Genomic DNA, 57671 nt, shown 5'->3' with positions numbered 1-57671 from the left:
AGCCAATTTCCATGTTCTTCAGACGGATATATGATGCATCAACCATCCATGGAGACGAAAGGGCTCCATTATGCTCACGTGCCGATTTCTCAAGAGAGATGCGAGGCAGTATGGCATTCAGATTGTCTGCCGTCCACGAGTTATCATACACCCACTTGTTCAGCATCGACTGGTTGCCAGTACCAAAAGCTGGTGTATAGAATGAGCTCAGCTGACGGTTGACGTGGGTAGCCCCCACCCAGGTCATGGAAAAATCAAAACCTTTCCAGTTGAGTGTTGCGTTAATGCTACCAGTATATTCTGGAATGTCGCTATAGCCGATGGCATGCACATCATTGGCATCCACTTTTCCATCACCAGTATAATCGACAAACACACTATCACCAGGACGCAGCGTTATCTGTTGGTCAGGCATGTCAACACCATAAACATCCTTGTAATGCTGTTCGGTTTGACCAGGCACATAGAATTCAAAGAATTCATAGCCGAAAGGCTGTCCTACAGGATGTCCTGTATGATACATATGGGGGAACTCCTTCTTCACTTCGGCCATCTCAACAATCTCATTACGAGCAAAAGCAAAAGTTGGCGCTATAGAATAGCTCACCTCACCAATCTTATCAGCCCAGCGCAACGTAATCTCATAACCATGGTTCTTCACACGACCGAAATTAATCGAGTTGGGTTTCAAAGCAGAGATACTGGCAATGGTGGTCTCATTAGAAACGAGGATGTTCTTACGATCTTCCCAAAAGAGGTCTAAACCAAAACTCAAACGGTCGTCGAAGAAATGAATGTCGAAACCATAGTTCTGTTTGGTGGCAGTCTCCCAAGTCACATCGGGATTACCATTGGTAGATTCGCGTGCACCCGGCATGAATGAGCCATTGTTGACACCGAAGTTACCTGTACGGTCGTTGGTCCACCAGGCACCACCATTATTATTGTAGAATTGCCAAGTACCAGGCAGATAGAGGAAACGTCCTATTCCCTGGTCATTACCAACCTTACCGACTGAGCCACGAATCTTAAAATAAGAAATGACTTTACGGATAGGTTCCCAGAACTTTTCAGACGAGGCTATCCAACCAAGAGAAGCTGATGGGAAGAAGCCGAAACGCTTACCTCGGGCAAAGTTCTCTGAGCCATTGTAACCCATATTAAAGTCAACCATATACTTTGTCTGATAGTCGTAAGTCAAACGTCCCACCATACCTACGTAGCCACGAGGGATAGAATTATACTGACCGCCAGGATAGTAGTTTTTGGATTCATTATAAAGGACGAGGGCGCCAAGATTATGGTCACCAAACTTACGAGCATAGTTCAGGCTCGCCTCAGCATACCAGTTTCTACCACCCCATTTCGATTCGCTGTAGCCAAGCGGCCACGAGTCACCTTGACGGACATACGCAATCTTTGGCGAGCCATCATCATCATATTCGCCTTTGACGATAGTAGCCTTATAGTTGATACCACCACCCGTGGTACGAGCCTTTTGCTGCGTATAATCAGAGTTATAGGAGCCCTTGATACGGAAATCAAGACCCTTGGTAATAAAATCGAGTTTGAGCTTATACTGCAGGTCGAGATTCACTACACTCTGACGCTGTGTGGTATAACCATGCTCGTAGATGAGACCTAGACCATCTGAGCCTACAGCACCCACCAGATCGGGATCGGAGACAATACGGCGCCCTCTGTTGTCAAGACCATAGCCCGACATAGGTGTACCGTTATTAAGCAGTCCCTCTACGCCAAAGACTCCCGACTGGCCGTTATACTCGCCATTACCGATAGAGTTACGACGTCCAATACGTCCACCGATGCCAATAGAGAGCGTGCTCCGTTGGGATAAATCAACATCCAGATTAGCACGGAAATTATAACGACGGTATTTGAAGTTGGCATCATCACTCTGCCCGAAAGTCTTGAACAGTCCATTTTGGTTGAGCATTCCTGCAGAAACAAAATATCTGGCACGTTCTGTGCCACCCGACACATTAATATTATATTGGTCTTGCCAGGCATGATCATTCATCAGGTATTTGAACCAGTTGGTGCTTGGATAGACCGTAGGCATATCCATATCCTTCCAGTGTTGGATAGCTTCCTTCGAGAATTTCCATCCATCTTCGGCCACCCCTTCCACCTCTTGGGCATGGTTATAGGCAGTAGCATATTCATAAGAGCTGGCAGGTTCGAGAAATCTGGATATCTGTTGCAGTCCGAATGAGGTTGTCAGTGAGATGGTTGGTTTCCCCACGGCACCACGACGGGTAGTTACAAGGATAACACCATTAGCACCACGCACACCAAAAACAGCCGTTGCAGAAGCATCTTTGAGGATTGAAATATCCTGCACCTCGTTCGGGTCAATCTGACTGAACTCACGCTCTACCCCATCTACCAACACGAGCGGTTCGGCACTATTGAAAGAGCCTATACCACGGATGCGGATGACAGGATCATCGCCACCAGGAACACCAGTGTACTGCACCGACTGCAGGCCAGGCAACTTACCAGTAAGGGCATTACCCAGAGAGGCAGCAGGCGACTTCAGGAGTTCCTTTCCACTCACGTTTGACACGGAGCCTGTCAGTGTGACCTTACTCTGCTGACCATAGCCAATTACCACTAATTCGTTGAGCATCTCATTACTTGCCACAAGAACCACATTCATTGGTCCCGTTGTCGCTTTCATTTCCACAGATTTGCAACCAACGTAAGAGAATACCAAGGTCGTACCCTTGGGAACTCTCGACAAAAGATAATTGCCTCCGACATCGGTGACTGTGCCCTTCGACTTGTCTTTGATTTGCACAGTGGCACCAATAATCGGTTCGTTCTGCTCGTCAGTAACACAACCTCGCACATCAATGAAGCCTTGTGCAAGGCACACTCCTTGTAGCAACAAGGCCAACAAGAGGAGACTCATTTTGCATAACTTTCCCATTCAAAATAACATTAGAGTTAATAATAATTGTTTGCTTCGACTTTTTAGTTTTATTACGGGGAGCAAAATTAGGCCTTATACACAAAAAAGAGGTTAACAAAATGACAAATAGTGTAGAAAAACTATCATGCTACACATATTTGTCATTTTATTAACCTTCACTATCAGAAAGTAAGCCCCTTAAAGAGCTGATTGCCGGACTTTAGAACCTATGAGTGCATAGAAAAGCATGACCAACTCGCCGAAAAGAACGATGGACCACGACCAACGCCAATGGCCCATCCAGTCAGCCAGTAGGCCTTGGAGGAGTGGCAACAGGGCACCGCCAACCACTCCAATCATGAATACGCCAGAAGCTACAGAAGTATATTTTCCGAGTTTTGATACAGCCAAAGTAAAAATGGCTCCCCACATGATGCTGTGACATAGACCTACCGCCACCAATATCCATGGGTTATTAGTCAGCATAGCCATTATAACCAATAAACAGGCCATCGTTGTGGTAAATATCAATTGGACACGAGGATGGATGGTGCTGAGTGTGCTTCCCAACATTCTTCCTACCAACAGGCCACCCCAATAGAGTGTTGCCATCAACGTGCATACAGAAATGTCTAATCCAAGATCCTCGCTGACATAGAGGTTGATGTTTGTACCAATACACACCTCACATCCCACATAGAAAAAGATAGCCACCACGCCATACGCCAGATGACTGAAAGACCACACGCTTCTCTCCAGCTTCTCACCCATTTCGTGATGTGTCCCCTTTATATCTGGAAGAGAGAGGCGAAGCAGAATAAAAATGATGATGAATACAACAGCCGCCAATACCAGGAAAGGCACCATCAACTGTTGGATTTGCACTTCTTCCAACGCAAGACCACCAAACACAATGCCCGACACAAAATAGGGGGCTATCGTAGTACCTACCGAATTTGCTGTACCACCAATAGCCAGGCGTTGCACTGCCTGAGTGCTTTTAACGTTACAGGCTGTAAGGTAAGGATTGATCACCACTTGCAGAATAGTAGCCGAAGCTCCGACAACAAAGGATCCTAACAGGAAAATAAAGAATCCGCCAGGAATGCTATGATCATTCAACTGTAATGCAGCATCAGGCAGATGCATTGTAAACCATGAGGAGAGGAAAAACAATAGCAATCCAATGGTCATCACCATGAGCCCACGTATGAGTGTACCCTTGTAGCCATAACACTCAATCCACTTTGATCCCAATCGGCCACAAACGGGATAAGCCAGAAACCAAGAGAAGGTTACCAGTGTGGTTAGAGTGTTTTTAAGGCTACCTGCATCTGAAAGAAAAGCCGCCTTGAGAGGCCCTTGGAACTGTCCGTTGGCTGTAGTTAGGAATCCTACAATCAAAAAAAGAAAGACCATTGTGAGGAATGGTCCAAAATAGTTTGTCTGCGGTTGCAATTTTGAATTCATATCAATCATCTTCTTAACGTTTCACAAATTTAGCTGCAGCAGCATCCAACAAAAACTCGCATTGAGGATGAAGTTGAAGTACTGAGGCTGGCACTGCTCTTGATACAGGACCATATAACATGCTGCGCACCATATCGGCCTTATGCGCCCCCTTAGCCACCAAAACGATTTTCCTGGCATGCATGATATCCTTGATACCCAGTGTGACACCACCCAAAGAGAGACTTAGAGGAGTCTGTGTTTCCTGGCGAATGCGCGCCTCCAGCTCGTCATTCATCCTCGTCGTCCAAGCCACACTCTCAAATGGTGTACCTGGTTGATTGAATCCCAGATGTCCATTCTCCCCTAATCCAAGTATCAGGAGATCGATTCCCCCACGCGCTTCTATACTATCAACAAATGTTTTACAGTCTTTTTCCCAGTCAGAACTCATGGTGGGCAGCATCAGAAAATGGGCATTATCGATGCCCAAGTCGTCTATCAACTCCGTCTTCAACATCGTATAACAAGCACCAGCATAAGTTCGGGGCACATTCATCACCTCGTCCAATCCGAAAAACGTAACGTGACTGACATCAAAAGGCGTTCTGTGATGTTGTTCCACAATTTTGCGGTGCATATTCTTAGTCGTCCTACCTGTTGACAAACCGATAACGCTATCTGGTTTTAATAGTATCTGCCTGATGACACGTTGTGAGGCAGTCAGATCGAAGACCGACTCATTCTCTACGATAGTAATACTCATCATACCTATGGATTATTTAGAATTCATGGATATAGCCGCAGCACCTAAGAGACCTGCAAATTGCGGGTCAAGTTTGGTAAGTACAACACCATTAGATACGAATCGCATGGTAACAGGATGCAGATAGTGCTCAATATGTTCAAGCATGAAGCCATCTGCAACTACGCCACCTCCTAAAACCACCGTGTCGGGATCGGTCATTCGCACCAAGTTCATAATCAGATTGGCTAAGGCCTCAGCAGCATTGTCAACCAGCACTCTGCATAAGGGGTCATTCTGTCCATAGAGGGCAAAGATATCTCTCACGTCAACGCGTTCACCATTCACTGTAGGAATCTGCAATGCAGTAGGATATTGTTTCTGGAGTAAACGGGCACAACGGTCGAAGCCCATACCGGAAGCAATAGCCTCCACACAGTCAACTCGACCACATGGACATTTCACGCCCACCTGAACTCCCACTCTCACATGTCCCACTTCGCCAGCATTAAAATGACTACCACGAACTTGTTGCCCATTGATAACGAGACCTGCAGCGATGCCCGTACCAACGTTGACATATAAGAAGTTACGTGACACCCTACCATGCCCCCACATCATCTCTGCACGCGTGGCACTCTTCACATCGTTGTCAATAAAGCAAGGCATACCGTACGTTTCAGACAGTTGCTGTGCCAGAGGCATTGGGTAGGTTCGCTCGGGATCAATCTGCTGCCAGATACCCTGTTCATAGTCAACACGTCCTATCAATCCAACCCCCATTGCTACGGGCGGCTGCTTGTACCAACCCACCTGATGGATATAATCATCCAAAGAATGACGGATAATATCAAAAGCCACCTGCTGATTGAAATAGCCAGAGTCATAACGCTTGTGATTGTAAATGTTCCCTTGGCCATCAACCTCGCCTATCAGGAGTTTAGTGCCGCCTAAATCTAAACCTAAATAAGTTTCCATATTTGTTTTATTTTATTGTTTATTTCATCATCTTACTTGGGGAAAAGCCAAATTGTTTCTTAAAACAGGTACTGAAGTACTTGGGATCATTATATCCCACTTTTACTGCTACTTCTGCTATCGTCCATAGTTTCGCTTCCAATAACCTCTTCGATTCATTCAGTCTGAATATTCGCAAATAGTCATTTGGACAGTGCCCTGTTGTGGCTTTGATTTTGGTAAACATAGCCGTACGGCTCATCCCCATTTCCTGGCAGATATCATTAATCTGCAACTCGCTGTTGGACAATTGCGCCCTGATAACCTTATCAAGTCTTTGCAGAAATTCCAAATCACTCGTTTCCTTGACAGCGCCAGACTTGCTCAGATCCGGAAGTCCTTTTGTTGGTTCTTCGAGTACAATTCCTATTCTGGCTTTCAGTATCGACATGTCGCATGGTTTGGTGATAAAGTCTTTTGCACCAGCCTCCAAACCATAAACGATATCAGTACTATAGGATAGCGACGAGAGGAATACGACTGGTAGCATACAGGTTTCTGCATCTTCTCTGATGGCATGACAGAGTTCATCGCCACCCATATCCTGCATCAGATATTCGGATATGACAAGGTCGGCTTTGATATCCTCAATCATATGGATAGCCTGCTGTCCACTCTTCACGAACACCAAGTCATAGTCAGACTGCAAACCTGCTTTCAGATTCGTCTCTGTATCCTCATCCATACCCACCACTAGAATTTTTTTCTTGATATGGGTAGCTACTGTTTCTGGACGCGGCGCCTTACAGTCAACTTCATCCATCTGCCGTCTCCTATGAAGGAGCCAGACGACAACTGCCAACAGCAGTATATTGAAAAAAATACTTATCCAAGTAATCATAGCTTCTTCAGTTCAGCTAACAGAGATAACCACTTGCCTGCCGAAGTAAGCCACACCTCTTTATAACAGGCATTATTCGTCATCGGGAAATAGGGCATATCCTTATCCACGATAGCACGAATGCCTACGGGCATCTCACCAACGATTTCTCCTGACGAGAAACTGTCTTGAGAGGGATAGCGATGACCTTCGCCATACATGAGCGACTGGCAGAATGGATTCTTGCCAAGTGTCCAATAGAGTTGCTCTATAGCAATATCACTCAGTTCCTGATCATCCAAGAATCTGCCACAAAGTGCAGCAGCCTTACCCGAAGCAAGTATCAATGCCTCGTTGCCATTAAAGATATCTGTCCAAAGAGGGAAGCGACGCACACTCTGATCCTGATAGATACCACTAGGAATCATCCCATAAGGCAGAGTTACCTTCATGATTTTTTTGAGATACTGACCGTATAATGTTAAGGCATGCTGCCAATGGTGGAAATCCTGATGTTGACGCTGACTCTCACAAAGAGCGACAAGCGCCTGGATAGGTAGTTGTTCTCTCGACTGGTGCATAAAATGCACTATAGACTGGTGCGTGCTGTCACGATAGAAGTAGCCAGCCATCTCACCTGACTGCTCTTGACACATCAATGTATAGTGAATGTATTGCGCGGCCTTGTCAGCATAGATTTTTTCACCTGTCAGCTGGTAGAGCATGGATGCCGACCACGAGGCAGCAGCCATCCATATGCTCTCAGGCATGCCATAAGTATGCTCCATTTTAATTTTAAAGGTGTCGAGACCATGAACCAAGAACTGACTATCTGCAAAGCCAAAGTCCTCAATGGCCACCTGTTTCAACTGCTCATCGTTTAGCAGCAAGGATGCATAAGCCTCATAAGCAGCATAAAGATAGTTGTCGAAGGCATGATGCTGTTTACGTACAGTATGGATATCATCCTCTGTACCAGCGATACCATCAGTCCAGTGAAGCAGTCCTATACTACTGGCTCGCCAGCCATCACCCATGCGAGTGTTCATAAGTTGCCGAAGCCCGTGCTGGGCCTCGTCGAGTAAACGTTCGGCCAATTGTGGATGGAGTTGTTTGCACACCTGGTATGCTTCAAGCAATGCAAATGTCACATCACCAGTCTGAAGTGTTTGCTGCGACAAGTCGCCTGCATCATGCCAGCCACCGCCGTAGCTGAATGGCTGTCCATTGTGATCACAGAACACATCCGTGTGGCATCTGGCATGGATACCATCAACGACATCGCCACAACGCTGACAACGGATAAAATTCAGCGTTTTCCACATGGTACCGTCCAATGCATGCCGACTTATAGGAAATGGTGCCGAATGTAAATCGTCTAATACCAGACTATAGATACCCTCTCGCTGAAAATCGGAGAAATCGATGACAGCCAACTGACTGTTGAGAGTAGATGGCACCACTTGCGTTGTTCCCTGAAACACTACCCGATGTGTCTGTTCATCGATGAGTTTGAAATTTCCGCCCTGACCAGCCACCAATGCTGTCTTAGGCCCCATTGTAAAATAGCCAGACATTGAATAAGCCATCTTTCCTGGTGCAACCTGCCAACCTGCAGTCTGCTCTGGCTGTGCCACACGTTCCAGTTGCATGTTACGGATTTCGTAATGAATAGAGTCCTGTTTAGAGAGATTTCTGCCCTTGATGTCCGTATAAAGCCGTATGGCGGTGACCTCTTTACGAGGCATCTCTTCTATTTGATAAATTACATGCTGCCAAACCTTTTTCTCCACATTCACCAAATGAGCTCCCACCCCACTGTAAGGATGGCTATCTACAGCCACATTTACATTAGCGATACCAGCATCCAAATCTGTACGGATATCAAAGGAGATACGATTCCAGTCCTCCAGGTTATGGTTATTCAGAGGAATGGTGATACTCGATGTACCATAAATGGCATAATCTGGATCATCTTTCGGACCTATGGCTCGCTTTCCAGTGCTGACAGGTAGTGCCAACACCCATTTTCCATTGATCCTTTTTGAGGCGACGATGGGCTGAGCCTTCATTTCGCTTTCGAGTGATGCTTCTGCATAGCACTTCATGGGACGGTTCAGCACCCAGAGAAGTGCGTTGGTAAACATTCTGACGAAATCAGGATTATCAAAAAGTGAGGCACTATGCCCTATTTGGAAATATACATTACGAGCAGGTTTACTGAGGTTTGTCCAGATAACAGGATGATCGCCCATCTTCACACCAGAAGCAGGATGATAGGTATTTTCATCCACACTTGCCAGCACATGCACATGTCGCCGAGGCGTCTGATTATAAATGTACCATTCGTCTTCTTTAATCAGAAACTTTGGATTGACACCCGACATCACAGGATGCCCTGGATCTTCCACTATCACTTGTCCATCGGCCTTCTCTGCAATGTAATTCTGGAATCGGATGCTTCCAAGAAAGTCACTGAACCACAGCCACATAGGATAGCCGTCGAACTCACCTAACAGCGATGCATGATGGAAACCAATCCATGCTACAGTCCCCTTATCAATAGCCTGTTCGAACTCTTTCATGGCCACCGGACTCCATACATAGGGCGGATAATTCAGTTGCACCACCAGATCGTATTGAGCGATGTCACCAGCTTGCAATTTGTTACAGTCATCAAGTTCTGTGATGCTGAAATTCATTTCTTCTGCCTGCTGGTGCAGCCAGCGCAGTCCCGTTTGGGTAAAAGCATCATGCTGCCCTCCTAATTCGGCCAGCACCAGCACGCGCTTTTGTGCAGCCATCAGGTCTATCATATGGCACAGTAGCACAAGTACTATCCATGCCCATCGTCTCACCAATATCGTTTTCATACTATTTCTCAAAAGGATTGCCTTTAGGGTCACAGCTTACCACCCACCTGAACGCATTCGTATAAAGCAGATTCTGCGTGGCCTCCATGAAGCTCTCGTCACCATGTCCCATATTCAGATAAATCATTCGATATCTTTTGTTTGTCCACACAATAGGAAAATCGCCTGACTTCACCACATCCTTAATACCAAAAGGATACATCTTAGGTGATATCGACACCAGAATTTCTACATCTTTATCCTGACGAGGCGATGTGGTCCATTGATAATATTCTGAGGCAGGCGCCACATACTGTTCAGGTAGCGTGCGTGTAACAGGATGCTCAGATGTTTCCACTCTGACCAGAGCAGACTGTGGTGGCCATTGATTACAGAGGAATGAGCCACAACCCAAGAACTCGGTCATCCAGGGCCATTCGGCCTCGTTAGCCCTAAACGCAGAGGCGTGGAACCCCATCCATCCACCTCCATTCTCCATATAGGTCTGAAAAGCTTCACGTGTCTTCTTGTCAGCTATTCCATAGTTACACATAATGATGATACTATAGTTTTGCAGACTGTCACGATAATCACCCAGATTGGTGGTCACATCCAACAGATAGCCTTCTCCATACGTCAGTTTATGAAAAAACTGAATAGCCTGTTTATCAAACTGCACATGAGCCTCTTCGGCTGTAGGTTCATAACACAATAGTGCTTTAAATCGAGGCCCTTTGGCATAGTTAGCCGGATAGTCTTCAGTCTGAGCATTCAAGTTCAAACCATTAACGAATAGCAATGCTGTTAAAATTAGTTTTAGAATCTTCATTTTTTATCTTGTTTATTAGTCGCGCTGCAAAAGTATCACATTCCCGTGACATAGAAGTTTAATAATTGACAAATCGAGTAGAGAATCTGTCATTACTTACAAAAAAAGTCAGTTATTCATCTTTCTATCGGTACAAAGTTACAAAAAATAATCCATCCTGTTCATTCACAAAATAAAGATGTGGATAAAAACAAAACTGCCAAAACGTAACGATTTGTATTTAAACCATTTACGCATCCACACCAGATATCACAATATAGATTCAGTATGGATGAATGGATGGCTTTTTAGGGTTTGCGAACAACTCTATTCACGACATTAACATCTTTTTTGCATAAAATACACATATCTCGCAAAAGTTTTGTACCTTTGCAGGCGAAATGAAGAAGTTATATATTGAAACCTATGGCTGCCAGATGAATGTGGCAGACTCTGAAGTAGTTGCATCGGTGATGCAGATGGCTGGTTATGAGACCACAGAGACCATCGACGAGGCCGATGCTGTATTCCTGAACACCTGTTCTGTTCGTGATAATGCCGAGCAGAAGATTTTTCACCGTCTGGATGCGTTGGACGCAGAGCGCCGTCGCCGCCAGAAGGCTGATCCTGAAGCCAGTCGCATGCTGATTGGCGTATTGGGTTGTATGGCCGAGAGGGCTCAGAACGACCTGCTTGACAACCACCACTGCGACTTGGTGGCTGGTCCTGATGCATATCTCGCACTACCCGACCTGATTGCACAGGCCGAGCTGGGACATAAGGCCATGAATACCGAACTCTCTACCACCGAGACTTATAAGGATGTGGTACCCCAGCGTATCGGCATCGGTCATAAGATTGGTGGATTTGTGAGCATCATGCGTGGCTGCAACAATTTCTGCCACTATTGTATTGTGCCTTACACCCGTGGTCGTGAGCGCAGTCGCGATGTCGAGAGCATCCTGCGCGAGGTGCGCGACCTGTGTGAGAAAGGCTATAAGGAGGTAACCCTGCTAGGACAGAACGTCAACTCGTATAAGTTTGAGGATATCGATTTCCCCACCCTTTTGAGAAAGGTGGCCGAAGAGGTTCCCACCATGCGTGTGCGCTTTACCACATCGCACCCAAAGGATATGAGCGACGAGACCCTGAGAGTGATTGCCGAAGTGCCCAATGTTTGTAAGCACATCCACCTGCCCGTACAGAGTGGTAGCGACCGTATTCTGAAGTTGATGAACCGCAAATACACTCGTGAGTGGTATATGGACCGCGTACACGCCATCCGTCGTATCATCCCCGACTGCGGTCTTTCTACCGATATCTTTGTAGGTTATCACTCCGAGACAGAGGAAGACCATCAGCTGTCGCTCGACCTGATGCGCGAGGTGGGTTACGATTCTGCCTTTATGTTCAAATACTCCGAGCGTCCGGGCACTTATGCCTCTAAGCATCTGCCAGACGACGTGGCCGAGGAGGAGAAGATCCGTCGCCTGAACGAGCTCATCGCCCTGCAGACAGAGATGAGTGCCATCCAGAACAAGAAAGACGAGGGCAAGGAGTTTGATGTACTGGTAGAAGGATTCTCTAAGCGCAGCAGAGAGCAGCTCTGCGGTCGCACCGAACAGAACAAGATGGTGGTCTTCGACAAGGCAGGTCATCATATTGGTGAGACCGTTCGTGTGAGAATCACTGGTTCAACAAGTGCAACCTTATTAGGCGAGGCACTATGAAAGAGTTTCTAAACGTACTGAGGCGATTTGTTCCGCCATATAAGAAATATCTGGTATTGTCGGTCATCTTCAATATCCTATCGGCTGTACTGAATATCTTCTCTTTTGCGGCGCTGATACCTATCCTGCAGATACTTTTCCAGACAGGCGAGGCAGAGGCAGCCACCTCAGTAATGGCATGGGACTGGGGTAACGTGCAGGGCGTGTTGATGAACAACATGAACTACTACGTCACCCAGTTGATAGCTGCCTACGGTCAAACCACCACCCTGCTACTTATCGGCATCTTCCTGGCTGTCACCACAGCGATGAAGACGGGGGCTTATTTCTTGTCGTCGGCAACGATTATCCCTATCCGTACAGGTGTTGTGCGCGACATCCGCAACCAACTCTATCAGAAGATTAATGCACTGCCTTTAGGTTTCTTCTCAGAAGAGCGTAAGGGTGATATCATAGCCCGTATGAGTGGCGATGTGCAGGAAGTGGAAAACAGTATCATGTCAAGTCTCGATATGCTGTTCAAGAATCCTATCCTTATCATCGTTTATTTCTCTACCCTACTCTTTGTGTCATGGCAGCTCACGCTGTTCACCATTCTGTTTGTGCCTATCTTCGGCTGGTTTATGGGACTTGTTGGTCGCCGTCTGAAACAGAAGAGCATTAAAGCACAGGCCTTGTGGAGCGACACCATGAGTCAGGTTGAGGAGACTTTAGGTGGCTTGCGCATCATCAAAGCCTTCTGCGCCGAGGATAAGATGAACCAGCGTTTCGACAAGATCAATACCGCCTATCGTAACGACATCATGAAGGTGAACATCCGTCAGTCGATGGCCCACCCCATGAGCGAGTTCTTAGGTACCGTGATGATTATCATCGTACTCTGGTTTGGCGGCATCCTGGTGCTCACCAACCAGACTATTACGGGTCCTACCTTTATTTATTATATGGTCATCCTGTATAGCATCATACAACCATTGAAGGAGTTCTCAAAGGCTGGTTATAACATCCCCAAGGGACTGGCCTCGATGGAGCGTATCGACAAGATCCTGCAAGCCGAGAACGCAATTCAGGAACCAGCACAGCCCAAGCATATCGCTGCTTTCGAGCATCAGATAGAGTTCCGCCATGTGAGCTTCAAATATGGAGAGGTTTGGGTATTGAAGGATATCAACCTCACCATTCCTAAGGGAAAGACCGTTGCTTTGGTGGGCCAGAGCGGAAGCGGCAAATCGACGATGGTTGACCTGATACCACGCTATTATGATGTACAGGAGGGCGAGGTGCTGATAGATGGCATCAACGTGAAAGATCTGGGCATCCACGATCTGCGCCAGCTCATTGGCAATGTGAACCAGGAGGCCATCCTCTTCAACGACTCTTTCCGCAACAATATCTCTTTTGGCGTGGATAATGCCACCCAACAGCAGATAGAAGAAGCTGCAAAGATAGCCAATGCCTACGAATTCATCATGGCATCGGAGCAAGGTTTCGACACCAACATCGGTGATCGTGGCGGTCGCCTCTCAGGAGGTCAGCGCCAGCGTGTCAGCATTGCGCGTGCCATCCTGAAGAACCCACCGATTCTGATTCTCGACGAAGCCACATCTGCCCTCGACACTGAGAGCGAACGCCTGGTGCAGGATGCCCTGGAGCGCCTGATGAAGACACGCACCACAGTGGCCATAGCCCATCGCCTGAGCACTATCAAGAATGCTGACGAGATCTGTGTACTGCATGATGGCAAGATTGTGGAGCGTGGCACTCATGAGCAGTTACTGAATATAGACGGTTACTACAAGAAGCTACATGAAATGCAGAGTTAGTTTCCTTATCAGGACATATCTATGGACTGTTGTGGTCTTTGTCTTAGCCAAGGTAGCCTTTATGCTGCTTTGCGGCGAAGACCATGAGTATGGCATAAACGATGTGTGCCAAGTGGTGCAGCATGGTTTGGGCCTCGACCTCTCCACAGCCCTCTATTTCCTGATTGTGCCTTTCTTACTGTGCGCTGTACAGATATGGTATTGGCACAAATGGCTCAATAAGTTGCTACAAGTCTATTTTCTGATTATCTCATTGGCTTTTGCGCTGGCCTTTGTGGCCGACACAAGTCTCTATCCTTTCTGGGGTTTCAAACTCAACGCCACATGCCTGCAGTATCTTGAGAGCCCCAATGAGATGGCAGCCAGTGTCTCCACCACCTATCTCATCTGGCGGTTCCTGGCCATCGCCATAGCTACCATCATCATTTTTGATGGTTACAGACACAGGTTCCCTGTCAAGATAAGCATGCCCACCAAGCAGAAGCTGACAGAGCTTATCATCTATATCCTCAGCATCCCCCTGATGGTGATAGGCATCCGGGGTGGCGTCAGCGAGTCAACCACCAATACTGGTCAGGTGTTCTTTTCACAGCAGCTGTTTCTCAATCACTCAGCTGTCAACCCCGTGTTCAGTTTTCTCTCGTCGTTCGAGCATGGCGAAGATGATTATTATCATTACAACTATTTCGAGCCCGAGGAAATGGATGGCATCCTCAAAGATGTCTATACCACAGAGAGTGTGGGTATCGACACTCTGCTCACCACCCAGCATCCCAACGTGATTGTCATCCTGTTGGAGAGTTGTGGTGCCGTGTTCACAGAGTTGGGCGGACATCCAGAGACCATGCCACGATTCAGTCAGATAGCCAATGAAGGTATCTGTTTTACACAGTGCTATGGCAACTCCTGGCGCACCGACCGCGGTACTGTCTGCACCCTGAGCGGTTGGCCGTCGTTCCCAAATGTGTCGGTGATGAAGATGCCTGACAAGAGTCAGACGATGCCCTCTATTGCCAAGACCCTCAAACAAGCCAACTATCAGACACACTATCTGTATGGTGGCGACATCAACTTCACCAATATGCGCGGTTACCTGATAGCTACTGGCTGGGACCATCTCACCAGTATGGACGACTATCCCAAGAGTCAGGTCACCTCCAAATGGGGTGTAGCCGACGATGTCACCTTCGAGACCGTCTATCAGATGGCTACCACCATCCAACAACCATACCTCATCGGTTTCTCAACCTTGAGCAGTCATGAGCCATGGGAGGTGCCCGTCAGTCAGTTTGACGACGAGATACAGAATGCCTTCTACTATCTGGACCAGTGTATCGGCACCTTTATCGACAAACTGAAGCAGAGCCCTGTCTGGGATAACACACTCGTTGTGATGCTGCCCGACCATGGTATTCAATACCAACAGCTCGACGAGACCAAGCCCTTACGCAATCTCATCCCCGTGGTGTGGACAGGCGGTGTTGTAAAGGCCCCCAAGCGCATAGATAAGATATGCAACCAGAGCGACCTGGCAGCAACCCTGTTAGGACAGTTAGGAAAAAGCCACGACGACTTCACTTTCAGCCGCGACGTGCTGAGCAGCACCTACCGCTACCCAATGGCCGTACACAACTACAACAATGCACAGTCGATGATCGACTCTACTGGTTTCATTCTTTATGATTTCGATGCCAACCGCTTCATCAAACGCGACAGCAAGGATGCCGACCGCATGCTGAAGGTGAGCAAGGCCATCCTGCAAAAGACAACTAATGATTTGAAAGAAAGATAACGATAAAAAAACGAAATATGAAATCAATGCTTGCCAATCGCACTTTCTTAGTGCTACTCGTCATTTGTTGCATCACACTGCTTCCCTTCCTGGGCTTACCAGAGTATCACACGAAGGGTGAGCCACGTGAGGCTATCGTTTCATACTCTATGCTAGCCACTGATAACTGGACATTACCTCGCAACAACGGTGGTGAGATGGCTTATAAGCCACCTTTCTTCCACTGGTGTGTGGCTGCCGTTTCAGCTATTGGCGGTGAGGTGACAGAGGCCACCTCGCGCATCCCTTCAGCTATCGCCTTGATAGTCATGACACTGTGGGGATTCTGCTTCTTCCGCAAGCGCACCACCACGCGCACTGCCATGCTGGCAGCACTCATCGCCTTCACCAGTTTCGAACTGCATAGAGCAGGTGCCAACTGTCGTGTGGATATGGTGCTCACCATGCTCACCGTATGCGCCCTGTATCTGCTGTACCGGTGGTATGAGAACGGCATGCGCGGTATACCCCTGCTGGCCATCCTGCTCATGGGGTTAGGCACACTCACCAAGGGACCTGTAGGCTCTATCATTCCCTGCATGGTCATCGGTTGTGTGATGCTGCTACGCGGTGTCAACTTCTTCAAGACATTCTTCCTGATGCTGGCTTGGGGCGTGCTCTCACTCATCCCCTATGCCATCTGGTTCTTCTTTGCCTGGCAACAAGGTGGGCAGGAGTTCCTCGACCTGATGTACGAAGAGAATATCGGTCGTATGACCAACACCATGGGCTACAACTCATGCGTTGAACCTTGGTATTATAACTTCATCACTGTATTTGCCGGCTACGTGCCCTGGATGCTCATGCTTCTCATCTCGCTGTGCTTTATCCAGTACCGCCGCCCTGTGATGCAAGGTTGGTGGCAGCGCCTGGTGCAGTGGGTGCGCCAACTCAAGGATGTTGATCTGTTTGCCCTCACGGCCATCATCACCATCTTTGTGTTCTATTGCATCCCCCAGAGCAAGCGTTCTGTGTATCTCATGCCAATCTATCCTTTCATCGGCTATTTCATCGCCCGCTACGTGCAGTGGCTTGAGAACCAGCAGAAGCCTGTTGTACGTATCTATGGCAGCATATTGTCTGTATTAGGCATGCTGCTTCTGGTGGTGTTCCTGATCGTGAAGGGCAGACTGGTGCCTGAGAGCATTTTCGGTACAGGTAAGCATGCAGCCGACAATATCCTGATGCTGCAAGCCCTGCAACAGCTCAGTCATCCCGTGCAGTTGGCACTCCTCGTTCTACCCACAGTGTTGGGTATTTATTGGTTTGCCACCCACAACAAGAATATCTGGACGGTGTTAGCACTCACCTTCAGCATCTATTATGCCCTTGATGGCGCTATCATCCCTACCGTTCTCAACACCAAGTCGGTGAAAGAGGTTGCTGCTGATCTCGACCGTCATGTGCCAGCCAGCATGGGCACGCTCTACGAGTATATCGAGGAGGGTGTGAAAGCCAAGGGTGACCCTGTTCACTTCTTCGAGGTGAACTTCTACTTAGGCAATCGTATTGAGAGTTTCCATCTGCAGAAACCTCAAGAAGGGTTCCTGCTCATCACCAAGACTGATGCCGAGCGCAACATGCAGGCATTCCAGGCAGAAGGTTATGAGATGGAGTTATACCACGAACTTGGCAAGCGCCAGATGCAGGTATATAAGTTTAAGCGCCCCTAAGCCGTTGTGGCTTAGGGCGCAGCTATTAGTCGTCGTGTTGTCGGCGCATCATGTATTCGGCTGTTTGAATCATGCCGAATACATATTTTTTTAGAGCCTCATGACTGGTGGTGGGCTTACCCTCCTTGAAGCTCTGACCTGTAGCAGGCAGATATACGAAACGTCCACTCTTATCACGTGCAGCCACTTGGTCGTCGGCTGTATAGAACACCATGTCTCTCTGTGTTTTCAACAGGTTCACACCAAAGCCGTCGAAGTCGTATTCAGCGCCCAACAGTCCCAGTACAGTAGGCATCACATCCACCTGCATGGCCAGTTGGTCAGACAGCTGTGGCGTAACGCCAGGTCCGAAGATGATGAGCGGAATATGATTATAGGATTCAGGCAGTTCTGAGTCCACCTGTCCTACTATCTTACCATGATCGGCCATGATTACAAACAACGTGTTGTCGTACCATTTCTCCTGTCGTGCCTTAGCCAGGAAATTACCGATACACCAGTCGGCATACTCCACTATTTGCATTTCCTCGTTGTGCGATTTAGGTTTGAACCAGTCGGGTATCACATAAGGCGGATGGTTGCTCACCGTGAGCAGTGTGGCCATCCACGGTGCTTGTTGCTTGTCGGCCTCGTTGATACGCTGTAGTCCATAGTCAAACAGGAAATGGTCGCTCACACCGAACGCATTCACACGCTCATTCATCGGATAGTCCTCCTGCGCATACACAGCATCGTAGCCATTGGTACGGAAGAAGGCATTCATATTATCATATTGCGACTCGTGGGTCATAAAGAACATGTTGTGATAGCCCAACTGCTTCAGCACCGATGGCAGTCCGTGGCGCCGTGGTGTCACAGTGCCCTTCATCAGATTGCGTTTCATCAAGGCAGGAAAAGAGTAGAGCGAAGCCGTCAGACCATGGTTGGTATGGATGCCAGCCGAGTAACAGTTTGTGAAAGCCCACGAGCAGTGATACAGACTATCCAACGTGGGTGTCACCTCCTCGCGCTGCCCCAACGCATGGAGGAACGAAGCCGACATCGACTCCATCAGGATAATCACGATGTTGGGTCGGCGCTGTATAGAGTCGGGCGCCACATGCCGTTTCAGTACATCCGCAGAATCCACCGCTCCCTGTATGCCCAATTGCTGTCGGGCATAAGTGATAGCTTCGTCATAAGCCATAAGGTGCAGCTCACGGTTCTCTGGACGCATGTCGTCCATCCAGCTGGTCAGCAGGTTGAAGGTTGGAGCGATACCCAACTGGTTGAGGAATGGATCCTGACAGTAGTAGGCCTCGCTCACCTTGATGGGATTATAGCCCACACGCCCACGGATGCCAAACACGCAGAGCCCTGCCAGGCAGAGCGTAGCCACGACACGCCAGGCAATGGTTTTACCCGTCAGCGACTCCTGTGGTGCCTGCGCTATCAGCGCGTCGAAACATCGGCGCAACCACAGCATAGCCCATGCAAATGCGCCCACCGCCACCACAAACAAAGCGATGTAGAGCCAGTATGACGACTCGCCCACCACCATGCCAGCCGTAGTGTTGGCATAACCAAACCAGTTGAATATCGATGAGTTGATGTTCTTAGCGAAATAAGCATAATAAGGGATGTTGGAAGCCGAGATAGCCATCACGAGTGTATAGAGCGCCACGTACCATCCCTGCACAAAGCGGCGCCATCCGCGCTCAAAACGGTTGCAGCAGGCTGCCACCATCAGCACCAGCAAAGGCAGTGTCAGGATATAGCATGCCACCACATTGTCGAACCACACGCCCCGCACAAAAGCGCCCCAGGCACTGGCATCAGTCTGCACCGCCATAGTGCCATGCAGCGCCACATATTCTGCCCCACGAAACAATGTGGTGAACAGCAATCCCATCACATGGGCACACAACAAAAATAAAATCGAAAGACGAAAACGTCGCATAGTCTTAATCCAATATCTCCTGAATATGATACAGTGGGCGAGCCTTCACCTCTTTATAAATTTTACCGATATATACTCCTACGATACCTACGCCCACCATGAGGAATCCGCTGGTCATCCAGACCGAAAGTATCAGCGAAGCCCAACCAGGCACGGCCGTGTGTACAACCAGCGCGTGCAGCACATAGATGGCAATGCAGAAACTGATGATCAGAAATACCACACCTAAGTAGAGAATCATGTAGAGCGGTTTCACACTAAAAGAGGTGATGCCGTCCAAGGCCAGACTCAGCATCTTGTGCAATGTGTATTTCGAGGCACCCGCCTGTCGTTCGCCTATCACGTCATCTACTGTTGTTGACTGTAGTCCTATCTGTGGTATCAGTCCGCGCAGATACAAGTTATGCTCCTTATAGTCGGCCAGCATGTTGAGTGCGCGCTTACTCATCAAACGGAAGTCGGCATGGTTGAACACGCTCTCCACGCCCATCGAGGCCTGCAGTTTATAGAAAGCCTGTGCCGAGAGGCGCTTCATCACAGGATCAGCCTGTCGCGACACCTTTACGCCGTACACGATATCGCTACCCTCTTCCAGATGTTTCACCATCTGTGGGATGCAGGCGATATCATCTTGCAGGTCGGCATCGATGGTCACCACAGCATCTGCCCAGTCCTTGGCAGTCATCATACCTGCCATGATGGCATTCTGGTGCCCCACGTTACGCGCCAGGTTGATTCCTCTTACATAGCTGTTCTCCTGATGCAGTTCTTGTATGATCTGCCAAGTGCGATCTCTACTGCCATCATTCACAAACACCATCATCGAGTCACTACTGATGAGTTTCTCTTTCACCATCTGGTTGAACAACTCAGTCAGTTGCGCCACTGATTGCTTCAGCACGTCCTCTTCGTTGTAACAGGGCGAAACAGTTGCCAGTCTTATCATATCTTCTGTTTGTTTACAAATTCTGTATAAGTAATAAACTCATGTCCCTGTGCCAATAGCATCTTCACCAGTCGGTCCAGTCGATCCATCATCTGGCGACCGCTATGGTTCTTGATGATAAAAGGCATCTTGAATTCCGGATGCTCTTTCAGGTCGTAGAACTCCCAGGGGTGGAAATAAGTTACGAAATAGCCATCATGCTTCAGCACTCTCTTTACCAACCAGTGATACAAGCCCTCTGGCAGGTTGTGCAGTGAGAGCCAGAACAGAGGGAATCTGAGCCATGGCGACACCGATGCAGGGATTTGCATCACACCGTCTTTCATAAACCAGGTGCGTGGCGCCGTCAAGTGCATATATCTGCCAGGGATAAAAGCTGGGTTCAAACTTGAGTTATAGCGATAGCCGGCACGTTTTATCTCTGATTCCACCACAGGAAACATGCGTGGCTGACGATAGCCATACACCTGTCGGCCTGTTACCCTTTCCACGATTTCCTTTGAGCGTACAAAGTCGGTCTCAGTAGGTTGCCAGTGGTCCACACCATGACAGGCCACCTCATGCCCCTCGTCCATAATACGCTGCATCACCTCGGGTGCGTTCTCAGCAAAGTTACCTGTGCAGAAGAAAGTGGCTTTCACACCATTCTGCTTCAACACATCCAGAATACGGTTCGTACCTTCTTTCGACACTTTCATGCCAGCCTCTAGAGAGAAGTCCACGCCATGTTCGCGCGGCACATCAAACTCTTCGGTATCAAAACTCAGTAATATCATATAGTAATTTTATATTTTGTGGGGCAAAGGTACTAAAAAATGACGAATTATTTGTATCTTTGCACCAAAATTTGAAGAATATGGCGATAAAAGAAATATTTGGCCCGATCAGTCGCTTGGGTACTTTGATAGCCTACTACCTGCTATATGCATTTGTTTATTTGCTATCTCTGCTACCCTTCAAATGCCTCTACCTGCTGGCCGACATCATGTTCATCTTGGTATTTCACCTGGCGAGATACCGCCGGCGCGTGGTATGGCGCAACCTCACATCGTCGTTTCCACAGAAGAGCAAGACCGAACTACGCCTCATCGAACGCCAGTTCTATCATTGGTTTTGCGATTATATCTTCGAGACCTTTAAACTGCTGAGCATCTCAAACGAGCAACTGCTGGAACATATCGAGTTCAGAGGTGTTGAGGAACTAGAGAAGGTGTTCGACGAGGGGCGCAACTGCTCTGCCATCCTGGGGCACTATTGCAACTGGGAGTGGCTCTCGGCCTCAGGACTGGCTTTCAAGCAGTATCCTCAAGCTGCCATGGGACTTATCTACCACCCACTCTATAACAAGGCCTTCGACCGTTTGTTTATCAACCTGCGCTCGAAGCATGGTGGTGTGTGTATACCCAAAAAGGATATCTTACGTTTTCTGGTTGATTACCGTCATGAGAACCGTCGTTCGCTGTTCGGCTATATCAGCGACCAGGCCCCCAAATGGGAGAATATGCACCTGTGGCTAGATTTCCTGAACCACGACACGGCTGTGTTCACTGGCGGCGAGCGCATCATGCAGAAGATGAACGATGCCGTGTTCTACGTGGATATGCAGCGCCCACGCCGAGGCCAGTATATATGCACTTTCCGTCTGCTCTCATCTGAAGCTGCCAAGGAAGCCGACAACGCTATCACGCGTAAGTTCTTCCAGATGTTGGAGAACAGCATCCAACAGCAACCCGCCTACTATCTTTGGACGCACAACCGATGGAAGCGCACCCATGAAGCATTCGACAAGCGATTTGAAATTAAGAACGGAAAGGTTATCCCCAGAGCATAGCGAGCATCATGAAAAAGAAAGTATTCATCAACCCCAAATATGAGTATCTGCGCAATTACATCCTGCAGATACCAGCCATCATGGAACAAGAAGGGACCTATATCTATGGCGGTCGCCGAAATCTCATTAAACTCTTCGAAGCCGAGGATGGCACACAGCTCAACGTGAAACGATTTCAGAAACCACGTCTGCTGAATAATCTGATATACTCATCGGGTATCCGCAAGCCCAAAGGGGTGCGCGCTTTCACCTATCCAGCCATTCTGCTGGCCAAAGGGATTGAGACGCCTGAGGCCGTGGCCTATATCGAATATCGCAATGCCGCCGGACTTCTTCAGCATAGCTATTTTATCAGTCGGCAATGCCCCTATCGCCATCTGCTCTACGAGCTAGGCGACGCCACTCCGGATGTCTATGACCCCTTGGCAAAAGCTCTGGCCAGATACACCGCCTATATGCATGATCACGAGGTGCTGCATCTCGACTATTCACCAGGCAATATCCTATGGGATATCGATGCCAACGGCACCTACCATTTCTCATCGGTAGATATCAACCGCATGCGCTTTGGTGCTGTCAACATGCAGGAAGGGTGCAAAAGTTTCTGTCGCTTATGGGGCCCCAAGGCGTTCATCCAACTATTGGTAGAGGAATATGCCCGTGCGCGCCATTTCGACCCTGCTACATGCACGGCCATCACAATGAAAGCGCGTGCCGAGTTCTGGCAGCGGTACCAGAAAAAACGTGAAATAGAATTCAAATTGGAATTATAACTATCCAATTTCCGTGTAGGGCTTATCCAGATCTAACACATGGAAATTATGCTGACGCTGGTGATCACCATCTGGTATCACCATGTAGCTGCCATATTTGTTAGATAGATAGGTGTCATATTGAGCCACCCCCATCACCTGTTTTCCCTCAAAGCTGTAGGGAGACGGGGTGCCCAAGATTTCTTTCTGCATAGCACCACGTTCACCATCATCATAGTCGGCCACCAGTGCCGAGCGATCGTAATCATACTTCAGCAGTAGCTTTCGTATCTTGCGCTGCACACCGGCCATCGAGTAGAGACAGCGGCACAACAGTGGCACCCATGACGAGGGACCATGCCCATGCTTATAAGGATCGCGATGAATGAGATACAGCACGCGCTTCCAGTATTCATAGGCAGCAAACTGCCATTTGCGCGCCAGCCATCCATTGGGTACGCCATCAATGGGAAACACATCGATATAAATACCTCCTAAATAATGCAGGTGTGTGCGTTCTATCAGTGTGGTAGAAGCATCCTGCACCTTACCAAAAGGCAAGGGGTAAGTGGTATCGTTCTCAGCACAAACCAGTTCGAATGGCTTCTCCAGCCACTCTTGCGAATGCATTATCAGCTGCTCGTAGTCAGGTCGGGGCATGGCTATGTCGATATCATCATCCCAAGGAATGAAACCTTTGTGGCGCACAGCCCCGAGCTGAGTGCCTGCCCAGATATAATAACGCAATCCATACTCACGGCAGCAGGCGTCAATAGCCAGCAAAATGCGCAGGATGCGCTGATGTAACAAGTCGATATCGTAATTTGCCATAGTTATAACAGATGTTGTGGGATGGCATGCTGTGCATGCTCAAAATCCTCTGGTGTGTCCAGCTCGTATGAAAAGAAACGTGTGGTATCTACTACCTTAAAGGTGTGACCCTGAGGAATCAGTCGCTCAAAGGCACGCTCATAGAAGATATCTATCAGTCCTTCCTTCTCTATCATCAGGTCCAATTCACGATACAGGGCTTCGCTATATGCTGCTGTAATCTTCTCAATACCTACACTCTCGCCAATAGCTGCGCTCACGCTGCAGGTCTTGCTAATCTCAGCCACGTAGAAGTCGTTATCCACGATAATCTTCATCTCCTCCTCGCCCAGTTCATGACGATTCAGTGCCAAAGCCGACTCTTGCTGACTTGCTATTTCAGCCACCGTCTGTGGGTCGCACAGGATATCGCTATCCATCAACAGGAACTCATGTCCGCGCACTACCTGTCCGGCCAACCACAATGAGTAGATATTGTTATTATGTGCATAATCGGTATTGTCGATAAAGTGAACAGTGTAGCCTGGATAATGCACAGTGATGAAATCTCGAATCATCTCTGAGCGGTAGCCTGTTACAACCACAAACTCCTGGATGCCGACACCAATCATCGCGTCGATGGTGCGCTGTAACAGCGTTTTGCCACCCACCTCCAGCAGGCACTTTGGTTTCTCGTCAGTAAGCGGTCGCAGCCTCTTGGCCATCCCCGCCGCCAATATCACACCTATCATCAATTATCAATTGTCAATTATCAATTATTATTAAGCACTCTCAGTATCGTATCCACCACAACCTGCGTCTGCTCTCTGCGTCCCAGTGTGATACGCACGCACTGCTCCAGTCCCTTGTCGCTCATGAATTTAATCTTGTAGTTCTGGTCGGCCAGTGCCTTCTGCAGGGCTTCCTTTATCTCCACAGGATATTTGATGAGGATAAAGTTGGCCACACTCTTATAGACTTTGAATCCAGGTTTGTCGCCTAGTGCCTTCTGGTAGAGCTGGCGCCCCCATTCCATATCGTCGGCCACGTGGCGGTAGTGGTCGTCGCTGTCCAATGCAGCCAGAGCCACCGCCTCTGAGAATCGGTTGTAACCCAAATACTTGTTGATATAGCTCACAAAGTGGTCATGACCGGCTCCGATAAAACCGAATCCGCAGCGCAGTCCGGGCAGTCCGTAGAATTTCGACAGAGTGCGCGAGATAATCAGATTTCTGTACTTATTAACCAAAGGTGCAATATAGTCAGTATCACTGGTGATAAAGCTGGCATAAGCCTCATCAATCAGCACCATGGTGTCGTCAGGGATATTCTCCATGATACGTCCTATCTCCTCAGGCGTCAAGCAGTTGCCCGTTGGATTGTTAGGCGATGCCAACAGTAGCATTCTGGGATGGATGCGGTTGGTGTATTCTATCACCTCGTCAACATCATAAGCGAAGGTATCCTCCTGTTCGTGCAGTGGATACATCTCAAATGTGCCATAGCATTCGCTGGCCACTTTATTATAATACCACCATGAGTATTCGGGTATGAGTATCTTCTTGTTGTCGCCCTTCATCAGATAGTAATGAATGGCATTTTTCAGGATGTCTTCACCACCGTAGGCCAATAGCACCTGCTCTTCTGCCACACCGTAAATCTCGCTGAGTTTTACGGATACGACGCTTTTTTTGCCCTGATCGTAGATGCGTGTATAGAAGCAAAGTGTTTTGGGGTCAAAATTGCGGATCGCTTCTACAACCTTCTCACTGGGTTCGAAATTAAATTCATTTCGATCCAGAAAATTCATTTCCTTCTCCATAATCGTCATTATTTGGGTGCAAAGTTACAATATTTTTAGCTTTTTATGCCATACAATCATAGTTTTTTATATCTTTGCACTAAAATATTACCTTTTTAATCATGAAACAATCTACAATAGTCAACAAGCTCAGGCATTATCTCTCAGATTTCCGGACGGTGTTTCTGGTATGGCTTATCATGGCACTGATACCCTGGTTGCGTATCTGGCTCAAGGGTAAGTTCGATCTGGACTACTCCATCTTCTACCATCAGAAACTCCCAATTATAACCAGGATTTTGTTTCATCACCTGCTGCATCCGCTCCTTCATCAGATCGAACGAAGCCTCCTCATTATAGGCAGGCAAGATGATCGTGACTGTTTTCATAGAGTCAATCATAATCAGATCTTATTAGGTCAAAAAATTAAAAGTGCGACACAAATCGCTTTCAAATTAGTTATTTTGTAGGCAAATATACAAAAAAACAACAAATAATTCGTACCTTTGCAGAAAAATTTGCTTTTCATGCATAAAAAACAAACATTAGGTGAGATTTTTCGCTTCGGCATCGTCGGTGTGATAGCTGTAGGCATCCATTATGGTGTCTATTGGCTACTTCAGCGCTGGATGTCTGTCAATATCGCTTTCACAATAGGCTATGTCATCAGTTTCGTAGCCAATTATCTACTCTCAGCAACTTTCACCTTCCGCAAACACACGTCTGTGAGCAATGGTGCCGGTTTTGCCTCAGCCCATGCCTTCAACTACTGTTTGCAGCTAGCGCTGTTTAATGGATTCCTGTCACTAGGCGTTTCTCGTGCACTGGCTCCATTTGCTGTTTTCTGCATTTCGGTGCCAGTCAATTTCCTGGTAGTGCGTTACGTTTTTAAACATTTCTCCCGCTCATGAGTGCTACTCCCATCATCGGTTTCGATGCCAAGCGTATCGTGCGCAACGGCACAGGTCTGGGGTCATATGGTCGAACCTTGGTTTCCGACCTCTCAGCCTACCCTCTCTCCTTGCGTCTATATGCCCCCGACGAAGGGTGTGCTGAGTTTCGGTCGCAGGTGCTGGGGCCCAGCAATGTAAGTCTTCTCACACCTCGTTCTTCTATCATGCCTGGTGCCTTCTGGCGCAGCTATGGCATTGTCAGAGATCTGCAGCGCGATGGCGTTCAACTCTACCATGGTCTTTCGGGCGAGTTGCCTATTGGCATCAAGCGGAGCGGCATCAAGACCGTTGTCACCATCCACGATCTGATATTCCTGCGCCATCCTGAGTTCTATCACCCCATCGATGTCAAGCTCTACACCTGGAAGTTCCGTCAGACACTTAAGGAGGCTGATCATATTATCGCTATCAGCGAATGCACAAAGCGCGATATTCTCTATTATGGCGGTCAAGCCATCTCACCCGATAAGATATCACTCATCTACCAGGCTCATGCCTCACGTTTTCACAATCAGGTGTCTGCGGATGCCATCGCCCAGGTGCGCCGTCAATATGGCCTCACCATGCCTTTTATACTCAGCGTAGGCTCTATCGAGGCGCGCAAGAATATCCGTTTGGCTGTTCGCGCACTGGCCCATCTGCCTAGCGCCATCCATCTGGTGGCTGTAGGCAAGTCGACAGCCTATTCCAAACAGGTAGAGCAGGAGGCCATTAAGAGTGGACTTGGGCATCGTGTGCATTTCTTGCATGGTGTTCCCGACGAACAACTCAACATTCTGTATCACGAAGCCGAGGCCTTTGTCTATCCCAGTTTCTATGAAGGTTTTGGAATCCCCATCATCGAGGCCATTCGCTGCGGTCTGCCCGTTGTAGCCTGCACAGGCAGCTGTCTAGAAGAAGCAGGCGGACCAGACAGTCTGTATGTCTCCCCCGATGATACCGAAGGCATGGCCCATGCCATTCGTCAGTCGCTCAAGGGAGCAGCCGACAGGCAAGAGCGCATCCGTCGCAGTCTCGATTATATCCGCCGTTTCGACGGTAACGATGTTGCAGGTCAGGTCTATGCGCTTTATCAGCAACTTATAGCAGGCATCTGACTTGCAGGTTCATATCCGTCGTTGCCGGTTTGTCGGCACTGCTGCTCCTACCAATCTTAGCAACCAACAGCAAATGTCTGCTCATCTGGGTACGCAACATCAGCCAATAGCGCAAGCCCTCGCCATAATACTGTTGCATGTTGTAGGTGTATAGCGGTCCGTTTTCATAGCCATACACCCTACAGTCATAATTATCGGCATGATAATAGGCAACGCCCGCATGCGCTCGAAACCATTTATAGTCGTAGGAGAGTCGTCCACTCACGATGCCACCCCAGTCATATTCTTTAGCAAGATAGTTGCCATCACATTGCAGTTTCAGTCCCAATCCACAATCCCATTGGTGTGCTAACGCCAATCGCATACGATGTATGTTCTCATCAGCTTTCAACCGGTAACGGCCTGCCAACTGCCAATGGTCGGAGGTATAGTTAGCCTGCAGCAGGTAGTCCATCGACCACGACTGCGACTTCTGTCGATATCTCACCCAAGGGAAGTAAGCATAGTCAGCATAGCCTGTCAGCTGCCATCGTGACGAAAGTTGCCAGGTGGCTCCTACGTATATACCACTCTCATTCTGTACATGTCCACCATCGCTATAGCTTTGGGCATCGAGCGCAACATAACGATAGGAATAGAATCGCTGGAGTGCCATCAGTGTCAGTCCGTTTGCAGCGGTCATACTCAGACTATTAATGGTAGCCAAATGCCCATGCCCATCCACAGCCGTCTCACCATTCAACGCCCATCTGCTGTTGGCGTAACCATAGTCGGCACTTACATTCAGATAGTCGCTACCTTGTGGTTTATAGAGATTGTACAGGAACTTGGTATTAGGGCGCAACGGGCGGTCTAAGTACGTATAGAGCATATTCATTCCCAGACGCAGTCCGTTAGACCGATATCTCAGTTGTCCGCCCGTTTTCAAGGCATGCATGTTATGCTTCTTTGCCAGTTCTGAGGCCGTTCGGTGATAACCAGTTGTCAGTAGTGTACGCGCTGTACCATCGGCATTCAGTGTAGCATCCATCGGCGCATACGATACAAAGGCAGTGGCTTGCAGTCCTCGTGCCAGACGGATGGTTGCCCCCGCCCCCTGCAGGTAAGTTTCTGTTCGCGACGAATGTGCTCGCAGTGTGTTTGTACTGCGCCCCAGATTCTGGAGCATGGCCAGTTTTCCTAATGCAAAGCTATTATTCATCACCAGTCCCATACCCATGCTCACCTTAAAATTACCCAGCACCAACGTCTCTATCCGTCCACAGTGATTCAACTGCAGATAAGGCGAATAGAAATCATAGCCCCAGCTGTTACGTCCCTTAAAAAAGGGCTCGCCGGCATCCTGATCGGCTACCAGTCCTGCCGTCAGCTGGTCGCCATGTTGCAACTGGTATCTAAACCAGTGCCCGTCGCTCATAGGCACCTTGGTAGTGAACGTCAGCTCATGGTGAGTATAGCGTTTTGTTTTAGCGTCGCCAATAAAAATAAAGTAGGTAAGCAGTTCGCGCTGTACGGGCAGTAGCGTTGTTAACATCCGCAACTCAGCAGCAGACTTCATAGGACCGTAACGATACAGATAGACCATCAACTCTTCCACCTGCTGCGCTGAGAGGAAAGGTAGCGCTTCCAGTTCTTCTCGCGTGGCAGTATTGATATTGATGGGATGCTGCTCCAGGTCACACAACAAGTCATAAGTATGCTGCCATGTCCCAGCGTCGGCATCCTCAACCGTCAGCACCTGCTCCAGATAAGGTTCCCACGCCCGTTTCTCCTGTCCGTGCCCAACCAGCACCGACCAACATAATAGGCTTAATAATAATAGTCTCATTAGTCTATATCTCATTTTTTAAGCGGCGCAAAAATACAAAAAAAACGCGAAAATCATCTAATATTATCTTTTTTTCATGCAATCTTTTGCTATTCGTACCAAAAAAGTAGTAATTTTGCACCCGGAATGAGAAAAGGGTTTATCATAGCAATGACGCTGATAGCCTCTTGCGCCCAGGCACAAGAGGAGCAGAAGTTGACCGCCGAGCAGGTGCTGGCGGAGATGAACTCGCCTACGTTTGTACCAACGGTGAAGGTAGGAAAGGTACTACACGAGGGTGACAGCATACAGTATATGGAGATGAACAACGTGTACGTATATCCACAACTGACCTTCAAAAGCAAGAAACAGGCGCAACAGTATATGCGACTGGTGACAAACGTTAAGAAAGTGCTGCCCATCGCTAAAGAAGCGCGCATGATGCTGATTGAGACCACCGAATATCTGGAGACACTGCAAACAGACCAGGAAAAGGCGGAACACATGAAGCGCGTAGAGGCCGACATATTCAAGACCTATAAACCCAAGATGAAGAAACTGACCTATAGTCAGGGTAAGCTACTGATTAAGCTGATAGACCGCGAATGCCATTCGAGCAGTTACGATATGATTAAGGCATTTATGGGACCACTGAGAGCAGGCTTCTGGCAGGTGTTTGCTTGGGGATTCGGTGCATCGCTCAAAAAGGAATACGATGCACAGGGCGTGGACCGACTGACGGAGCGTGTGGTGCTGATGGTGGAGAGCGGACAGATTTGAGCATTATTTTGCCTAAATATTTTGTTATGTGATAAAATATGTATATCTTTGCACTCGGAAATAATAAAGATTTTGTGTGGAAAAAACTGAGTTTACTCTTTTAAATAAGATCCAGACACCAGATGACTTAAGAAAGTTGAAGGTGGAAGAACTACCACAGGTGTGCGACGAACTGCGCAGAGACATCATCGAAGAGGTGGCAGTAAACCCTGGACACTTAGCCTCGAGCTTGGGTGTGGCCGAAATAACGGTCGCACTGCATTATGTATATAATACACCAGAAGACAGAATCGTTTGGGACGTAGGACATCAGGCCTACGGACATAAGATACTGACAGGACGAAAAGACCGTTTCTGCACTAACAGAAAGTTGGGCGGTATCAAACCGTTTCCATCGCCTCAGGAAAGCGAATACGACACCTTTGCCTGCGGACATGCCAGCAACTCGGTTTCTGCAGCATTGGGTATGGCAGTAGCAGCTGAGTTGGAAGGCAAGCCCGACCGACATGTAGTGGCTGTGATTGGTGACGGTGCACTGAGCGGCGGACTGGCCTTTGAGGGACTGAACAACGTCTCGAGCAGTCCGAACAACCTGCTGATTATCCTGAACGACAACGACATGTCGATAGACCGTAGTGTGGGCGGCATGCAGCAGTATCTGCTGGCGCTGAACACCAACGAAACATATAATGCCCTGAAATTCAAAGCGGCACGCTGGATGAACCGTCACGGACTGATGAATGAAGACCGCAGAAACGGCATCCTGCGACTGAGCAACGCCGTGAAGAGCGCCATATCACACCAGCAGAATATCTTTGAGGGTATGAACATCCGCTACTTTGGCCCATTCGACGGACATAACGTAAAGGAACTGGTGCGCATTCTGAGTCAGTTGAAGAACATGAAAGGACCGAAGCTGTTGCACCTGCACACAAAGAAAGGACACGGCTATGCGCCTGCTGAGAAGGATGTAACAACCTGGCATGCTCCAGGCAAATTCAACCCCGATACAGGTGAACGACTGGTGGATAACGACCCTACCAAGCCACAGAAATATCAGGATGTGTTTGGACACACGCTGTTGGAACTGGCTAAGCAGAACCCAAAGATAGTGGGCGTGACACCAGCCATGCCCAGCGGATGCTCAATGAACATCATGATGAAGGAGATGCCCGAACGCACCTTCGACGTGGGAATAGCCGAGGGACATGCGGTGACCTTCAGCGGCGGTATGGCAAAAGACGGACTATTACCATTCTGTAATATCTACAGTGCCTTTGCCCAGCGTGCTTTCGACAATATCATACACGACGTGGCACTGCTGAACCTGAACGTGGTGTTCTGCTTTGACCGCGCCGGATTGGTGGGTGAAGACGGACCAACACACCATGGTGCCTTCGACTTGGCTGCACTGAGACCTATCCCCAACCTGACAATATGCTCTCCCTTAGATGAGCATGAGCTGAGACGACTGATGTACACAGCTCAGCTTCCAAATAAGGGACCATTCGTGATTCGCTATCCACGTGGTGGTGGCGAACTGCAAGACTGGCGCTGTCCGCTGGAGGAAATCAAGGTGGGTACTGGACGCAAATTGCACGACGGCGATGACGTGGCCGTGCTGAGTATTGGCCCCATCGGAAACAACGTCACACGTGCCATTGCTCAATTGACAAATGATAATGAAAAATTGACAGTTGCACATTATGATATGCGTTTCTTGAAACCAATCGACGAGAATATTCTCGAAGAGGTGGGCAAGAAATTCAAGCACATCGTGACCGTAGAGAACGGTACACGCGAAGGCGGACTGGGAAGTGCGGTGCTGGAGTGGATGAACGATCATGGCTACTCACCACGCGTAATAAGACTGGGACTGCCCGATCACTTTGTGGAGCATGGCACTGTAAAAGAGCTGCAACACATGGTAGGCATTGACGAAGAGGGTATCATAAAAGCTATCACTCAACATTAAACACTCATGAAAATTGTAATCGTAGGTGCAGGCGCCGTAGGAACTCACCTGGCAAAACTGTTGTCGAGAGAACATCAAGACTGCGTGCTCATAGATGCCGACGAGGAACGTCTGGCCAAGATGAGCGAGTATGACGTGATGACTTATTGCGCATCGCCAACGAGCATCAAAGCCCTAAAAGAGGCCGGTACACCTAATGCCGACCTGTTTGTGGGTGTGACACCTGAGGAAAGCATCAATATCAATGCGTGTATTCTGGCACATGCCTTAGGCGCTAAGAAAACAGTTGCACGTATTGACAACTACGAATATCTGGCACCCAGTCTGCAACCTTTCTTCAAGAACTTAGGACTGGACTCACTCATCTACCCTGAGGTGCTGGCTGCCATTGATATCAACAATGGACTGAAACTGAGTTGGGTGAGACAGCGATGGGACGTGCACAACGGTGCACTCATCCTGCTGGGCATCAAACTGAGAGCTCAAGCTGAAATACTGAACCAGCCACTGAAAGACTTATGCGGTCCTGACGACCCCTATCATATCGTGGCCATCAAACGTGGTGGTGACACCATCATACCAAGCGGACTGGACGAACTAAGAGTGGGCGACCTGGCCTACTTTATGACCACCAAGGAGTATATCCCTTACATACGTAAGATTGTAGGCAAGGAGCACTATACCGATGTGAAGAATGTGATCATGATGGGTGGCGGCAAGACGACCGTACGCGCTGCACTAACGGTGCCAGAATATATGCACGTGAAGATCATCGAGAAGGATGCTAAACGCTGCGAAAAGTTGAACGAGCTTCTAGAGAATCTGGACACGATGGTGATTCATGGCGACGGACGCGACTTAGGACTGCTGGAGGAAGAGGGCATCCGCAACACACAGGCTTTTGTGGCGCTGACGGAGAATGCCGAGACAAACATCCTGGCCTGTCTGACTGCTAAGAAGATGGGCGTGCGAAAGACGGTGGCTATGGTGGAGAACCTGGACTACGTAAGCATGGCTGAAAGTCTGGATATCGGCACCATCATCAACAAGAAGACCATCGCTGCCAGCCATATCTACCAGATGCTGCTGGATGCCGACGTGAACAACCTGAGATCACTGATGATGGTTGACAGCGAGGTGGTGGAGTTTACAGCTGCCGAAGGCTCACGAGTGACCAAGAAGCCTGTAAAAGACCTGGGACTGCCATTCGGAGTGACCATTGGCGGACTGGTGCGCAACGGTCATGGCATGCTAGTGAACGGTAACTCACAGATTGAAGCTGGCGACTCTGTCATGGTGTTCTGCCACGAACAGAAACTGAACAACATAGAAAAATATTTCAAGAAGAACGCGATATGGTAAACTTCCGTATCATCAGCAAGATCATAGGCTCACTGCTGTTCATAGAGGCACTGTTTATGTCGCTATGCGCACTCATCGCATTCTCGTATCATGAGGATGACCTGATGGCTTTTCTTGTTTCGCTGCTGATAACCTTCGGAAGTGGCTTTTTCTTTATGTACCTGGGGCGCGAATCAGACAACAGCCTAAACCGTAGAGATGCCTACCTGTTGGTGACAGCAGCATGGGTGGTGTTCTCATTCTTCGGCATGCTGCCCTTTCTGACACATGGTTGTATCACCAACGTGACAGATGCTTTCTTTGAGTCAACATCAGGTTTTACCACCACGGGCGCATCTATCATCGACGATGTGGAGATACTACCACACGGCATCTTGTTCTGGCGATCGCTCACACAGTGGATAGGCGGATTGGGTATCGTATTCTTCACCATCGCCATCTTGCCATCGCTGGTAGGCGGTAGCGTGAAGGTGTTTGCTGCAGAGGCCACAGGCCCCATCAAAGCGAAGATGCACCCACGACTGACCACCACTGCCAAGTGGATTTGGAGTATATATCTGATACTGACATTGGGCTGCGGACTGGCCTATTGGGCAGCTGGCATGAACTGGTTTGAGGCACTGAACTACTCGATGACGACCACCGCCACTGGCGGATTTGCGATACATAACGAGAGTACGGAATATTTTCACTCCCCTACCATCGACTATATCTCGATTGCCTTCCAATTCCTGTCAGGTATTAACTTCACCTTATTATATATAAGTATAGTAAAGATGAAGCTGAAGGCGCTCTTTACCAACTCAGAATTCAAGCTCTATCTGAGTGTGGTAGTGGGAGCCACGCTCTGGATCATGTATCTGCTGCTGACACGCATGAACTACGATCTGGAGCATGCCTTCCGTGCAGCCCTGTTCCAGGTAGTATCATTTATCACCACCACGGGTATGTTCAACGAGGATGCGGGTATGTGGCCGCATATCACATGGGTGATACTGGGCGTGGTGATGTACTTAGGTGCCTGTGCTGGTAGCACCAGTGGAGGATTCAAGTGCATCAGAGGCGTGATGCTGCTCAAGGTGATACGTAACAACTTCCGACAGATACTGCACCCTAATGCTGTGCTACCAGTAAAGATAAACGGCATGAATATCCCACAGTCGAAACTTGTGGCGCTGTTTGCTTTCTTCACGCTCACCATACTGATGACACTCGTTACAGCCACCATCATGATTGTAGCTGGTATCGACAATACCAATGCCATCACCATCGCACTGAGTTGTGTGAGCAACGTGGGACCAACACTGGGCACACAGATAGGACCGGTGATGTCGTGGTCGATACTGCCTGAGTATATCAAGTGGATTTTGTGTCCGCTGATGCTCATGGGACGTCTGGAAATCATGACGGTACTGGTGCTGTTTACACGCACCTTCTGGAAAGAAAACTAAGAGAAGTGAGAACTGAGAAGTAAAAATTGACAACTAAAAATATAACTGAGACGATGTACAAATTTGAACCACTGCTGAAGCAGACACTCTGGGGAGGTGACAAAATTATCCCCTTCAAGCATTTGAATGATAAACTGGAAAACGTTGGCGAAAGCTGGGAGATTTCTGGTGTGAAAGACAATGAGACCATCGTAAGCGAAGGACCTCAGAAGGGCAAAAGCCTGAATGAACTGGTGCGCGAACAGAAAGGTAAACTGGTAGGCGAAGCTAATTACGAGCGCTTTGGCGACGAGTTCCCACTGCTCATCAAGTTTATCGACGCTCGTCAGGACCTGAGCATACAGGTGCATCCCACCGATGAGATTGCTCACCGCCAAGGAAAGAGTCGTGGTAAGACTGAGATGTGGTACGCTTTGGAGTCGGCTCCAGGCGCACAACTCTATAATGGCCTGAAAAAGCAGATCACACCCGACGAATACAAACAGATGGTGGAGAACGACACTATCACCGATGCACTGGCTCGTTATGAAGTGAACGAGGGTGACGTATTCTTTATCCCTGCTGGACGTATCCACGCCATCGGTGCTGGTTGCTTTGTAGCTGAGATACAACAGACAAGCGATGTAACCTACCGTATCTACGACTTTAAGCGCAAGGATAAGAACGGTAACTATCGCGAGTTGCACACCGAACTGGCTGCCGAGAGCATTGACTATACCGTACTGCCCAACTATCGTGCAGAATATGAGCGCACCAAGAATGAAGGTATTCAGGTGGCTACCTGCCCCTATTTCACCACAGCGGTATATGACCTGACAGAGCCCATGACACTGGACTACAGTGAGCTCGACTCATTCGTCATCCTCATTGCTGTGAAGGGCGAAGGTACCATCACCGCCAATGGCGAGGAGACCACCTTCCGAATGGGCGACACCATCCTATTGCCCGCCACCACTGGCGAGGTAAAAGTATCTGGCGAAGTAAAATTCCTCGAAACCTTTGTATAGTACTTTTAGATAATAAGAACATAAGGACATAAATAAGCCGCAGCTAAAAAAATTTGTTCTTATGTTCTTTTTATCTAAACAATCGCGTTCTTATTATCTAAATAAGCGCGGATGTCGGATTGAAGGCGGCGGAAGGGCTCGGAGGTCATGTAGCCCGTGTTCTTCTTAAGCATCACCTTAATGTCCTGCAGCGAGTTTTCGTAGCAGGACATTTCATTTCGCTTCTGCGTACGATGCGCTACGGCATGGAAAATCTCATTCTGGCGCTCCTGGCGCAGCAGATTGCACACTTTGGAGAGAATGGGCGACACAACCGTGTCGAAGAGGTGGTGACCTTGTATATATAAATAGGTGGTCTGCGGAGTAATACCTAGTGCCTGGATATCAGCCTTGGTTTCAAGATACTCATCCTTGGCATCAGGAAACTGGCGCTGCAGCTCGTTAATCTTAGTGCGCACCTTGCGACGCACATGATTGATAGACGTAACCGGATTCTGCACACTGAAACCACCGGGATCAGCTATACGGCAGAAGTCGGTGATGGAGAACTTGGGATAGTTGCCATTACGATACACCATGACACTCCACACAAACAACGGGAAGATAGCCTCGGAGAACTGCGCAAAATAGTCGCGGAAATCAAAGATACGATGATCGTTGAGCGTGACCGACACACAGACATTATGCAGCGACGGGGCGTAGCACTGGAAGTTCTCGATAGCATATACGTAGGTGTGGAACACGTACGGACTGTTGATAACGCGCCTTGACTGATGAGTGCGACCCTGTATCAGGTAGTCGTAATCAGCATCTACACAGGCTATCATGTCGCGGCCCAGCGGACCGTCAGTCTCATTGTTATGCTCTCCTTCCTCCAGAAAGTTCATCAGCACGGATTTCTTACCACGCGTGAGATTGATTTTCGAGGGGAGCATCACCTCGAAATAGCGCTTGTCGTCTTCAAACTCGCTGAGAACTGTGCGCCAGAAATAGATATCATCGTAGCTCTCGACATAGGCCACTATTCTGCGGCGCGCCTTCTTGGAGGTGAGCGCATTGGCCGCCTCGAAATAACTACTGCTGATATTATCCCTTAATCTGCTCGGCATAACTCTCAACACTCAACACTCAACTATAAAGTAATATCACTCACTTCGGTAACGCAGTCTACCCAACCATTCATCACAATAGCAGGCGAATGGGTGGTGAGGATGATCTGTACGTTGGGATTGAGCTCCACACAGAGATCGACTAAGCGCTTCTGCCATTCAAGATGCAACGACACCTCAGGCTCGTCCATGAACAGCACGTAAGGTTGATTGTCCTCTACCAGCACGGTGAGCAGGATGATGAGCATCTGCTTCTCACCACTCGACAACTGATAAGGCAACAGCACCTCGCCTATCTGGGTGAAGCGCAACTCATTCTCGGTGCGGATAATCTTTTTGCCCGTTTCGCGGAACAGCTCATCGACAATGTCCTGGAAACGTGACTTTTTTTGTGAAAGTTGCTGAGCAGTGTCAGTATCACCGCTCTGCAACTTCTCGATAATACGATTGCCTATGTTTACCTGATAATCGAGGTACTTACGCTGCAGATTGTAGAGCTGGATGTCGAGCAGCGAACCACCACCCACACCTGCCAGCGCAGAAAAGGCCTGACGCAGAAAACCTTCGCCCTCAGCCAAGGCCTGCTGCAGGTTGGTATCGAGCGAACGAATCATGTCGTAACGAATCCACTTGGCATCCTCGGGCACCACATCCAGGTGGACACCCTTGAGCATATGAGAAGGGAACTCGCCTCCGGCAATCAAACCTTTCACCACCTTGTTCAAGATGGTACTCTTGCCCTGACCATTTGTACCACTGAGGATATTAACCTGACGGTTAAGCTCCCACACAATATGTTTCTTACCGCTCCAAAGAGAGTCGATCTCGATGCGTTTGATATAATCAGCGTATTTAGGCATAGGCAATGGATTTTTATAAAGAGTTACTGATTTTTATCGCGACTTGAAAGGCGGGCGAATCTCGCCAGGATGCCAAACATCTGCTATAGCAATCTCAAAAATAATTATACTATAGCCAGGAATTGAAGAAGAACCAGCTTCGCCATAAGCAAGCTGATAAGGAATATAAACTTTCCAGCGATCACCCTTCTTCATGTGCTGAAGGGCTGTACAGAAACCTTCGGTAAACAATGAGTTGACGGTACCGGAAGAGGTTTTAACCGGGTTCCAGCTTGCACAAGCCTTAAGCATACCTGCAGTAGCCCAATCAAAATCACCAAGGAAGGTCTGCTCAAAGACATAGCCATTCTTATATGACTTAGAAGGAATCAAGCTGCCACGGTAGGTATAGAGAACAGAGTCGGTAAACAAAGCGGTCTCTGTGCCGCTACCTGACTCTAGAACATCCACATAGATATAGTCAGCAGCTGTAAGACCTGGAGTAGTTGCATCTTTAGTGTAAGTGAGAATCTTCTTGTAACTGGGATTTGCAGCTAACTCACTGAGATAGGTATCGTTCTTCTGCTGCCAGTTGTCGAACTCACCTTCGGTCTCGCTCTCATCGCTGCACGATGATACTATCCCCATTAAAGGGAACAGTATCACGGCGAGCAATATGTATTTTAAACGCTTCATTTTTTACTGGAGTTTCTTCAGTAATGATGCGATGCTTACCTTATCCTCGATGATTGAGTTAAGATCGCTGATGTTTACACGCTCCTGCTCCATAGTGTCGCGGAAGCGCAGGGTTACCTTACCATCGGTGAGGGTGTCGTGATCCACGGTTACGCAGTAAGGAGTACCAATGGCATCCTGACGACGGTAACGCTTACCGATAGAATCCTTCTCATCATACTGGCAGTTGAAGTGGAACTTCAGCTGATCGATAATCTCGCGAGCCTTCTCGGGCAGACCATCCTTCTTAACCAGAGGCATCACAGCGCACTTAACAGGAGCAAGGGCTGCGGGCAACTTGAGTACGGTACGTGTCTCGCCGTTCTCCAGCTTCTCCTCCTCGAAGGCGTGACACATGATGCTCAGGAACATACGATCCACACCAATAGAGGTCTCAATCACATATGGAGTATAGCTCTCGTTGGTCTGAGGATCGAAGTACTTGATGCTCTTACCAGAGAACTTCTCGTGCTGCGACAGGTCGAAGTTGGTACGAGAGTGGATACCCTCTACCTCCTTGAAGCCGAATGGCATCTTGAACTCAATATCGGTAGCAGCATTAGCATAGTGAGCCAACTTGTCGTGGTCGTGGAAACGGTAGTTCTCTGCACCGAAGCCCAGGGCCTGGTGCCAAGCCATACGCTGCTGCTTCCACTTGGGGAACCACTCGAGCTCGGTACCTGGAGCTACGAAGAACTGCATCTCCATCTGTTCGAACTCACGCATACGGAAGATGAACTGACGGGCTACAATCTCATTACGGAAAGCCTTACCAATCTGAGCGATACCGAAAGGAATCTTCATACGACCAGTCTTCTGTACGTTCAGGTAGTTCACGAAGATACCCTGAGCAGTCTCAGGACGCAGGTAAACCTTCATCGAAGCATCGGCGCTGGCACCCATCTCGGTAGCGAACATCAGGTTGAACTGACGCACGTCAGTCCAGTTCTTGGTACCGCTGATGGGGTCAACAATCTCCTCGTCGAGGATAATCTGCTTCAGAGCCTCGAGATCTGGACCCTGCATAGCCTCGGCATAGCGGGCGTGCAGGTTGTCGCGCTTCTCCTTGGTCTCCTTCACGCGCTCGCTGGTCTCCATATATTTAGCCTCGTCGAAGCTGTCGCCAAAACGCTTACGGGCCTTCTCTACCTCCTTCTGAATCTTCTCGTCGTACTTGGCAATCTGATCCTCGATGAGCACGTCGGCGCGATAGCGCTTCTTAGAGTCGCGGTTGTCAATCAGGGGATCATTGAAAGCATCAACGTGACCAGATGCCTTCCAAATTGTGGGGTGCATAAAGATGGCACTGTCGATACCAACGATATTCTCGTGAAGCATCGTCATAGCCTTCCACCAATACTGCTTAATGTTATTCTTCAACTCAACACCGTTCTGACCGTAATCATAAACGGCTCCTAAACCATCGTAAATCTCACTTGAGGGGAATACAAAACCATACTCCTTGCAGTGGCTTACGATTTTCTTAAATACATCTTCTTGTGCCATCTCTTTTGATTATTTTATTTTTTTTACTTTTTTACCTTTTTACTTTTTTACTCTTGTACCTTTTAAAGTATTTGGCTGCAAAGTTACACAAATTAATTGATAATTGATAATCGAAAATGGATAATTAACAAAAAATCAGAGAAAATCCCCGCCTTTCGGCGAGGATTCAATGCTTTTAATAAAGTTAAATCAGTTTAATCATTATTTCTTGTCCGCTATAATCGACGGTTCGGGATGTACCATCGGGGAGCACAACTGTAAACTTGCGGACAGTGAGCATTCCTGGAAACTGACCTTGACGGTCGCCGATGGAAAGGGTATGAGTGCGGTCGTTCCAATGAAATGCGATGACGGAATAGATGCCTTGCTCATAATTATAATTATCGCCTTCGTCTTCATAAAGCGTAAAGTCACCATCAGCACCTGGGTAAAGACGAATTTCCAGATTGTCCCATTTTTTCTCACTGACATATTGCATCTCCGGTCCGAGAGGCAAAATACTGCCAGCACGTACAAACATCGGGATATGACTTAGAGAGGTCTGGATAGTAATCATCTGTCCACCACGATAGCTTTTGCCCGTCCAGAAATCATACCAAGTGGTTCCCTTTGGCAAGTATTTCGTAGCAATTTTATGATCACTCCAGTCAACAACAGAGTCACCATTTTCCGCCTTTATAGTCTTTTTATCCCAACCAGTCATGGCGTCCTCACGGATAATCTGCTCCTGCGTATATTGAGCTTCGAGGATTGGCGCTGCCAAAATACTATGCCCGAACATAAACTCATCGGTCATGTTCCACACTTTCTTGTCATAAGCAAAATCACTGAACAAAGGACGCAAATAACTGTCATTATTGCGAGTAACCTGCCATGCAGTGCTATAGAGATAAGGAATCAGCCGATAGCGGAAACGAATGAGCTTTTCTATGATGTCATAGACCATCTCACCCTTCTTTCCAAACTGCCAAATCTCACGAGGTGCATCAGCACCATGACTGCGGAACACGGGGCAGAACAAGGCGTACTGCATCCAGCGCACATACAACTCCTGATACTGTGGATTTGTTGGAGCCGAGTTAGGACCTTTGGTATTATACGAGCCACAGAAGAAGCCGCCAATATCGGTATTGAAGTTAGGACAGCCTGTAAGCGAATAGCTCAAGCCGGCGGGAACCTGCTTTCGCAGCATATCCCACGACGACGTCACATCGCCACTCCACAAACCTGAACCGTAATGCTGCTGACCGGCAAAGGCAGAACGCGTCATGATGAAAACACGCTTCTGGTCGGACTCCTTTCGCTGCGACTGGTACACGCCACGCACCGTTTCTAACGGAAAGGCATTGCGGAGGGAGCGCCAGGTGCCATTCGGGCCGGCCTTATGATCGTAGTGATAATCCTGAGGATTAAAAAAATCCGGGTCGGTAGAATCCATCCACCAGGCATCCGTACCCTTATCGAACAATCGCTTCAGGTTCTGCCAATAGATGTCGCGAGCCTCGGGAGAGAAAGCATCATAGACACGCACGCCCGACGGATACTCCATACGTGGAGGCCAGAAAGGCAGTCCGCTCTGGGGCCATGTCTCAAAGTCGAACAGCAAATTCTTCTCGTTGAGCTGATGGTAAGCCTGAGTTTTAGGGCCGAAGCTAGCCCAGATCGAAATCATAAAATGAGCATGCTTCTGATGTATCTGGTTGATCATCTGATCGCCATTGGCATACTCTTCGTTAAGAAAGTCCATCGCGTTCCAGAGATAGTTTGAGCCCCAGTACTGCCAGTCTTGAATGATACCATCGATAGGTACTTGCAGTTTACGGTATTTGTCAACAACGCCAAGCACCTCAGCAGCACTCTTATAGCGCTCCTTGCACTGCCAGAAACCATAGGTCCACAATGGGAACATAGGCACATCACCCGAAAGATGACGTATCTGAGCAATAACACCGTCGGCAGAGCCACCATACATCATGTAATAATCCTCACAATCACCAACTTCGGACGAGAACGACATGCCCTTCACGGCATCATCGTCGAACTGAGTTCGAGAATAGTTGTCCCAGTAGATGCCCCATCCTTTGATGGACTGCAGCACATTTTGGAAATCCTCGAGATTTGACTGTTCCATCAGTTTATGCTCGCCACGACGGTTCATCTTGCCATTCTGGAAGGTACCCAAACCGTAGATAGCCTCATGACGGTCGAGCGAGAATGTTTGGGTGACACGGTATTTGCCTGCATCGGGGCCTGTTGTGCGGGCCTCGAACTGTGGAGCACCTTTCTCACGCAGCAGTACTTTACCCTTTGCCAGGAATGTTAACGCACCTGTCTTCGGGTCAATTTTCACTGTGAGCACACTGCTGCTCACGGTGTTTCCACTACGCGTAACCTTCACCTCTTCGGGCTTGGCTATCACCACCAAACTATGACTCTCATACTGATGACCTACGGGTGCCTTGGTGACACGTACCGTTTGAGGAGTGTAAAATTCCAGCCTTACATGAGTCGGACCTGCCTGAACCTCGACTGGTTCGGCGTTAACTGCAGTAGCAGCCATACAAAGCAGTACTGCCAAAATGCTTGTTCGTTGTTTCATATCTTCTTAATATCCTGGATTCTGTTTCAACTTTCCATTGGTCAGGATCTGACTATTGGGGATGGGATAGAGATTCTTTGTTTCATCACTGGCATCATGCGAGAACCAAGAACGCGTAGTGAACACCCCGAAACGGATCATATCTTGACGACGGCGCCCCTCCTGCGAGAATTCCCAGCCAAGCTCATCGAGCATGCGGCCATACTTGATTTCAGCCTGGTCATGCGTTACTGAGATATTATCTCTGCGGCCATAATCATAGCAGCTGTTCTTGAGCAAGGCATCGCCTGTTACGGCAGCTTTCTCGGGATGTGCGGTAAAATTACGCTCACGCACTATCGTCACAAGGGCAGCAGCCTCGTCGGCCTTTCCGGTTCGCAACAAAGCCTCAGCTTTCATCAGATAGACATCGGCATAGCGAAGAATCGGGAAATCATTGCTCAGGCGATTGGTGATGCCTGGGGCATACTCGAACTTTCCCCAACGATAACCATGATTTTCCTGTGAGGCGTCGATGCTGGTTACCTCGTTGACATAAACAAGAGGTTCGCCAACCAAATCGCCCATCGTGCACTTCAGCGGGTTGCCCGACATATCATACTGAGGACCAGAAATAAAGTCGTCCTTCAAGCGCTCATCGTCGGGATCAAAGGTATCGATATACTGAGGGATGACACATGCACCACCCCAAGGAGTTTCCTTAAAGTTAAAGGTGGCCTGATTCTCAGGCTGGAGCGAATACATATGATAATCAAAACCGTTCCAATCGGTCACGTAGGTCTCGTCGAAAGGAAGCGAGAAAATAATTTCCTTAGAGTTCTCGTTATGAGTGACGAACACATTGGCGTGCTCGGACTCTAACTGATATTTACCACAGTTCAGCACCTGATTACAGGCCTCGATACATTTGTCGTAGTCATGATACGCTCCTGCCGAGAACACCTCAGAGTTAAGGTACATCTTGGCCAGTAAGGTATAGCCTGCCCACTTGTTGAATCGACCATAATACTCGGTATTGACTTCTTCGCTCAGGTTCGGAATATTCTCGGTCAGTTCCTTGATAATAAACTCGTAAACCTCCTTACGACTGCTCTGCTCGGGCAGGTAGCCCTCGGGCACATCGAACTGTGTGATAATAGGTACATTGCCAAACAAATCGTCAAGCAAATAGTAATAAGAAGCGCGTAGAACCTTCAACTCGGAAATGACAGATGCCTGGCGTTCGCCAAGGTCGATCTGGCCCGACTCGATCTGGAAGAGCACTCGGTTGCAGGCATTGATGCCATCGTAGGTACGCACCCACGACTGCAAGGGAATATCATCCTCGCTGGTCCATTTATGCTGATGCATGCGTTTATAGACGCCACCATCAACCCATCCGTTGGGGCGGGCAGGAATAATATCCTCATCGGTGCATAACATCTCGGCACGAGCCACACCATTCCACAACAGGAAGGTTTTACGCCATGACACATAAGCCGATGCTAAAAGAGAACCGACATCCTCGTTTGTTGGCTGAAAACCATCTGCAATAATGCTATTATAGCTTGTATCCTCCAATTCTGTACAAGAGACCGCCGTTAACGAAAGGGCTGCGGTCAGCATACCTATATATATCTTACTTTTCATAATCCTATGTTCTTAATTAAAATGTGACATTCAAACCTAAAGTAAATGAGCGCACGTGCGGATACTGGTCGCGATCGTCGTAGCCAGGATTCAGTCCGGCTACAGATACTTCAGGATCTGTTCCTTTATAACCTGTGATGGTCAGAGCATTATTAACCGAACCGTATAGACGAAGTGCCTTAATGTACTTACCAATACGATGGAAATTGTAGCCTACTGTGATATTGTCGATCTTCCAGTAGTCGCCATCCTCGACATAGTAGCTATTAAACTCCTCGGAACAGAGGCTGTTGAGCACCGCTTTGCCGAACACCTTATCGTAGGCCGAACGCAGGCGATTCCAGTCCTGACGGCTGCGGTTCTCGTAGAAAGCGCGCGCTGAATTGATAATCTGGAATCCAAAGGCACCACGCATATTCACAGCCAAATCCCAATTCTTAATCTTAAACTGGTTGTTGAAACCTAAATACCATGAGGGCAGACCGTTTCCAATCACCTTCTTATCCTCGAACGAGTGCTGGAAATCATCATAGCCAACCAAATTACCATCTCGGTCTTCATAAATCCATTTGCCGTCGTTGTCAACATCTACAACCTTAAAGCCATATATATCTCCTACCGACTGACCTACGCGTACAATGTGCGACTCGGTCTTGATAGGCTCTTGTATCCAACCTGTCATAAAGTAGTCGGTAGAGGCCTGATACAGATCATTCGACAGACTCTTCAGTTTATTGGTATTGGTTGAGAAGGTAACGGTGGTGTTCCACTCAAAGTTTTTAGTCTTTACGGGAATAGCGTTAACCATCACCTCAATACCGGTATTACTCATCTCACCGACATTAGCACGTGTTCGTGTATAAAGATTGGGAGGAGAGGGTACGGAATAGTCGTAAAGCAGACCTTTAATCAGGCGATAGTACCAGTCGATACTTGCATTGACACGATAGTTGAGAACACTAAAATCAAGACCGACATCAAACTCATGCTTCTCCTCCCATCTCAGACTGGGATTGGCATTCTGAGTAGGTTGCAGGGCACGAATCCACTTGCCGTTATAGAGATAGTAGTCGCCATAGCCAAGCATTGATTTACCAAGGAACGACTGGCTGGGTTGTGAGCCCGTTACACCATAACCGGCACGCAGTTTGATATCGTTGAACATCTGCTGGTGCTGCATAAACGGTTCTTCGGTGATACGCCATCCTAGAGATAGGGATGGGAAAGTTCCCCAAGGCTTATCGGTACCTGCTAACTGGCTGGCAGCCTCGTGACGGATACTGGCCATTAACAGATAACGGTCCTTATAGTTATAGTTCAGACGGCCAAAAAAGCCAATCAGGTTGGTATCGAGCATATAGCTGTACATGGTGGCAAGCCCCTCTTTCAAAGCCTGTCCCTGACCAATGTTATGATAGCTATAAAGGTCGGTTGGGAAATCGTAATTCTGCTCATACTGGTTGGTATAGCGGTTTCCCTGATAACTGTAGCCCACAAGAGCTTGAACAGTGTGCGCACCAAATGTATGATGGAACTGCGCCGTGAGTTCTAACAGCTTAGTCATATTATCCGACGAACCTGTTGAAGCATAGCCGTTACGACCATCGCGGATAGTAGAGATATGCTGTTTGGTTTCATAATAACCACCATTCTGGTTGCGCTTGTCGTAAGAAAGCAGGGCCTTCAAAGTGAGCGCCTTGATAGGATTATAGGTAATATTGGAACTTACACGGAATAACGAGATATCCTGATTGCCATCACACTCATAGATACGAGCAATAGGGTTGTCGTAATTGAAAATTCCGGTATTCTCGCGCCATGTACCATCATCATTCTTGACGGGTTCCGTAGGATTGTGAATCAGCGCCTGACGATAGCTGTAGGTATTGAAACTACCACCATCACCAGTAGAGGTATAATCAATCTTGTTGGCTATCAACTGGAAATTAAATCGCAGTTTGTCGTCGAACATGCTGTGATTAATCTCGGCACGACCTTGGAACTCCTGCTTGTCAGAACGCTTAAAAATACCCTGCAGGTTTCTATAGTTTATATTGAAAATGTAGTTCGTTTTACTGCTTCCACCTTTATAAGAAAGGTTATGCACATGACTAAGCGGGGTGCGCAGCATCTCGCCTACCCAATCGGTGTCGTGACCAAGATCCCAAGAAGCATCGCGCAAGCCATCCTGGATTTGCTGGCGATAGTCGGCAGCATTACAAAAATCCAACCGCTTGGCAATGGTTGAGGTACTGAGATAACCGCTGTACTGCACTTCATTGATATTGTCACCTTTCGACTTCTTGGTGGTTATCATTACCACACCATTTGTTCCGCGCGAGCCATAGATAGCTGCTGCAGAACCATCCTTCAGCACATCGATACTTTCGATATCCTCGGGCGCTACTGTGCCAAAATCGCCCGGAACACCATCAACAAGAATCAGCGGATTGGTTGATGCACCCAGAATAGTAGTATTACCACGAAGTGATATCTGGGTTCCTCCCGTTGGGTCGCCCGTGGTGTTAGTAACTGCAAGACCAGCAATCTTGCCCTGAATCAGCAGTCCGGCATCATTGATAGCGCCAGCAGTAAAGTCCTCGCTCTTTACACTTCCTACAGAACTGGTGACATCACCCTTTCGCTGTGTACCATAACCAATGACAATCACCTCGTTCAATGCCGACACCTCCGACTCAAGCGTAATCTTCAACGAGGCTGTACTTGCCACCAGCTCTACCTTCTTGTAGCCGACATACGATACCGTAAGTGTTTGGCCAATGGCATTTGGAATCGAAAAACGACCATCCAAATCAGTAACGGTACCATTCTTGGTGCCCTTTACCTGAATGGTAGCACCGATAACGGGATCGCCATTTTCATCTACTACCTGACCTTTCACCTGCCCAACCTGCTGAACATGCTGGACAATCACCTTCGCACAAACTGGTAAGGGTATGCTACCCATTCCAGCCCCCATCATCAGAGCCAATACAAAACTCCCTGATGGCTTTTTTAGATTGTTAATTATCATAAATGTTTTTAATAAAAAGAATTTATTGGCGGTGCGAAGGTACTAGAAAATCAGGCATTTATCACAAGACAAATGTTGATTTGAACAAAACAAATGAAGAATAAGACAAATGAATCAGCTTATTTCTTCATTTGTCTTATTTGTATATTCTGAGGGCTTACATCCATACGCTTTCTGGAAGCATTTACTGAAATAGCTGGACGAACCAAAACCTGTTGCAACGGCTATTTCGGAAATGCTTTTCTCGCCTTGCAATAGCATCTCGGCAGCTTTACGAAGTCGGATATTACGGATAAATATGACAGGCGAGGTATCCATCAAAAGCGTTAATTTCTTATAGAGCCCGGTACGCTCCATACACAGATCGTGACTTAATTGCTCGACCGTGTATGGCTGGTCGATATTCTCTTCGACCAATTTAATAGCCCGAGTCAGAAACTCATTGTCGGAAGGGCTCAGTTTCGGCTCTTCCTTCAATTCGGATTCGGTCACATCGGTCTGTCGCTCGTATTGTCCTACCTGCTCTATCAGGTTCTTTATCTTCAGCAACAATATCTCCTCATTATGACGCATCTTTATTTGATGCCTGTACAAGGCAAAGCAGCCTACAATAAAACCACATATCAAAACAACATATAGCAGATAGGCCCATGTAGTGGACCACCAAGGATGATGGATTACAAAATGGATTTCTCTCATCTCTCCCTGCCAGGCATCAGCATCTAATGACGCCATAACCTGAAGTGTATAGTCGCCAGGAGAAAGATGAACAAAAGACAGTGACAAAATACCGTTGTTGCTGAGAATCCCCTGCGTGCTATGAGGGGTTACAACCTTCCACGTGGTGTCGCTCGCATTCAGCAAACGGTAACGATAGATCGTACGCTCGGGCTGAGCATAGTTTTGTGCCGAGAAAACAAAAGAAAGAGAATTGTGCTGATAATCGAACTCTTTTTCCCTAAGGAAGGTTACACGCTCTTCTGACTCGCCATTCACAGAAAGCCCCACCAATGCTGGGCGTAATGGAATGGCTGGCGTTAGCAAACTGTCGGGATGAAACAATGTCCAGCCATTCAGACCACCCATGATGATGCTTCCATCGGGTAGAGTTGCTGTTTTACCATCAGAGTATTCGCCTTTTAAGGCACCATCAGCCCAGCTATAACTCGAAAAGATGAATTCCGGAATCCGTATATGAGTGATGCCCCTGCTGGTTGAAAGCCAGATATGATGATTGAAGTCCTCGGTAATACCATGCACAAAATCAGAAGCCAGACCTTCTTCCATATAGAAACGCCTGACCGGCTTGTCTGGGATTTCAAGATGGACACCATCCGTAGTACTTATCCACTTCCAACCTCGACTATCAACAAGAGTATCGGTAACTCTATTTGCCTGATAATACTTAATATCGCTTTTTTCGGGAAACGCGTAGGTCACACCCAGATCGCTAAGATGCGGAGCACTACGCATCCGGTTGCGGAGAGTATGAGTATAAAGCAAACCATGATTATAGGTTCCAATCCAGATGCCGCCCTCAGAGTCTTGATAGATTGTGTTTGAGACTGCGCTCTCTGTCGTTCCATCGTCTATCTTAAGATGCTCCTTCAGCACATAGCTGTGCTGCTGCTGATCAATCACCCATAAACCTTTGGCACACGATATATAGATCTTGCCCTCTTGGGTAACAAACATCGTATGTAACAGATAAGGTACTTTCAACAGCTGTTGCCAACGTCGCGTGGTAGGGTCGAAAACCAAGCATACTGTATGAGTCCAACCATTACCACGAAGCTGATAGATACGTCCGTCGCTGCCTTTGGTAATCATCGAGGTCTCGGTATATAACGACCGTTCCTGAGGACCAAACGCATCTGAAGTATATTGCAACCGGCCACTCTTGGCATCGTAAGCAGCAACAAGACCTGTACTGAAAAACAGGAATACCTTGCCCTTATGAAACTCTACATCCTGGAGCTGTCCCCAATGACCGGATATCTTTAACATCTGTCCAAACTGACCGTTCCAAAGTCCACGAGATGTTAACAACCATATCTGCAGACTTGAATCAACAAACAAGTCGATCACAGAGCCGCGAACGCCCTCGTTCCTGAAATATGCTTCAAGATGACTGACATATTGATTAGTTTTAAGGTCGGCACACCATACTTGCTTGAAATTCTTAACCCAGAGTAGATGATCCTTACTCTCATAAACCCGATAAGCCCCCTTGTAATTACTCAAGGTATATCGGTCGATGTCTTTACCGTTAAAATGAATCGTCTGAAACCTGTAGCCATCATAAAGATTGATATTACCCAAAGTGGTAAAAGCCATCCGACCATCGGACAACTGAAGGATATGTTGCACATGGTTGTCGTTTAATCCATCCAAAACCGTATATTTTGAATACACGAATTCATCAGGATAAGCAGCCATATAAGTAATTATACTCAATAATATTAGTAGCAACCTCTTTAAATTCATGATAGATAATTTTTTAGTGTTGCAAAGATACAAAATATAATTGAGAATAGGGGAGTGAAAATGGATAATTAACAAAAAATCAGAGAAAATCCCCGCCTTTCGGCGAGGATTCAACTTTGTTAATTAAACAGATAACGGATAGTGAACATAATCTGATAAGTGGACTGCAGACTGAGGAAATCGGAATAGGTGTGCAGATGGCGCTCGCCATTAACCGTATTATAGGTGTATTGCCCCTTGTTGTAAGAGAGCAACGCCGTCTCAGTGACCTGCTTGTAAAGACCCCATTTCTTGTTAAGGAAATTGGGCAGGTTCAGGATATCCACACCTAACTGCAGGGTGTGCTTGGTTTTTCCGAAATCGAGACTCATGTCATGCTGATACTTGAAGTCGATCTGATGGTGCCAAGGCATCTTCGCACCACCACGCTCGGCATATTTGCCTGTACGATGCTTCAGATAATCATCCTGCTGGATGTAGGCCCAGAAGTCGTCGCGCTGCATCTCGGCGGTATATACCTGATGGTTGGCGCCATAGGTACTCTCGGCAAAATTCCAACTGTCGAGCTCCTTGCGCGAAGCTGGCACGTAGATGAGGTTGGCGGGTGCCAACGCATCACTGTTCACATTGGCCGAGAAGATATAGCTGTAACGATTGAAAGCATACTCGGTGAGGAAACCATACTGATAACCATCGTAGATGAGCGAGAAGTGCGAGCTGGCATTCTTCGACTCCTTAAGGGTATAGCTGGCCGAGAGCAACAAGCGGTTAGGAGCCACAAAGGTGGCATAGCCCAACTCGTTGTCGTTGACGGCATTCACCGAGTTACGATAGTTATTATAGGCCGAAGACACCTGGTTGCCGATTCCATCGGTATAGGTCTTGGCCTTAGAGAGAGTATAGCTGGCCGAGAGGTCGAGACCGAAGTCGAACTTCTTGCGCAACTGAGCGCTGAGCGACAGGTAATAGGCCTTATGTCCGGCATTCTCGAGCACGTAGGCTGACGAGTTGGCATCGTAGTACGACATACGGTGGCGCACATCGCCGTGACCTAAGTCGATGGTAGAGATACCATCCCAGTAGATGTCGCGATTGGCCACGACAACGGGGTTGATATCGCGGTTATAGATACCCTCGATGGTGAAGTCGATATCGCCAGGCAGTCGGGCATCGAGTGCGAGCGAGGTCTTCCATGTCTTGGGCATACGCAACTTATCGCTCAGGATAGTAGCGCTGCTGGGCACCGATATTTTGCTCTGGGCACCAATCTGCTGCAGCATATCCTGCTGACTGGTGGTAAAGGTAGGTATTATGCCCTTGGTTTGCGAAGCGATATACGAGGTCTGCCCCATACCAGAGTTGCCTACTGCTGAGATGAGCCATACGAACGGCAGACGACCAATGAACAAGCCTGAGCCACCACGCAGGATGAGATTGCGATTGCCTGTGATATCCCAGTTGAAGCCCAGGCGTGGCGATACCGAGATGCGGGCATCGGGCACATTGTCGGTGCGGAAATGCTCGCCACCAAAGTTAATCTGATAATAAGCCTCGTTGAAATTATCCTTCAGACTGGGGTAAGAGGGCAGTTCGAAACGCAAACCGAGCGACATGCGGAAGCGGTCGGAGAGACTCATGTTGTCCTGCAGGTATAACGACCACTGATGGGTGGTCATCTTGGCCACAAAATGCTCGTGGTTTGGACCATTGCCGTAGGTGATACCAAACAGGCGGGTATGCTCGGGGGTGAACACGTTGGCCCAGTCGCCGGCAGCCACCTGTGCGGGAGTGGCCTCAAAGGCATAATAGCCGGCACCTGCCTGAGCGTAACCGTTGGCAGCCCAGTTGTTCTCGTACTGCAGACCGCCAAACAGATTGTGCTTACCCAACTGGACGTTGATCTCGTCGGTAATCACGGTTGTTTTGGTCTTAGCCACATTGCCATAGGTAAACAGGTCGCCCATCAGCGCCCAGTAAGGATAGTGACCCTGATCGTCGCTCATCACGATTTCTACCACAGGCACATCTACGCCATACGCATTGCTACGTGGCTGGTTCTGATAGGAATAGGTGCCACGCAGCGTGTTGTGCAGCTTACCGAACTTACTATTGAGCTCGGCAGCTACCGACGTGAAGCGGAACTCAGTCATATAACGGCTTGAGAGCGACGACATACCATAATCGGTATTACCGCCATACGAGTTCTGGTTGCCGCCATAGATGATAGAGGTGCGGTTACTGCCGATACTGCGCGATGCCGAAGGAGGATTAGACTCCTTACGGTTCGACTTGGTGAAGCGCACATTAAACTTATGATTGTCGTTGATATTCCAGTCGATACGGGCCAGAATACGATAGGCAGGCGTCTTCAGATTGAAATCCTGCCAAGGGCCTGTGGTGATTCCATAGGCTTGCTTCATATAGTTGGTCAAGCTCTCCAACTCAGATAAACGCGGACGACGGTTGGTGGCGGTATAAGGTGTTGAGCCGTTGCCTGCCAGCACAGCAGGACCAGCCGTCACATTATGCTCGTACTCACCGTTGACAAAGAAAAAGAGTTTATCCTTGATGATCGGTCCGCCGAAACTCAAACCGAAGGTATTATTATGCCCCTTGGACAAGGGCAGCTTGGTATGACGAACCTTACTACCCTTCAGGTCGGAACTGGTGAGGAAGGTATAAGCCATACCCTTGAAGGTGTTGGTACCACTCTTGGTAACAGCATTGACACCACCGCCTACGAAACCGCTCTGGCGCACATCGTAAGGAGTGACAGAAACGGTCATCTGCTCGAGAGCCTCGAGCGAGATAGGTGTACCGCCACCAGGCAGCGGACTGGGCTCCATACCAAAGGAGTCGTTGAACGAGGCACCATCGATGGTGACATACGACTGGCGGTAGTTACCACCACCAATGGCCATACCGCTGGCCGAACTCGACTGTGGCGTCATCTTCATGATATCCAGCATCGAGCGCCCGATATTGGGCACGTCGGCCATCTGACCGGCATTCAGACTGGTCACGGCGCCGCTGCGGTCGCTACGCATGGTGTTGTTGGCTTTGGCCGTCACCACAATCTCCTGAATCATCTCAGAGCCCTCGCTCAGGGTGGCATCTACAACCGTATTCTGTCCCAGTTCCAACTGGATATCAGTAAAACGCGATGTCTGGAATCCGATATACGATATCTCCACCTCGTAAGGTCCACCCACCTTCAGGCCCGTGAGCGCATAGTGACCTTCGAAATTGGTGACACCACGATAGACTGAACCTGAGGGAACATGTTTGGCTGTAACAGTAGCACCGATAGCCTCTTCGCCATCAGCCATCACCACACCCGTAATACCAGAGGTTGTAACCTGAGCCACAACTGTAATAGATATTGTCAAAATTAAAAAGGCTAATACAAGTAGTCTCTTCATTGTCAATCGGTTTTAAATTGTTCTAATGCGGCAAAGATACAAAAAAAACTATACGATTGCAAACTTTTGAGTAGAAAATATCAAAATAGAATAACATTTTTTACCTCATCTCTCCATAAATCTCTTGAAAACCCTTTGTACAAAGGTATTTCAAGCAATGAGAGATTATTTTTATCCCTCCCTTATCTCTCCCTCATCTCTCATCTATCCCTCAACTTGCGGAGAGATTGGGTGAGAGATTTATGGAGAGATGAGAGATTTTTTTGTATTTATTCAAAAAAACAAATTCAAGGTTCAGATTTTACAACAAAAAGGAGGTAAAATCTATCAAGGGAGAAAGATTATATTCCCAGCCTTGGGAACAATTCATTCCCAATCTGGAAACAAAACGTTCCCAATCTGGGAATGAATCTTCACTTTACTATTTCACAATAATCTTCTTATTCTTCTTGATGTAGATACCCTTCTTCAGGTTCTTACCATCTACACGCTGACCGCGAAGATTGTAGATTGCGCCATCGTTTTCGATGAGTATCTGTCGAGTAATCTCTTTGATACCAGATACAACAGGAACATAATTGTCGTAGCTGAAAGCTTCATCCATCTTGCTGCCCCAGATGTACTGTTCAAGACCAGGATAGTCAACGAATGGATTACGATTGCCCTGAATGCCGTAGATGGCCTCGTTGCGCTTGATTTCCTTTTCGCTCACAGGGTCGTTGGCAGCCCAGCGGAGCAGCATCTTCAGAGCCCAATCAGTAAAGAAGGGATAAACGTCGGATGTGAGCATATCGCTCTTCCAGTCCTTAGGACTGCGAGTAACGCCTTTCTCATTCTTATACGACTCGTAGGCTGTGGCCATATAAAAATAAACACGTGCCAAGTCGCCTTTATACTCATCATTAGGTTCGAACACACGTCCATTCTGACCTGATACCTTGTAACCTAAGTCGTCTTTACAACGGCCAAATTTTGAGAAACCACCTTCTGACTGTTTGGTGATATTATCGCCAACCTCGCCATAGGGATAGTTAGACCTCATTGTGTTAATCAATCGGTCTGTTGGGAACAGATGGTGAAGGTCAGTATACATAGGATATACTTTGTTAGTAAAATTATCCTGAGTAGCTTCGTTAAACCAGCTCTTAGGCATTGCATGCTCACGATTATACTTCTTGCCTTCCTCCACATCGTCGCCCTTATCACGATCTGTCTTAGGGGTGAAGTTTGAGATGCCAGAGTAGATTTCCCAAATCTTACCATCCTCGCGCAAGTCGTAGGACTCTATCGCATCCCATACACCATAGGTGTAAGTCTGGATGGTGTGGGGGCTGATGATAGCGAACAGGGCAGACTTGAGTTCTGCAGCCTTCTTGCCGTCGGCAGCCTGATAGTAGGTACCAGTGCCAGCAGGAGCCTGCGCCACAGCATGAAGCGCCACCAGGAAAGAGAAAACAGCGAGTAAAGTTTTCTTCATAATTTATGCTCTTTTAGGAAAAAAGCTCCCAATGCCATCATGAGGCATCGGGAGCAAATATCATTATGCGAATGTATTATTCAGCGTGCTTAAAGCCAAAGTTGATACCACCACAGAGCTCAACGAGTCCGTTGTAAGTATCCTTATAACCAATCATAGTCAACTCGTCACCAACCTTAATGTTGTTGTCGGCAATGAAGAACTTGCGATCGTTACCAGTAGCACCCCAACCAGCGTAGCAACCGTAAACGTAGAGTTCGTTAGTGCCATCGGTGAGGTAGAGGTTACCGTAGTCGTTATCCTTACCATTGCTACCCTTCAGTGAGCTGATAGTACCCTTAACCATATAGTAAGTGTTCTTATCATCGGGCTTAGACAGGAACTCAGCGATGGTTACCTCTGTTACAGGAATCACCTTCTCGAGCTGTGCGCCAGTCATCTGGGCAGTACCCTTATACTCACCGCGCTTACCTACGAGTGTAACGATGTCGCCAACCTTCAGACCCTTAGCCTGGAAGTCGCCCTTAGCACCGATACCATATACATAAGCCTCGCCAGAGAAGTCCTTAATGTAGATATTACCATAAGATGCATTGGCTACGCTCTGGATTACACCAGTAACGCGATACTGTGAGTTGCTAACAGGAGCAGCAAGGAACTGAGCCACATTGCACTCAACGATAGCACCCTTCTGCTTGATAGTAGCCTGAGAGGTGTACTCCTTAGTACCATCGGTGGTGATGAAGGTAACAGTAGCCTCGCGGTCGCCACCCTCGTTAGCCTTAGCATATAAGGTTACGGTTGGGTTAGAACCTACAGTAGAAGAGGTAACACCCAGCCAATCCTTAGCCTCGGCAGGAATCTCAACAGCCACGCCATTACCCTTGCAGGTGAGGTGGGCAGTGATCTCACCGCCAGCTACAGGCAGCTCATCAGCCTTCTCACCAGCAACAGTCAGAGAGTCAACCTTGATGAGCGACTTGATGATCTTAACAACGGTTACGTCAACCAGCTCTACAGTACCATTATAAGTGGTCTTTGGACCCTGAACAGTAATCTGGTCGCCTACCTCGAGGCCCCAGCTTGCAAAGTTCTTAGTAGCGCCCTTAGAGTCGAGTGTTCCATAGATGTAAACCTCGCCAGTACCATCGTTCAGATACCAGTTACCATAAGTGGTGTTAGCAATGGCAGTAACTGTACCAGAAACCTGATAGGTCTTAGAGTCGGGACCAGCCAGCACCTCTGCACAAGTAGCTGTTTGGATGGTTACAAGACCCTGGATGACTTTGATGTGCTGCTCTTCACCATTACATGAGATAACCAGCTCGCAAGAGCGACCCTCACCCTTATCGGCAGTGAATGAGAGTTGAGTGTTACCCTCTGTACCAGAAAGCTGACTAACCTTCAGCCACTTTGGGGTCTCATAATATACTTTTACGTTTTTACCTTCTGCATCCTTTTCAGTTTCAGCAATTACCTTCTCAAACTGCCAAGGCCCCTTAGCCGAAAGGTCGATAGTAGCAGAACCACCATTGACATCGAGAGCTACATACGACTGTGACACGCGGAGTCCTTCAAGATAAGTAGAACCCTTATCGTCAGCGCAGCTTGTAAAAATAGCTGCTACAACGGCTACGAGAGACGGAATGAAATATTTGAGTTTCATATTCTCTTAATTCTTAATTATTAATTCTTAATTGAAGTAGTACTTGATACCTACAGAAGCATACCAGCACTGACCGATGCTATAGTTGGTTGTCCAGGTCTGAGTATTGCCATTGATTGAAGAAGGTGTAGAATAGGTAGCATAACCCTGTGCGTCAACACCCTCATACTTCAGGATACGGGCCTCACCTGAACCAATCTCAGGATTCAAATGCTTAGCAACACCCCATGCAGAGTTGAAGAAGTTGAGAACGTTCTTCATATCGAAGGTGAGCTGCAGCATGTGCTTGGTCTGACCTACGTTGAACTTGAAGTCGTGCTTGTAGCCGAAGTCGATACGATGTACCCAAGGAGCGTAAACGCTGTAAGGCTCGGCATACTCACCCTGATGCTTCTTCAGGTAGCTGTCCTTATGAACATAGTCCATGAAGCGCTTAGCATCATCGTCGGTCTTGAAGCGGAACTCTTTGTTAGCAACCTGCTCGTCAGTTGGAACGTAAATAGCGTCGTAGTTATAACCATCGCCATTCATATCGTTCAGCATCATGTAAGAGTAGTTGCCAGCCTGCCATGCCTCGTAAACGAAGTTGTAGTGGTTACCACACTTGTCGTGGATAGTAGCAGAAGCAACCAGACGATTAGGAGTAACATACTGAGAGTTGTGCAATCTGATGTTGTTTGGACCCTCAACAGAAGGAACATAGGTGAATGCAGACTCTGCGTTAGAACCAGGCATACCAGTAACCTCCTTAGATACAGTGTGAGTGTAAGCAGCCATCAAGCTAATCCAATCAGCAGGCTGAGCCTTCAACTCAACTGATGTGCTCCAACCATAACCACGGCTGGTGTTCTCAAGCACGAATGCCTTGGTACCGCTGCGGAAATCCTCTGGGAATACAGGACGGTTGTCAACGCCATTGAAGCGAGCGAAACCACCTACGTTCTTAATACTCCAGTCAGAGATGGTAACAC

At 48.0% G+C, this 57671-nt stretch carries 40 protein-coding genes (2 of these 40 only partly in view); 13 read left to right on the top strand and 27 right to left on the bottom strand.

Annotated elements, in window-relative coordinates; all coding sequences use genetic code 11:
- The 7 genes from T360_RS0102355 to T360_RS0102325 all read right to left on the bottom strand — a co-directional run.
- On the bottom strand, positions 1–2938 hold the 5' portion of the coding sequence (locus T360_RS0102355; RefSeq protein WP_231488034.1) for a TonB-dependent receptor. Its footprint begins 176 nt before the window's first position; the window shows 2938 of its 3114 coding nt (coding positions 1–2938); the start codon lies at positions 2936–2938; its stop codon lies beyond the left edge, outside the window.
- A 198-nt stretch (positions 2939–3136) separates the two neighbouring features.
- Positions 3137–4408, bottom strand: coding sequence for an MFS transporter (locus T360_RS0102350; RefSeq protein ID WP_028911370.1), 1272 nt, complete (start codon positions 4406–4408; stop codon positions 3137–3139).
- A gap of 13 nt (positions 4409–4421) precedes the next feature.
- Entirely contained in the window at positions 4422–5153 is a 732-nt protein-coding gene (locus T360_RS0102345; RefSeq protein ID WP_028911369.1) for a 6-phosphogluconolactonase, read from the bottom strand.
- Between the two features lie 12 nt (positions 5154–5165).
- The gene (locus T360_RS0102340) at positions 5166–6110 is read right to left on the bottom strand and encodes an ROK family protein (RefSeq protein WP_028911368.1); all 945 of its coding nucleotides are present in this window, start codon (positions 6108–6110) and stop codon (positions 5166–5168) included.
- Between the two features lie 19 nt (positions 6111–6129).
- Positions 6130–6912 carry a DNA-binding response regulator gene (locus T360_RS0102335; protein ID WP_197019253.1) on the bottom strand — a complete coding sequence of 261 codons (783 nt, stop codon included), beginning with the start codon at positions 6910–6912 and terminating at the stop codon, positions 6130–6132.
- A gap of 74 nt (positions 6913–6986) precedes the next feature.
- A complete protein-coding gene (locus T360_RS14430; protein WP_081772656.1) occupies positions 6987–9842 on the bottom strand; it encodes a ThuA domain-containing protein in 2856 nt (951 codons plus the stop codon).
- A gap of 1 nt (position 9843) precedes the next feature.
- Positions 9844–10650: a ThuA domain-containing protein gene (locus T360_RS0102325; RefSeq protein ID WP_028911366.1), complete on the bottom strand. Its 807-nt coding sequence runs from the start codon at positions 10648–10650 to the stop codon at positions 9844–9846.
- Between the two features lie 380 nt (positions 10651–11030).
- Between T360_RS0102325 and miaB the strand changes: the two genes are divergently transcribed.
- The 4 genes from miaB to T360_RS0102305 are packed head-to-tail and all read left to right on the top strand — an operon-like array spanning position 11031 to position 17686.
- Positions 11031–12359 (top strand): tRNA (N6-isopentenyl adenosine(37)-C2)-methylthiotransferase MiaB, encoded by a 1329-nt coding sequence (gene miaB / locus T360_RS0102320; RefSeq protein ID WP_028911365.1) that lies wholly within the window; start codon positions 11031–11033, stop codon positions 12357–12359.
- Complete coding sequence (locus T360_RS0102315; protein ID WP_028911364.1) at positions 12356–14182, top strand: ABC transporter ATP-binding protein; 1827 nt, start codon at positions 12356–12358, stop codon at positions 14180–14182. Before miaB ends, T360_RS0102315 begins: the two co-directional genes overlap by 4 nt.
- Positions 14183–14213: 31 nt before the next feature.
- A complete protein-coding gene (locus T360_RS0102310; protein WP_197019252.1) occupies positions 14214–15974 on the top strand; it encodes an LTA synthase family protein in 1761 nt (586 codons plus the stop codon).
- A gap of 17 nt (positions 15975–15991) precedes the next feature.
- On the top strand, positions 15992–17686 hold the full coding sequence (locus tag T360_RS0102305) for a glycosyltransferase family 39 protein (protein WP_028911362.1): 1695 nt from the start codon (positions 15992–15994) through the stop codon (positions 17684–17686).
- Between the two features lie 25 nt (positions 17687–17711).
- Here T360_RS0102305 and T360_RS0102300 read toward each other — a convergent pair whose 3' ends face one another.
- From T360_RS0102300 to T360_RS0102290, 3 genes are read right to left on the bottom strand one after another with little or no spacing between them, the layout of a single operon-like run.
- Positions 17712–19625 (bottom strand): LTA synthase family protein, encoded by a 1914-nt coding sequence (locus T360_RS0102300; protein WP_028911361.1) that lies wholly within the window; start codon positions 19623–19625, stop codon positions 17712–17714.
- Positions 19626–19629: 4 nt separating this feature from the next.
- The gene (locus T360_RS0102295; RefSeq protein WP_028911360.1) at positions 19630–20571 is read right to left on the bottom strand and encodes a glycosyltransferase family 2 protein; all 942 of its coding nucleotides are present in this window, start codon (positions 20569–20571) and stop codon (positions 19630–19632) included.
- Positions 20568–21347: a polysaccharide deacetylase family protein gene (locus T360_RS0102290; RefSeq protein ID WP_028911359.1), complete on the bottom strand. Its 780-nt coding sequence runs from the start codon at positions 21345–21347 to the stop codon at positions 20568–20570. The genes T360_RS0102295 and T360_RS0102290 overlap by 4 nt, the downstream gene beginning before the upstream one ends.
- An 80-nt stretch (positions 21348–21427) precedes the next feature.
- On the opposite strand from T360_RS0102290, the gene T360_RS0102285 reads away from it, so the two are divergent.
- Positions 21428–22402 carry a lysophospholipid acyltransferase family protein gene (locus T360_RS0102285; protein ID WP_051523294.1) on the top strand — a complete coding sequence of 325 codons (975 nt, stop codon included), beginning with the start codon at positions 21428–21430 and terminating at the stop codon, positions 22400–22402.
- A gap of 8 nt (positions 22403–22410) precedes the next feature.
- On the top strand, positions 22411–23175 hold the full coding sequence (locus tag T360_RS0102280; protein ID WP_028911357.1) for a hypothetical protein: 765 nt from the start codon (positions 22411–22413) through the stop codon (positions 23173–23175).
- Here the strand turns inward: T360_RS0102280 and T360_RS0102275 are convergent, their stop codons facing one another.
- The 4 genes from T360_RS0102275 to T360_RS16335 form a co-directional block, all read right to left on the bottom strand.
- Positions 23176–23985 carry a phosphorylcholine transferase LicD gene (locus T360_RS0102275; RefSeq protein WP_028911356.1) on the bottom strand — a complete coding sequence of 270 codons (810 nt, stop codon included), beginning with the start codon at positions 23983–23985 and terminating at the stop codon, positions 23176–23178. It lies immediately after the preceding gene.
- A 2-nt stretch (positions 23986–23987) separates the two neighbouring features.
- On the bottom strand, positions 23988–24716 hold the full coding sequence (locus tag T360_RS0102270) for an NTP transferase domain-containing protein (protein WP_028911355.1): 729 nt from the start codon (positions 24714–24716) through the stop codon (positions 23988–23990).
- Positions 24717–24736: 20 nt separating this feature from the next.
- Positions 24737–25786 carry a histidinol-phosphate transaminase gene (locus tag T360_RS0102265; protein ID WP_028911354.1) on the bottom strand — a complete coding sequence of 350 codons (1050 nt, stop codon included), beginning with the start codon at positions 25784–25786 and terminating at the stop codon, positions 24737–24739.
- A gap of 143 nt (positions 25787–25929) precedes the next feature.
- Positions 25930–26154, bottom strand: coding sequence for a hypothetical protein (locus T360_RS16335; RefSeq protein WP_197019251.1), 225 nt, complete (start codon positions 26152–26154; stop codon positions 25930–25932).
- 138 nt (positions 26155–26292) lie between these two features.
- On the opposite strand from T360_RS16335, the gene T360_RS0102255 reads away from it, so the two are divergent.
- Both T360_RS0102255 and T360_RS0102250 read left to right on the top strand, forming a co-directional pair.
- Positions 26293–26676 carry a GtrA family protein gene (locus T360_RS0102255; RefSeq protein WP_028911352.1) on the top strand — a complete coding sequence of 128 codons (384 nt, stop codon included), beginning with the start codon at positions 26293–26295 and terminating at the stop codon, positions 26674–26676.
- Positions 26673–27815 carry a glycosyltransferase family 1 protein gene (locus tag T360_RS0102250; protein ID WP_028911351.1) on the top strand — a complete coding sequence of 381 codons (1143 nt, stop codon included), beginning with the start codon at positions 26673–26675 and terminating at the stop codon, positions 27813–27815. The genes T360_RS0102255 and T360_RS0102250 overlap by 4 nt, the downstream gene beginning before the upstream one ends.
- Here the strand turns inward: T360_RS0102250 and T360_RS14425 are convergent.
- Positions 27799–29658 carry a helix-hairpin-helix domain-containing protein gene (locus T360_RS14425; RefSeq protein ID WP_155949354.1) on the bottom strand — a complete coding sequence of 620 codons (1860 nt, stop codon included), beginning with the start codon at positions 29656–29658 and terminating at the stop codon, positions 27799–27801. The genes T360_RS0102250 and T360_RS14425 overlap by 17 nt on opposite strands.
- A gap of 111 nt (positions 29659–29769) precedes the next feature.
- Between T360_RS14425 and T360_RS0102240 the strand changes: the two genes are divergently transcribed.
- The 5 genes from T360_RS0102240 (at position 29770) to T360_RS0102220 (ending at position 36197) form a co-directional block, all read left to right on the top strand.
- Complete coding sequence (locus T360_RS0102240; protein WP_028911350.1) at positions 29770–30402, top strand: DUF4294 domain-containing protein; 633 nt, start codon at positions 29770–29772, stop codon at positions 30400–30402.
- 76 nt (positions 30403–30478) lie between these two features.
- The gene (dxs, locus tag T360_RS0102235; protein WP_028911349.1) at positions 30479–32377 is read left to right on the top strand and encodes a 1-deoxy-D-xylulose-5-phosphate synthase; all 1899 of its coding nucleotides are present in this window, start codon (positions 30479–30481) and stop codon (positions 32375–32377) included.
- A gap of 6 nt (positions 32378–32383) precedes the next feature.
- Positions 32384–33739: a Trk system potassium transporter TrkA gene (gene trkA, locus T360_RS0102230; RefSeq protein WP_028911348.1), complete on the top strand. Its 1356-nt coding sequence runs from the start codon at positions 32384–32386 to the stop codon at positions 33737–33739.
- Entirely contained in the window at positions 33733–35190 is a 1458-nt protein-coding gene (locus T360_RS0102225) for a TrkH family potassium uptake protein (protein WP_028911347.1), read from the top strand. Before trkA ends, T360_RS0102225 begins: the two co-directional genes overlap by 7 nt.
- Positions 35191–35243: 53 nt before the next feature.
- Complete coding sequence (locus T360_RS0102220; RefSeq protein ID WP_028911346.1) at positions 35244–36197, top strand: type I phosphomannose isomerase catalytic subunit; 954 nt, start codon at positions 35244–35246, stop codon at positions 36195–36197.
- Between the two features lie 74 nt (positions 36198–36271).
- Here the strand turns inward: T360_RS0102220 and T360_RS0102215 are convergent, their stop codons facing one another.
- The 12 genes from T360_RS0102215 to T360_RS0102155 form a co-directional block, all read right to left on the bottom strand.
- A complete protein-coding gene (locus T360_RS0102215) occupies positions 36272–37306 on the bottom strand; it encodes a DUF4435 domain-containing protein (protein ID WP_028911345.1) in 1035 nt (344 codons plus the stop codon).
- Between the two features lie 23 nt (positions 37307–37329).
- Entirely contained in the window at positions 37330–38166 is an 837-nt protein-coding gene (locus T360_RS0102210) for an AAA family ATPase (protein ID WP_028911344.1), read from the bottom strand.
- 33 nt (positions 38167–38199) lie between these two features.
- The gene (locus tag T360_RS0102205; RefSeq protein ID WP_081772654.1) at positions 38200–38841 is read right to left on the bottom strand and encodes an FKBP-type peptidyl-prolyl cis-trans isomerase; all 642 of its coding nucleotides are present in this window, start codon (positions 38839–38841) and stop codon (positions 38200–38202) included.
- Positions 38842–38844: 3 nt separating this feature from the next.
- The gene (locus T360_RS0102200) at positions 38845–40386 is read right to left on the bottom strand and encodes a glycine--tRNA ligase (RefSeq protein ID WP_028911342.1); all 1542 of its coding nucleotides are present in this window, start codon (positions 40384–40386) and stop codon (positions 38845–38847) included.
- 184 nt (positions 40387–40570) lie between these two features.
- Positions 40571–42985 (bottom strand): TIM-barrel domain-containing protein, encoded by a 2415-nt coding sequence (locus T360_RS0102195; protein WP_028911341.1) that lies wholly within the window; start codon positions 42983–42985, stop codon positions 40571–40573.
- Between the two features lie 6 nt (positions 42986–42991).
- On the bottom strand, positions 42992–44614 hold the full coding sequence (locus tag T360_RS0102190; RefSeq protein ID WP_028911340.1) for a RagB/SusD family nutrient uptake outer membrane protein: 1623 nt from the start codon (positions 44612–44614) through the stop codon (positions 42992–42994).
- 16 nt (positions 44615–44630) lie between these two features.
- Entirely contained in the window at positions 44631–47648 is a 3018-nt protein-coding gene (locus T360_RS0102185; RefSeq protein WP_081772653.1) for a TonB-dependent receptor, read from the bottom strand.
- A 114-nt stretch (positions 47649–47762) separates the two neighbouring features.
- A complete protein-coding gene (locus T360_RS0102180) occupies positions 47763–50105 on the bottom strand; it encodes a helix-turn-helix domain-containing protein (RefSeq protein WP_197019250.1) in 2343 nt (780 codons plus the stop codon).
- Between the two features lie 149 nt (positions 50106–50254).
- Complete coding sequence (locus T360_RS0102175) at positions 50255–53557, bottom strand: carboxypeptidase regulatory-like domain-containing protein (protein ID WP_036928492.1); 3303 nt, start codon at positions 53555–53557, stop codon at positions 50255–50257.
- A 421-nt stretch (positions 53558–53978) separates the two neighbouring features.
- Entirely contained in the window at positions 53979–55034 is a 1056-nt protein-coding gene (locus tag T360_RS14420) for an endonuclease (RefSeq protein WP_051523290.1), read from the bottom strand.
- Positions 55035–55110: 76 nt separating this feature from the next.
- Complete coding sequence (locus T360_RS0102160) at positions 55111–56700, bottom strand: BACON domain-containing protein (protein WP_028911336.1); 1590 nt, start codon at positions 56698–56700, stop codon at positions 55111–55113.
- A 27-nt stretch (positions 56701–56727) separates the two neighbouring features.
- Positions 56728–57671 carry the 3' portion of a carboxypeptidase regulatory-like domain-containing protein gene (locus tag T360_RS0102155; RefSeq protein WP_028911335.1) on the bottom strand. 2341 nt of this gene lie beyond the right edge of the window, so 944 of the gene's 3285 nt are visible here — the last part of the coding sequence; its start codon lies off the right edge, out of view — the gene reads right to left on this strand; the stop codon is at positions 56728–56730.

The sequence above is a fragment of the Prevotella sp. MA2016 genome (genome assembly GCF_000619825.1).
Lineage (GTDB): Bacteria > Bacteroidota > Bacteroidia > Bacteroidales > Bacteroidaceae > Prevotella.
The sequence above is the reverse complement of the archived record's forward strand: the minus strand, read 5'-3'. Positions and strand labels throughout refer to the sequence as shown.

Bases quoted from the DNA above. Each gene is read 5' to 3' on its own strand.
- T360_RS0102250 (WP_028911351.1), top strand. From the start codon at position 26,673: ATGAGTGCTACTCCCATCATCGGTTTCGATGCCAAGCGTATCGTGCGC.
- T360_RS16335 (WP_197019251.1), bottom strand. From the start codon at position 26,154: ATGAAAACAGTCACGATCATCTTGCCTGCCTATAATGAGGAGGCTTCG.
- T360_RS14420 (WP_051523290.1), bottom strand. From the start codon at position 55,034: ATGAAGAAAACTTTACTCGCTGTTTTCTCTTTCCTGGTGGCGCTTCAT.
- T360_RS0102315 (WP_028911364.1), top strand. From the start codon at position 12,356: ATGAAAGAGTTTCTAAACGTACTGAGGCGATTTGTTCCGCCATATAAG.
- T360_RS0102340 (WP_028911368.1), bottom strand. From the start codon at position 6,110: ATGGAAACTTATTTAGGTTTAGATTTAGGCGGCACTAAACTCCTGATA.
- T360_RS0102215 (WP_028911345.1), bottom strand. From the start codon at position 37,306: ATGCCGAGCAGATTAAGGGATAATATCAGCAGTAGTTATTTCGAGGCG.
- T360_RS0102210 (WP_028911344.1), bottom strand. From the start codon at position 38,166: ATGCCTAAATACGCTGATTATATCAAACGCATCGAGATCGACTCTCTT.
- T360_RS14430 (WP_081772656.1), bottom strand. From the start codon at position 9,842: ATGAAAACGATATTGGTGAGACGATGGGCATGGATAGTACTTGTGCTA.
- T360_RS0102265 (WP_028911354.1), bottom strand. From the start codon at position 25,786: ATGGAGAAGGAAATGAATTTTCTGGATCGAAATGAATTTAATTTCGAA.
- trkA (WP_028911348.1), top strand. From the start codon at position 32,384: ATGAAAATTGTAATCGTAGGTGCAGGCGCCGTAGGAACTCACCTGGCA.
- T360_RS0102300 (WP_028911361.1), bottom strand. From the start codon at position 19,625: ATGCGACGTTTTCGTCTTTCGATTTTATTTTTGTTGTGTGCCCATGTG.
- T360_RS0102175 (WP_036928492.1), bottom strand. From the start codon at position 53,557: ATGAAGAGACTACTTGTATTAGCCTTTTTAATTTTGACAATATCTATT.
- T360_RS0102160 (WP_028911336.1), bottom strand. From the start codon at position 56,700: ATGAAACTCAAATATTTCATTCCGTCTCTCGTAGCCGTTGTAGCAGCT.
- T360_RS0102335 (WP_197019253.1), bottom strand. From the start codon at position 6,912: ATGGATGAAGTTGACTGTAAGGCGCCGCGTCCAGAAACAGTAGCTACC.
- T360_RS0102205 (WP_081772654.1), bottom strand. From the start codon at position 38,841: ATGAAGCGTTTAAAATACATATTGCTCGCCGTGATACTGTTCCCTTTA.
- T360_RS0102345 (WP_028911369.1), bottom strand. From the start codon at position 5,153: ATGAGTATTACTATCGTAGAGAATGAGTCGGTCTTCGATCTGACTGCC.
- T360_RS0102275 (WP_028911356.1), bottom strand. From the start codon at position 23,985: ATGGCAAATTACGATATCGACTTGTTACATCAGCGCATCCTGCGCATT.
- T360_RS0102305 (WP_028911362.1), top strand. From the start codon at position 15,992: ATGAAATCAATGCTTGCCAATCGCACTTTCTTAGTGCTACTCGTCATT.
- T360_RS0102195 (WP_028911341.1), bottom strand. From the start codon at position 42,985: ATGAAACAACGAACAAGCATTTTGGCAGTACTGCTTTGTATGGCTGCT.
- T360_RS0102240 (WP_028911350.1), top strand. From the start codon at position 29,770: ATGAGAAAAGGGTTTATCATAGCAATGACGCTGATAGCCTCTTGCGCC.
- T360_RS0102220 (WP_028911346.1), top strand. From the start codon at position 35,244: ATGTACAAATTTGAACCACTGCTGAAGCAGACACTCTGGGGAGGTGAC.
- T360_RS0102270 (WP_028911355.1), bottom strand. From the start codon at position 24,716: ATGATAGGTGTGATATTGGCGGCGGGGATGGCCAAGAGGCTGCGACCG.
- T360_RS0102225 (WP_028911347.1), top strand. From the start codon at position 33,733: ATGGTAAACTTCCGTATCATCAGCAAGATCATAGGCTCACTGCTGTTC.
- T360_RS0102285 (WP_051523294.1), top strand. From the start codon at position 21,428: ATGGCGATAAAAGAAATATTTGGCCCGATCAGTCGCTTGGGTACTTTG.
- T360_RS0102290 (WP_028911359.1), bottom strand. From the start codon at position 21,347: ATGATATTACTGAGTTTTGATACCGAAGAGTTTGATGTGCCGCGCGAA.
- T360_RS0102295 (WP_028911360.1), bottom strand. From the start codon at position 20,571: ATGATAAGACTGGCAACTGTTTCGCCCTGTTACAACGAAGAGGACGTG.
- T360_RS0102185 (WP_081772653.1), bottom strand. From the start codon at position 47,648: ATGATAATTAACAATCTAAAAAAGCCATCAGGGAGTTTTGTATTGGCT.
- T360_RS0102255 (WP_028911352.1), top strand. From the start codon at position 26,293: ATGCATAAAAAACAAACATTAGGTGAGATTTTTCGCTTCGGCATCGTC.
- T360_RS0102280 (WP_028911357.1), top strand. From the start codon at position 22,411: ATGAAAAAGAAAGTATTCATCAACCCCAAATATGAGTATCTGCGCAAT.
- T360_RS0102325 (WP_028911366.1), bottom strand. From the start codon at position 10,650: ATGAAGATTCTAAAACTAATTTTAACAGCATTGCTATTCGTTAATGGT.
- T360_RS0102200 (WP_028911342.1), bottom strand. From the start codon at position 40,386: ATGGCACAAGAAGATGTATTTAAGAAAATCGTAAGCCACTGCAAGGAG.
- T360_RS0102350 (WP_028911370.1), bottom strand. From the start codon at position 4,408: ATGAATTCAAAATTGCAACCGCAGACAAACTATTTTGGACCATTCCTC.
- T360_RS14425 (WP_155949354.1), bottom strand. From the start codon at position 29,658: ATGAGATATAGACTAATGAGACTATTATTATTAAGCCTATTATGTTGG.
- miaB (WP_028911365.1), top strand. From the start codon at position 11,031: ATGAAGAAGTTATATATTGAAACCTATGGCTGCCAGATGAATGTGGCA.
- T360_RS0102190 (WP_028911340.1), bottom strand. From the start codon at position 44,614: ATGAAAAGTAAGATATATATAGGTATGCTGACCGCAGCCCTTTCGTTA.